The following is a 51,809-nucleotide window of genomic DNA, read 5'->3' on the forward strand; positions in this document are numbered from 1 at the left end:
ACTTCCCCGAGATCAACACCAGCAGGAGCCTGCACCGTTACTCCCTTGTCGATCTCGGGGATATGGACGCTAAAACCGGCCCGGTAGGGGCGTTTTCCCCGAGATCATCGCTGAGGAGGCGGACAGGGGGTCCGGTTTCGCCGTCGCCGCCGCTCACGCCGACCATCCACACGCCGGACGGCCGACGGCGCTGCCGGATGGGCCGCTGACCTTCGTCGTCGCCGCCATCTCGCTCACACTCAGGTGGCCTGCCGCCCGGCCGGGGCCCGGGAGCGGGGTACCTGCTCAGCCGCCTGCCCACCCAGGCCGTAAGCGACCGGACAGACGGCAAGCAGGGCCGGGGAACCGCCCCGCTCTTGCCGTCGCCGCCATTCACGGCGACCACCCACACGCCCGGTGGCCGACGACGCTGCAGCAAGGGCCACCGACCTCCGTCGTCGCCGCCCCGCCCTACACCCCGACGGCCCGCCGCCCGGCTGAGGGGCGAGTGGGCACCTGTGCTGTGCTGTCGCCGCAGGCCGCGGACGCTCGACGCTTCCCTCAGTGGTCGTCGGGGTGGCCCAGGCGGTGCAGCCAGCTCGTGCCGCGGGCCGGCGGGGTCACGCGGCGCCTGATCTGGTCCACGATCCTGCTCGCGGCCAGGTCCGCCGCCAGCATGCACGCCCGCTCGATGCCGCGGGCGCGGCTCGCCCCGTGGGCGATCACCACCGTCCCGTTCAACCCGAGCAGCACCGCCCCGCCGGTGCTCTCGCTGTCCAGGCTCTCCCGCAGCCCCCGGAGGGCCTTGCGCTGCAGCAGCGCCCCCGCGCGGGCGCGGCGGGTGGAGGTCAGCGCGTCGTGCACGGCGTCGAAGGCGAAGCGCACCGTCCCCTCCACGGTCTTCAGCGCCACGTTCCCGGTGAAGCCGTCGGTGACCACCACGTCCACCTCGCCGGCGAGCAGGTCGTGCCCCTCGATGTGCCCCCGGTAGTCCAGCCGCGGCGGCTCGGACGCCGTCGCCGCCAGCAGTTCGGAGCTCTTGCGCGCCAACCGGTTGCCCTTGCCCGGCTCGGCGCCGATGGTCAGCATGCCCACCCGCGGCTCGGCCACCCCGTGCGCCGTGTGCGCGTAGGCGGCGCCCAGGTGCGCGAACTGCACCAGCATCTCCGGCTTGGCGTCGGCGTTGGCCCCCGCGTCCAGCAGCACCGTGGGGCGCGGCCGCGTCGGCAGCACCACCGCCAGGGCCGCCCGCAGCACCCCCGGCTGGGTCCGCAGCCGCACCGTCGACGTGGCCACCACGCCCCCGGTCGACCCGGCCGACACCAGCGCCGACGCGTCCCCCTGCCGGATCAGCTTGCACGCCACCGCGACGCTGGAGCGCGGGCGCCGCCAGCTCGCCAGCGCGCCCTCGTTCATCGCCAGGGTGTCCTCCGCGTGCACCACCGGCACCTCCCCGGCCGCGCCGTGCTCGGCCAGCAGGCCGGTGAGCTCGGCGAGCCTGCCCACCAGCACCACCCGCAGCCCGTGCTCGCGCACCGCGGCCACCGCCCCGGCCACCGTCTCGGCGGGGCCGTGGTCGCCGCCCATGGCGTCCAGGGCGATGACCGGGCCGCCGCGCGGCGGCCCTGCGGTGCCCGCGGGTCCGGCTTGGTTCACGTGTGGATCCTCACTGCTCCACCGGGGTGCCGCGGTCGCCCGCCGTGCCCCGGTCCGACGTCTTCTCGCACGTGGCGGGGGGTGTGCCCGCCCCCGGGGCAAGCGTATGCCCGAACAGCGGGAGGCGCGCGGGGCGCCCCCTGTCGTTCGAGGTCAGGAGGGTATTTAGGGAAAGTGGGTAAGAATCAGCGAAGATCGGGTATGTCGGACTGCTGGTCAGGAGGGTGACCACTCCGGGCCCGACAACCGACACGAGAGATCTCGCCGGGCGCCCCCGCTCTGCCGGGGGCGCCCGGATCAGGCCTGCCCTGCCGACCGTAGGGCGCCTGCCGCACCCTGAAGGGAGACGCGTGAGCTTGACGCAAGACGCGGCTATGTCCCCGTCCGCGGGACGTCGCTTCCGTGCCTACACCTCGAAGCACTTGGACGAGTTGACGGCGCGGGCCGGCCTCGGCGAGGACGAGCGGCTCGCCGTCCGCGCCGTCGCCACGGTGCTGCCGTTCCGGGTGAACAGCTACGTCATCGACGAGCTGATCGACTGGGACGCCGCCCCCGACGACCCGATCTACCGGCTCGTCTTCCCGCAGGCGGACATGCTGCCCGCCGAGGACGTGGCCCGGATGGCCGATCTTCTGCGCCAGGACGCGCCGAGGAAGGAGATCAACGCGGCCGCCAACGAGGTGCGGGCCAGGCTCAACCCGCACCCCGCCGGCCAGATGGATCTCAACGTGCCCAAGGTCGACGGGCAGGACCCGCTGGAGGGCATGCAGCACAAGTACCGCGAGACGGTGCTGTTCTTCCCCAAGCAGGGGCAGACCTGCCACGCCTACTGCACCTACTGCTTCCGCTGGGCGCAGTTCGTGGGCGAGCCCGACCTGAAGTTCGCCTCCGGGGAGGTGGACCACCTGGTCCGCTACCTCAAGGAGAACCCGCAGGTCACCAGTGTGCTGTTCACCGGCGGCGACCCGATGATCATGGGCGAGGGGGTGATCTCCAAGTACATCGAGCCGCTGCTGGAGGTCGACACCCTGGAGTCCATCCGCATCGGGACCAAGGCGCTGGCCTACTGGCCGCAGCGGTTCGTGACCGACCCGGACGCCGACGACACCCTGCGGCTGTTCGAGAAGGTCGAGGCCTCCGGCAAGAACCTGGCCTTCATGGCCCACTTCAGCCACCCCAACGAGCTGGAGCCCGAGCTGGTCCAGGAGGCCGTCAAGCGGATCCGGTCGACCGGCGCGGTCATCCGCACCCAGGCGCCGCTGATCCGCACGATCAACGACGACCCGAAGGTCTGGGAGCGCATGTGGCGCACCCAGCTCCGGATGGGCATGGTGCCCTACTACATGTTCGTCGAGCGCGACACCGGCCCGCAGGACTACTTCGCGGTGCCGCTGGCCCGTGCCTACGAGATCTTCCGGGACGCCTACAAGAACGTCTCGGGGCTGGCCCGCACCGTGCGCGGCCCGTCGATGTCGGCCACACCGGGCAAGGTGTGCGTGGACGGCGTCACCGAGATCGCCGGCGAGAAGGTGTTCATGCTCCACTTCATCCAGGCGCGCGACCCGGAGCTGGTGGGCAAGCCGTTCTTCGCCAAGTACGACGAGAAGGCGGCCTGGCTCTTCGACCTGGAGCCCGCCCTCGGCGCGACCCACTTCCCCTACGAGGAGGCCCCGCCCGCGGACGTCTCCGCGCTCGTGGACCCCGCCCGCGCCTGACGGCCCGGCCCGCGGGCCCGGCGGCGGCACCGTCGGACCTTCCCCACCCGGGGCGCCCCGCCCGTTCCGTGCGGACGGGGCGCCCTCCCGGGGCCGCCCGACCCAGGCCCCCGGCCCCGGCCGCCGACCGGACCTCACTCCTGCGACGGCCGCCGTGCCCGGTCCGGGGACGGGCGCCTCTGCGGCCCGCGCATGTTGCGGGAGAAGGCGGTGGCCGCCAGTCCGGCCGCCATCGCCCCCACCGCCACCCAGCCGACCTCGCGGAAGGTGTCGGTGAAGGCGTGCGAGAAGACCTGCCCGGCCAGTTCGGCCAGGCGTTCGGCCGCCGCCCCGGACATGCCCTCGGGCGGTGTCGGCGGGGCCGGCCCGCCCAGCTCCACCCCGGCGCCGTGCTCGGGCCGGACCGCCGTGATGAACGCTTCGCGGTCCTGAGGCGGCAGCGCGTCGGCGGCCGTGCGCGCCTCGCGCACCGTGTTCGCCGCCAGCGACGCCTGCATCAGCGCCCCCACCACGGCACCGCCCAGCACCGACCCGAGCTGCCGCAGGGTGTTGAGCACCCCCGAGGCGGCGCCCGCCATGCGCGGGTCGACCCGGTACATGGCCAGCGAGTTCATCGGCCCGAACACCGAGGCCACCGCCAGCCCCATCAGCGCCAGCGGCAGGGCGAACTCCCACCAGCGCGAGTCCGGCCGGGCGGCCAGGAGCAGCCACCCCAGGCCGAGGCAGAACAGCGCGAACCCGCCCATCAGCAGGTACTTGCCGCCCAGGCGGTCGACCCAGCGGCCCACCACCGGCGCGGCCACCATGGACAGCACCGACATGGGCGCCATCGTCAGCCCCGCCGCCAGCGCGGTCATGCCCAGGGCCGACTGCAGGTAGATGGTGAACAGCAGGGAGTGCCCGATCATCGCCACCGACACCAGGGCGGCGTTGAGGCTCATCAGGCTGAAGTTGCGGTCGCCGAACAGCCCGAACGGCACCAGCGGGTCGCGGCCCTGCCGCGCGCGCTGCTGCACGATCAGCGCGGCGAACAGCACGGCGCTCAGGGCGAACAGCAGCGGGATGCTGATCGGCCCGTAGACCGTTCCCCAGCCGAAGCGCTCCCCCTCGACCAGGGCGAAGGCGAGCAGCCCCAGGGAGCCGGTGGCCAGCGCGACCCCGGCGGGGTCGAAGCGGGGGCGGTGCTCGGGCTTCGGGTCGGGCGGGATGAGGACCACCCCCAGCACCAGGGCGATGGCGCCGAAGGGGATGTTGACGAAGAAGATGAACCGCCAGTCGAAGGCGGTCACCAGCAGCCCGCCCAGCGTCGGCCCGGCGACCGTGGCCAGGCCCGCCACCGCGCCCCACACGCCCATGGCGGTGCCGCGCCGCTCCGGCGGGAAGACGCGCACCAGCAGCGCCATGGTCTGCGGCATCATCACCGCGGCGCCGACCCCCTGCACCGCGCGGGCGGCGATCAGCCACCCGGCGCCCGGGGCCAGCCCGCACAGCACCGAGGCGGCGGTGAACGAGGCGACCCCGACGATGAAGAGGCGGCGCTGGCCGTAGAGGTCGCCCAGCCGCCCGGAGGTGATGATCAGGACCGCCAGGGCGAGGGTGTAGACGTTGACCACCCACAGCACCTCGTCGGCGGCCGCGCCCAGGCGCCGGATCATGTCCGGGATCGCGATGTTGACGATCGTCAGGTCCAGCAGGGTCATGAAGAACCCCAGGCACAGGGCCGCGAGCACGGCCCACGGATTGCCCCGGATCGAACGCATTCGGCCCCCTCCCGCGCGGACCCGGTCATCCTATGTGCGCAGGCAGGGGCAGCTGGGGCGAATTCGGCGGAATCCGGCGCGCCGTCCGCGTCAGTCCGCGCGTGCGGACGGCTCCTCGCGCTCCGGGGCGCCGCCGGCGCGACCGGCACCGCCCGCGGCGCGCAGGTCGTCCTCGATCCCCTCCAGGGTGCGGCCCTTGGTCTCGGGGACGCCGAACCGCGCGAAGGCGATGGCCCCCAGCCCCGCCGCCGCGAACAGGAAGAACGTGGTGGTGATGCCGACCCCCGCCACCAGCGACGGGAAGGTCAGCCCCACCGCGAAGTTGGCCGTCCACAGCACCGCCCCGGCCAGCCCGAAGGCGAAGCCGCGGATGCGCATCGGGAAGATCTCCGCCAGCAGCACCCAGGTGACCGGGGAGACGAACCCCTGCTGGAAGACCAGGAACAGCCCCATGCAGGCGAGGATCGCCTCCGCCCGGCCGGTCCCGGCCGGGAGCAGCGAGGAGAACGCGCCCACCAGCAGCAGCGCGCTGGTGGTGCCGCACAGCCCGGCGACGAGCATCGGCCGCCGCCCGATACGCCCCAGCAGCCAGATGCCCAGGAACGTCGCCAGCACCGAGATGACGCCGTTGGAGATGTTGGCGACCAGCGCCGTCTCCCGGGCGAACCCGGACTCGGTGAGGATCTGGGTGCCGTAGTACATGATCGAGTTCACGCCGGTGATCTGCTGCACGACGGCGATGCCGACGCCGGTCAGGACCACGCGGCGGATCCACGGCTCGGACAGGTCGCGCCAGCCGCCCCGGGCGCTGCGGGCGTCCTCCTCGGCCGCGCGCCGGACCTCGTCGAGCTCCTGCTCGGCGGCCCGCTCCTCGCGCACCCGCCGCAGCACCGCGAGGGCGTCGCCGAACCGGCCCTGGGCGGCCAGCCAGCGCGGGCTCTCCGGCATGGCCTGCATGCCCAGCCACAGCACGACGGCGGGCACGGTCGCCAGCACGAGCATCCAGCGCCACACGCCGTCGGCCTCGCCCCACACGTTGCCGATCACGGCGTTGTTGACGTAGGCGAGGAGCTGGCCGGTGACGATCATCAGCTCGTTCTGGGTGACCAGGCGTCCGCGCCTGGAGGCGGGCGACATCTCCGCCAGGTAGCTGGGCACGGTCACCGAGGCGCCGCCGACCGCCAGCCCGAGGGCGAAGCGGGCCAGGACCATCACCCCGGTGCTCGGGGCGAACGAGGCGGCGAGGGTGCCGACGAGGAACAGCACCGCCAGGCCGATGATCGCGGTGCGCCGGCCGCGCCGGTCGGCCAGCCGCCCGGACAGCACCGACCCGAAGGCCGCGCCGAGCAGCAGTGAGCTGGTGACCAGCCCCTCGGTGAAGGGGGTCAGGCCCAGGTCCTCCTGCATGTACGGCAGGGCGCCGTTGATGACGGCGGTGTCGTAGCCGAAGAGCAGGCCGCCGAAGGTGGACAGCACCATCACCAGGCGCAGGTACCTGCGGGGGCGGCGGCTGCCGGGAGAGGTGCCCGCGCCCTCGGGCGCGGACACCGCCCCCGACAGTCGTCCGTCCGCGGTGCCGCGCGGCGCGCCGTCGGGTCCTTCGATGCCGTCGGTGGAGGGGTTCATGGGGACAGGGCTCCGGTCGGGTCGGATTCAGGGTAGGCGGCGGGGCGGTGTCGGGCGCCCCACAGGGGGGTGTGACGAGCGCCCCACCGCCAACGGAAGGTAAACAGCGCACCGGACTTTGTCAAGACAAACGAACATCAGGACCAATGACCGGAGCAGGGGTGCGGCGGCGGTAAAGTGGGCAGGCCATGGCACTGAGAAGCAGGGGGCGTCGGCGCGGGCTCGTCATCGGCGTCGACATCGGGGGCACCAAGGTCGCCGCGGGGGTGGTCAACCCGGCGGGCCGGGTGCTGGCCCGCGGACGCGCGCAGACCCCCAACCGCAGCAAGAGCCCCAAGGTCGTCGAGGACACCATCGCCGACGTGGTCGAAGGGCTGCGCCGGGAGTACCCGGTGACCGCGGTCGGCGTGGGCGCGGCCGGGTTCGTCGACCGGGGCCGCTCCTCGGTGCTGTTCGCCCCGCACCTGTCGTGGCGCGGTGAGCCGCTGCGCACCGCGCTGAGCGCCCGCCTGGGGCTGCCCGTGGCGGTGGAGAACGACGCCAACGCCTCGGCATGGGCGGAGATGCGGCTGGGTGCCGGGCGCGGGTCCTCCGACGCGGTGGTGGTGAACCTGGGCACCGGCATCGGCGGCGCCGTCGTGCTGGACGGGGCGCTGTACCGGGGACGGCACGGCATCGCCGGGGAGTTCGGGCACATGGTGGTCGTTCCGGACGGCCACCGCTGCGAGTGCGGCAACCGGGGGTGCTGGGAGCAGTACGCCAGCGGCAACGCGGTCACCCGCGAGGCGCGCGAGCTGGCGGCGGCCGACTCGCCGGTGGCCCGCGGGCTGCTGCAGGCGGTCGGCGGCGACCCGTCGCGCATCACCGGCCCACTGGTCGCCGAGCTGGCGGCGGAGGGCGACCGCGCGTGCGTGGAGGTGCTGGAGGACGTCGGCCGGTGGCTGGGCAAGGGCCTGGCGGACCTGGCGGCGGCCTTCGACCCGGAGGTGTTCGTGATCGGCGGCGGGGTGTCGGAGTGCGGCGACCTGCTGCTGGGGCCGGCGCGCGCGGCCTACCGCAGGAACCTGACGGGGCGGGGGTACCGCCCGGAGGCGAGGATCGTCCGGGCCGAGCTGGGCAACGAGGCGGGCCTGGTGGGCGCCGCCCTGCTGGCGCGGGAGGAGCCGCCCCAGAGGTTCCGGAGCGTGGGACGCGGATCCCGCCGCATCACCCGCCGGAGGGTCCACTAGACGCCGGCCCTTGCCGGGCGTCTCCACGGACACGGGCGATCGGCAGGAGCCCGGCCCTGCCGACTCCGTTGCCGAACTCCGCCCTGCGCCGTTGATCTCGGGAAATGCGCCCCAAAAAGCGGCCCGGAAGCGTCGTTTCTCCCGAGATCAACGCTGGGCACACCCGCCTACGGTCAGGGGGCGGTGTCGGTGGGAGCGGTCCTCAGGGCAACGGGACCGTCATCGTCTCGCCGCCGTAGCCGTTGGTGCTGTCCCTGGCCTCGACGGTCACCTCTTCGGTCTCGTCCGGGATGTCGACGCCGCGCTGGGTCCGGGTGAATGGCTGTTCGTCCGCGTGGTCATGGGCCAGCACGTGCTCGCCGAAGACGGTGCCGTCCGGCCCCACCACCCGCCAGCCGTCGGCGTACCGCTCGGGCGTGTCGTACGGGGAGCTGATGGTGACGGCGAAGTCGTAGCCCGCGTCCCCCTGGGTGACGACCACGTCGACGACGTCGGGGAACTCCTGGTCCTGTGCCGCGCCCTCCTCCGTGTCCGCCGTGCCCGCGGTGTCGGACGCCTCGGCCGAAGGCGCCGCGCCGTCCTCGTCGTCCGTGGGCGGCGAGGGCTCCGCTCCCGTGCACGCGGCGGCCGTGAGGAGGGCTCCGGCGAGGAGGGCGGTCGTCGGAAAGCGTCCCATGCGGCCGTCCCTACCCCCGGCGCCCCTGCCGCACACCGGGCGGGGTGCGGGTCGTCCCCACGGCGTCCGTTGTGCACCACGGACATACGTTCGTGCGGATTGCGCCGTTTCGGGACCTTGATCATCGCCCGGCGGCGGTGGTTTAAAGGTCCCCTGATCAGCGTCCCTACTCCCGAGACGGAGGGGATCCCCCATGCCGGACGCCCCTGACTCCCCCCAATCCTCCGCCGCCCCCGGCCCCTCCGACGCGCCCGCCGCACCGGGGCAGGACGGCTTCCTCAAGGTCCTCGGCCGCGGCGACGTGCTCGCGCTCGCCTTCGGGGCCATGATCGGCTTCGGCTGGATCGTGCTGACCGGCGACTTCATCGACGCGGCGGGCAGCGCCGGCGCCGCGGTCGCCTTCGTCATCGGCGGCGTGGTCATCGCCCTGGTCGGGCTCACCTACGCCGAGCTGGTCGCGGCCATGCCCCGGGCCGGGGGCGAACACCACTACGCACTTCGCGCGCTCGGCGCCCGGGGCGCCTTCACCGCCTCCTGGGCGATGGTGCTCGGCTACGTCTCGGTGGTCGCCTTCGAGGCCGTCGCCGTCCCGCAGACCCTCGGCTACCTGCTGCCCGGGGCGATGGAGGCCGGGCACCTGTGGACCGTCGCCGACTACGACGTGTCCGCCGCCCAGGTCGCGGTCGGCGTCCTGGCCGCGGTGGTGATGACCGGCGTGAACTACATCGGCATCCGCCCCGCCGGCGTCTTCCAGACCATCGCCGTGCTGTTCCTGCTGGCGGCGGGTGCGGCCATGGTCGCCGGGGCCGCCGTGGGCGGGTCCGCGGCCACCATGGAGCCGCTGTTCACCGGCGGTGTCTCGGGCATGTTCGTCGTGCTGGTGGCGGTGCCGTTCCTGTTCGTCGGGTTCGACGTGATCCCCCAGTCGGCCAGCGAGATCCGGCTGCCGTTCCGGCAGGTCGGGCGGCTGCTCGTGGTCTCGGTGGCCTGCGCGGCCGCCTGGTACGTGATGATCATGCTCACCGCCGGTGCCGCGCTCGGCCCCGAGGAGCTGACCGCCGCCGATCTGGCCTCGGCCGACGCCATGGCCGCGCTGTGGAACAGCCCCGCCATGGGCAACCTGCTCGTCGTCGGCGGCCTGGCCGGGCTGCTCACCAGCTGGAACGCGTTCCTGATCGGGGGCAGCCGCCTGCTGTACGCGATGGCGGAGTCCCGCATGGTCCCCGCCTGGTTCGGCCGCCTGCACCCGCGCTTCCGCACGCCCGGCAACGCGCTGCTTTTCATCGGCGCGCTGTCGGTGCTGGCCCCGCTCTTCGGCCGGCCGATGCTGGTGTGGCTGGTGGACGCGGGCGGCGTGAACATCGTCATCGCCTACATCGTGGTCGCGGTCTCCTTCCTGGTGCTGCGGCGGCGCGAACCGGGCATGGAGCGCCCGTTCCGCACCGCGGCGGGCCCGGCGGTCGGCGTCGCGGCGCTGCTGCTGAGCTTCGGGCTGCTGGTGCTCTACCTGCCGGGGATGCCCGCCGCGCTGGTGTGGCCCTCGGAATGGGTGATCGTCGGGGCGTGGTGGATCGCCGGGCTGGCGATGATGGCCCGCCTGCCGAAGGTCGCCCCGGGCGCGGACGCCGAGGAGCGCCTGATCGCCGAGATCGAGCGCCGTACCGGAAGGAAGTGACCGGAGCCGGGGCGCCCCCCCCGCGGCGGCGCCCCCCCCGGCCGGTGGGCCGTCAGAGACCGGCGCGGGAGCCCACCGGTCCGGCGCCCCGTTCGGCGGAGCGCCGGGCCGCCGCCTCGGCGAAGGTGCGAACGACCGGGTGCGGGCGCGGGCCTTCGGCCAGTTCCGGCTGGAACAGGGTGGCCAGGAAGAACGGGTGCCCGTCCAGCTCGGCGACGCGGGCCGACCCCTCCTCGTCGTGCCCCGTGAACCGCAGGCCGCGCCCGGTCAGCAGCCCCTCGGCCGCCGGTGCGGGCCCGTATGAGCAGTGGTAGCGCTCGACCCTGCGCTCGGTTCCGAGGACGCGTGCGGCCAGTGACCCGGGCGTGCACCGCACCTCGCCCTGTCGGCCCACCAGCGAGCAGGCCAGCGGCGCGATCAGGGGGTCGTCGGCGCCGGGGTCGGATTCGGCGTGCTGGGCCCCGGCCAGCCCGCACACGTTCCGGGCGAACTCCAGCAGCGCGTGCTGGAAGCCGCCGCAGGTGCCGAGGAAGGGCAGTCCCGCGGTGCGGGCGGTGCGCACGGCGGCGAGCGCGCCCTCCTCGCTCCGGTACGGGCTGCCGGGCAGGAGCCAGACCCCGTCGAACCCGTCCAGCCGACCGGGTTCGGCGGCCTCCTCGGTCGGGATCCAGTAGGCGTCGGCGAGCAGGCCCTCGTGCCGCCGCAGCCCTTCCAGCAGTTCGGGGACACGGGCGTGGGCCCGCACGTGCGGGGAGCGGTCGGCGACGAGGGCGAGGCGGGCGGCGGTCGGGGCCGCCTCCGGTCCGGTGGTGTTCGGCATGGCTCCAGCATCACCCGCCAGGGATGAGAAGATCCAACGATGGTTTCGGATCACTCGATCAGTGATGCTGATAGCGGCCGGTCGGAGGCGCGCGACCCGCTGAACGCCCAATGGCTGCGGACGTTCGCCGCGGTGGCGCGCCTGGGCTCCTTCTCGGCGGCGGCCGAGGAGCTGCGCTACACCCAGTCGGCGGTCTCCCAACAGGTGGCGGCGCTGGAGAAGGACCTCGGCACGGCCGTGCTGCGGCGACGCCCCGTGGAGCCGACCGAGGCGGGGGCGAGGCTGCTGGAGCACGCCGGACCGGTCCTGCTGCGCCTGGCCGCCGCCCGGACCGATGCGGAGCGGGCGCGGGAGCCGGTGGCGCGCCGCCTGGCGGTGGCGGCCTGCCCCGGCGCCTTCGGGGCGGCCGCGGCTTGGGCCCTGGCACGGGTGCGGGCGGCCGAGCCCCGGCTGGAGGCGTCCGTGCGGACGGCGCCGCTGCCGGCGGTGGTCGGCGGCGTCGCCTCCGGGGAGTTCGACGCGGGGCTGGTCGACGGGGTGGCCGCGCCGAGCGACCCGCTGCGCCTGGGAGCGGCCGAAGGAGGCGCGGAGGCGCTGCGGACGGAGCTCGTGGCCGAGTCGCCGCTGGTGGTCGCGCTGCCCGCGGCCCACCCGCTGGCGGGGCGGAGCGGGGTGCGCCTGGCCGACCTCGTGGACGCCCTGTGGATCGACGCGCCGGGGGCGTCGGTGCCGCTGGAGGTGCTGCGGGACACGGACCCGAACGCCTCCCCGCGGGCGGCCCTGCGCCTGGACGGCGGAGACGCCGGAGCTCTGGAGGCCCTGGTCGCCGCGGGGCACGGGGCGGCGCTGGTGCCCCGGGGGCGCCTGCGCGGCGTCGCGGAGGCCCCGGTCGTCGCGCCGAGGCTGGTCCACCGGACGGAGCTCGTCCACCTCGACCCGCGGGGCCCGGCCCAGGATTTCGCCGAGGCACTGGTGAGGCGGGGGACGAGTGCCGCGTCCGCGGCCCGCTGACCCGCCGTCGCCCTGTCACCCCGTCCGGAACGGCCCCTCGACGGTGCGTCCGCGCCGCGCCGCTTCGGCAGCACGGCCGACACGGTCACCACCACCGGAGCCGGTCGCCCATGACGTCGATGTTCCACGTCGGCGGCGGGGCGGCGAAGTACCCCTCATCAGGGCGTTCGGGATCCTTCCCGGAAACGTCCGGGAGCGGGCCGCCCGTGTCCGGTGGCAGAGGGGTGCCTGGCAGGTCCGCCGCGTCGGTCCACCGCCTCCCCGGTGCCGCGCCCGGCGCGGAGAGTGGGCCGTCGAGAGACAGGATCGGCGGGAATCCGCCGTCGCGGTGCCGCGTCCGATTCCCGCCGGAGTGCGGGGGTGCGCCTCGACAGGATCGTGGGCATGGACAACGCATCGAACACCGGAACGAACCACCTGCCCCTCCTCGGTGCCGCCGCGCTCGTCACCGGGGGCAGCCGCGGGATCGGGGGCGCCACGGCCGTCCGCCTCGCCGAGCTCGGGGCCGACGTCGCCATCACCTACCGGGAGAAGGAGGAGCGCGCCGCCCAGGTCGTCGACCGGGTCAAGGCCGTCGGCCGACGGGCGCCGGCGATCCGCGCCGACGCCGCCGACGTCGGCTCCGTCACCGGGGCGGTGCGCCGGACCGCGGACACCTTCGGCCGCCTGGACATCCTGGTCAACAATGCCGCCGCCTTCATGATGGGGGCGACGGAGGACGTCTCCGACGACGACCTGGGCCGTGCGGTGGCCGCCAACGTCGAGGCGCCGTTCGCGGCGGCCCGGGAGGCGTTCCGCCTCATGGGCGAGGGCGGCAGGATCATCAACCTGGGGAGCAACGTCTCGGAGAGGCTGCCGTTCCCCGGCCTGACCCTGTACTCGATGACGAAGTCCGCCATGGTCGGCCTGACCAAGGGCCTGGCCCGGGAGGGCGGTCCGCGCGGGATCACCGCGGTGATGGTGGCGCCCGGTCCGACGGACACCGACACGAGCCCGGCCGACGGGCCGATGGCCGAGACCATCAGCGGGATCACCGCGCTGGGCCGCTATGTCCGCCCGGAGGAGGTGGCCGAGACCATCGCGTTCCTCGCCGGCCCCGGCGGGAGCGCCACGACCGGGACGGCGGTGTACGTGGACGCCGGGTTCACCGCCTGACGGCCGCCCCGGCCCGACGGCCCTTTGCCCAGGCGAAAGGTTCCCGTGGGGTGATGGTCCGCCGATCGCGGGCAGGACCGCGGGGGACGGCGGCGGCCCGGTCGGCGGCCGGGCCGCCGACCGGGCACGGCCCAGGGCACCCGTTCACCGGCTGGGGGACGCATGACCACGGCAGACGTCGACATTGCGGGCGCGATCGACCACGCCGCCGACAGGATCGCCGACAAGGTGGTCGCCTGGCGGCACGACATCCACCGCCATCCCGAGCTCTCCAACCGCGAGGAGCGCACCGCCGCCCTCGTCGCCGACCACCTGCGGTCGGTCGGCCTGGACGAGGTCCGTACCGGCGTGGCCGGGCACGGGGTGGTCGGGGTGCTGCGCGGCGGGCGCCCCGGCGGCCGGGCGGCCGGCCTGCGCGCCGACATCGACGCCCTCCCCGTGAAGGAGGCCTCCGGGGTGGACTTCGCCTCCACCGTCGTGGACGCCGACTACCCGGGCGGCCCCTTCCCCGTCGCCCACGCCTGCGGGCACGACTGCCACACCGCCATGCTCATGGGCGCCGCCGAGGTGCTGTCCGGGCTGCGCGAGCACCTGCCCGGCGCGGTGGTGTTCATCTTCCAGCCCGCCGAGGAGGGGCCGCCGGTCGACGAGAGCGGGGGCGCCCGGGCGATGGCCGGCGACCCGGCCCTGGCGGACCCGGTGCCGACGATGGCCTTCGGCATGCACGTCGCGCCGCTCCCGGCGAACACCGTCGGCTACCGGAGCGGCAACACCTATGCCGCGTCCTGCGTGATCAAGATCAGGATCGACGGCAAACAGGTGCACGGGTCCACGCCCTGGGAGGGCACCGACCCGATGCCCGCCGCCGCCGACACGATCTCGGGGCTCGGCCAGGTCTACCGGCAGGTCCCGGCGACCTCGCCGGTGACCGTGTCCATCGGGCACGTGGAGGACGTGGGCCGGTTCAACATCATCGGCGGCAGGGTCACCCTGTGGGGCACCATCCGGTGCCTGGTCCAGTCGGACATGGACACCGTCCAGGACCACGTCCGCCGCACGGCCGACCACATGGCGCGGGCGTACGGGTGCACGGCGACCACGGAGTTCCTGCAGAGGGTGCCGCCGGTGTACAACGCGCCGGAGTGGGTGGACGCGGCCCTGCCCACGCTGCGGCGGGTCATGGGCGAGGACGGCGTGCACGAGACGCCCCCGGGGCTGCCCTATGACGACGTCTCGGAGTTCATCGACCGCTACGGCGGCCTGTACGTGAACCTGGGCTGCCAGGACCTCCGGTACCGCGAGGACGGGACGATGGAGGCGGTCCCCGGCGGGCGGGGGATGGTGTTCAACCACCACCCCGGCTTCTACGCCGACGACTCGGTGCTGAAGACGGGCGTCCGCCTGCACGCCAACGCGGCCGTCGACCACCTGGAGGGCCGTCTCACCGCCTGATGGCGCCACGCGCCGTGCAGGGCCGGTCCTCCGCGCGCTCGGGCCGGAGCGGTGCCGGTCCAGGACCGGGCGGCGGAGTCCACTTCGTGGCCGGGGCCGTCACCTCGCCGCCGGGTTGCCGCAGCACTTCTTGTACTTGCGGCCGGATCCGCACCAGCAGGGGTTGTTGCGCCCCGGCGGCCAGGCGGTGTTCTCGCCGGTCCGCTGCAGTTCGGCTCCATAGTCGGCGATGACGTTCTCATCGGCCTGGGAGATGCCCCGCTCCTCCAGGAAGCGGACGAACTCCGCCACGTCCCCACGGCCCACGGAGAGCCGCTGCACGCCCTGGGCCGACAGGAGGCTCAGCATCTTCTCGAAGTTCGCGGTGTACTCGGCGTGGTCGGTGCCGATCTGCTCGGCCAGCTCGGGCCGGGCCTTGAGGAGAGGTCCGAACTGCTCCTTCGGCCAGTAGAGGGTGCCGACCTCTTGGGGAACGCGGTGTCCTTCACCGTCGGCGTCGTATTCGTCCGCGAAGCCGAACGCGTCGTATGCGTCGAGGGTGCCGCCGTCCTCCGCCGCCTCCTCGTCCAGGGCGGCGTCGTTCAGGGCGCCGAGGACCTCGGCGAGCGCGTCGAGTTCGTCCTTCGGCTCGTCGGCCTCCCGGCGCACCCGCGCCCGGCCGAAGATCAGGTGCTCCACCTCGGCCGGATCGTCGCACTCGTCGATGGCCTCCACGGTGAGGGGCGCCGCCGGTCCGAGGGTGCGGGTGATGCCCGCCGTGAACCACTCCTGGGCGGTGCGCAGGTCCCCACGGTTCTCGTAGGTCTCGCCCATGATGGCCCAGACCTCCGCGTCGTCGGGGTTGCGCCTGCGCAGCCGTGCGGCCTCTTCGTCGGCCTCGTCGCTGCGTCCCGCGTCGTAGAGTGCGCCGATTCGGAACGCCTCGGCGGGCCCGGCGAAGTCCGAACCGATCTCGGGGTCGGAGAGGAGACGGAAGATCTCGGCGGCCCGATCGTGGTCGCCGGAGAGCGACCACATACCGGCCGCCTCGAAGAGGAGGTCCGCCCGCTCTTCGGGACGTTCCTCGGCGAAGATCTCCAGCTGCCGCGCATCTTCGGCGCTGGTGGTGTGGGGGCGCTGGTTGCGAGCCATGGACGCAGGCTATCGCCGCACGCCCCGCCGTCGGGACCCGTCCACAGACCTGACGGGACCGGTGGGTCCGGCCCGGACAGGCTGGCGACTTCGGGGCGCTGTGCGATGAGGGCGCGGATGAGCGAGGCGAGTTCGGCGTCCTGCGCGGCATCCGAGGCGTGCCGCGCGTTGGGCGCGGGGGTGCAGGTGAGGACGGTCATCGGAGATCTCCCAAGAGGTGCGTCGTGTGGGCGTCCGCCCCGCCCCCTCCTCGGTCCGGGGCGGACGCCGGGGATGCGCCGAAGGCCCGTTCAGGCCGGGCGCATGGACGGGCGGTCGAGCATGAACCAGACCGTTCGTGAAGCGGCGTCGCCGTAGGTGCCCCACCGCTGGGCCATCGCGTCGACCCAGGTCAGTCCGCGACCGGTCTCGGCGAGCGGGTCGGGGGAGGGCGCGGGGGCGATCGTGCAGTGGCCCGAGCCCGCACCGCATTCGAGGACGTGCAGGTAGCCGTCGAGGAGCCCGATCGTGACGTGGAAGGGGCGGGGACGGGCGAGGAGACCGGTCGCCGGGCAGGCGGTGTTCGGGGCGTCGCCGTGCACGAGTGCGTTGGTGGCCAGCTCGCTGGTGAGCAGGATCTCTACGGCCTGGCGTCGGGTGACCGCGACAAGCTCGTCGCCTTGGCCAAGAGGCGCGAGCCCGGCTGGTGGCAGACGGGGGCGGTCCCGGAGTGGTTCACGCCCTACCTGGGCGTCGAAACCGAGGCGTCAGAGCTGCGCAACTACGACGATGCGCTGATACCCGGGCTGGTGCAGACAGCTGACTATGCCCGTGGGTTCATCGAAGTGAGGCTCGGGGAGAGGGCTGACGAGTCAGAGGTCGAAGGGCGTGTGTCAGCCCGGATGCGGCGCCAGGAGCGTCTCTCCGGAAGTGATCCGCTCATGTTCTCGGCCGTCTTCAACGAGAGTGCGATCCACCGGGTCGTCGGAGGCTCTGCAGTCATGCGGGATCAGCTGCGCCGCTTGGTGGAAGTGTCTGACCTCCCGAACGTGGACCTGCGCATGCTTCCATTCGAGCGGGGCGCGCATATCGCGAGCGAAGGCAGCTTCGTGGTCTTGGGGTTCCCTGACGTCATCGAGGGCGTCAGCTCGGGGGAGGCCGTGTACATCGAGTACGCGACCGGGGCGCTCTTTCTGGAGCGCGAGGAGGAGACAGCGCAGTACAGAGCGATGTTCGCCCAGGTCCAGGAGGCGGCTCTGTCTCCGCGGGACACCGCTGCCACCATTAAACGTGTTCTGAAGGATCGCTATGAGGGGTAGAGGAGCAAGCCTCATGTTCGATGAATCGATCTGGCGTACGTCAAGCTACAGCGGAGGACAGGGCCAGTGCGTGGAGGTCGCCGACCTCCCCTTCGGGGCCGCTGTTCGTGACTCGAAGCGGCCGGACCTCGGCCACCTCATTTTTCCCGCTTCGGAGTGGGCGGCTCTCCTCAAGGGCGTCGATCGGCTTTGAGCGGGCAAGGTTGAGGGCGGGCACAGCTCTCCCCGGGAGGAGAACATGGGCGTCGGTCCGACCGTCGAGTGGCGTACGTCCACCTACAGCGGCAGCTCCGGTGGCGAGTGCGTGTAGGTCGCCGATCTTCCCTCCGGGGTCGCTGTCCGGGACTCTAAGCGGCCGGACCTCGGTCATCTCGTCTTTCCCGCCTCTGAGTGGGCGGCGTTGCTCACCAGTGTCGACCGGCTCTGAGGCCCCGCCCCTTGTGGTTCAGCTCGTCAATGTGAGCTCGAAGGAGTACCTCGACGCCCGGTACACGTGGGAGCCGACCTCCACCACGCGGCCGATGTCGTCGTAGGCCGTGCGGTCCATGGTCAGCAGCGGGGTCCCCTTGGTCTCGCCCAGGGCCTTGGCCTCGGCGGCCGTCGCCCCCCGGGCGCCGATGCTCTGGGACGCGATCTTCAAGGTCACGCCCGCCGACCGCAGCAGCCGGTACAGCCCCGTCTCCGCGAGGCGCTCGCGCGTCAGGTCCACCAGCCCCAGCGGCAGGTAGTTGTGCATCAGCGCCAGCGGCTCGTCGCCCACGTGGCGCAGGCGCTCCAGGACGTACACGTCCGCCCCCGGGTCCACCTCCAGCGCCCGCGCGACCGACTCCGGGGCCGGGCGCACGCTCAGCTCGCGCACCTCCGTCCGCGGGGCCTGGCCGGCCTGCACCAGGTCGTCGTAGAGGCTGGACAGCTCCACCGGCCGCCGCACGCGCGGGGTGACCACCTGGGTGCCGACCCCGCGCTTGCGCACCAGCAGCCCCTGGTCGACCAGGTACTCGATGGCGCGGCGCAGCGTCGGGCGGGACAGGCCGAGCCGGTCGGCGAGCACGATCTCGTTCTCCAGGCGGGTCCCCGGCGGCATCTCGCCCTCGCGGATGCGCCGCTCCAGCTCCTGGGCCAGTTGGAAGTACAGCGGCACCGGGCTGGTGCGGTCGAGCGCCACCTGTAGCTGCGATTCGGCCACGCGGCTCCGATCGGTCGGGGGACGGGTGCGGGTCGGCGCGGGGCGCGCGTCCCGTGATGGGACGCCCTCACGCGCCCCTCCAGTCTACGTCGCCGTCCTGTTGATGGCAGATGATCAAGTCCATATGTCTAGACATACTATTGACAGGCAGGTCAGCGAGGCGTAGAAATCTTCTCGGACGTGACCCAGGGGACGGACCCCTGTGGCCCGGGCCACACGGCCCGGAACCGGGAGGAGGCGGCACATGCGCATCGGACTCGTCGGCGCCGGCCGGATCGGTGCCTCGCACGCCGCGGCGGTCGCCGCGCGCCCCGAGGTGGACGAACTGCTGGTGGCCGACGTCGCCCCCGGGCGCGCCGGCGCGGTCGCCGCGGCCGTGCCCGGGGCCCGCCCCGTCGCCTCCCCCGGCGACCTGCTCGCCCCCGGCGCCGTCGACGCCCTGGTCATCACCTCCGCCACCGCCTCCCACCCGGAGTTCATCCTGGGCGGCGTGCGCGCCGGCATCCCCGTGTTCTGCGAGAAGCCGGTCGCCCCCGACGTCGCCGGGACCGTGCGGGTCCTGCACGAGGTCGAACGGACCGGCGCCGCCGTGCACATCGGGTTCATGCGCCGCTTCGACGCCGGATACGCCCGCGCCCGGCAGGCGCTGCGGGCCGGGGAACTCGGCGACGTGCACCGCGTGCACGCCGTGACCTGCGACGCCGCACCGCCGCCCGCCGGGTACGTGCCCACCTCCGGCGGCATCTTCCGCGACTGCCACGTGCACGACTTCGACATCCTGCGCTGGGTCACCGGCCGCGAGGTCGAGGAGGTGCACGCCTACGGCGCCAACCGCGGCGCCGCCTACTTCGCCGAGGCCGGGGACGTCGACACCAGCGCCGCCGTGATGCGCCTGGACGACGGCACCCTGGCCACCCTCCAGGGCTCGCGCTACAACGGCGCCGGATACGACGTGCGCATGGAGGTGGCGGGGACGCTCGGCACCATCGCCGTCGGGCTGGACGACCGGACCGCGCTCGCCTCGGCCGAGCCCGGCGCCGCCTTCCCGGGCGGCGAGCCGTGGCAGGAGTTCTGGTCCCGTTTCACCCCGGCGTACGAGGCCGAGATCGCGGCCTTCCTGCACATGGCCGCCGAGGGCGGACCGAGCCCGTGCACGGTGGCCGACGCCCTGGAGGCCGTGCTCATCGCCGACGCCGCCGACCGCTCAATGCGCCTGGGGCGCCCGGTCCGCCTGGACGAGGTGCGCCAAGAGGCGGTCGCCGTATGACCCCCGGTCCGGAACGTCGGGAGGGCGGGCGCGGGCCGGGCGATGCGGCCGGCCCTGATGCGCGACCGGCGTCATCCGCCCCGCGGCGCAGCGGTGGTGCCGCGCACCATCAGCTCGGGTTCGAGGAGCTCGTCCCGGGGCTCCATGTCCGGGTCCTCGGCGCGGGCGGCGGCCGTGCGGACGGCCGCACGGGCCAGCCCTCCGGCGTCCTGGTGCACCGTGGTCAGGGCGACGTGCGCCATCGCGACCGCCGGGATGTCGTCGAAGCCGACCAGCGAGACGTCCCCGGGCACGTCCAGCCCTCCCCGGGTGGCCGCGTCCAGGAACCCGATCGCGCACCGGTCGTTGCCCGCGATCACCGCGGTGGGCCGGTCGCGCTCGGGCCCGTCGAGAAGCGTGCGCGCCGCCGCCGCGCCGGAGGCCTCGGTCTGGTCGCCGGACAGCACCCGCACCCGCCCGGCCAGGCCGTGCCGCCGCATCGCCTCCCGGTAGCCGCGCCGCCGCTCGGCCGACCCCGCGGCGTTGCCGCCGTCGATGTGCGCGATCGCCCGGTGCCCGAGTCCGACCAGGTGGTCGACGGCCAGCCGGATGCCGCGCGCCTCGCGCGTGTGCACCGCGTCCGCCCCGCTGCCCGGGTAGCGGCGGCCGACCGTGACCACCGGCAGCTCCCGGGCGAGCCCGGCCACCTCGGCCGGGGCCGCCACCGGGCCCAGCAGGATCAGCGCCTCGCACCGGTTGCGCAGCAGCGCCTCGGTGGCCTCGGCCGGGCTGCGCGTCCGGGTGAGGGCGGACAGCAGCACCGCGTACCCGGCCTCCTCGGCCTGCGGGTACAGCGCCTCGACGAGCTCGGCGTGGAACGGGTTGGCCGGGGTCATCACCACCCCGAGGACGCGGGTCCGGCTGCGCGCCAGCATCCGCGCCGCGTTGTGCGGCCGGTAGCCCAGCTCCTCCGCGGCGTCGAGCACGCGCCGGCGCGTCTCCGGTCCCGCACCGGGTGCGTCGCGGAAGACCAGCGAGACCAGCGCCCGGGACACGCCCACGTGCCGGGCGACGTCCTCCATGGTCGGGCGGCGTCCCCGTCTCGGCTGCGGAGTGGTGGTCACGACAGGTCCTTCTCGTTCGTGGTGCGGCGGTGCGGGCACCCGATGCGCGCCGCGCACGTGTCGGCGTCGAGGGCTGCGTACGTAGTCTCCCGCTTCGCCGGTCCGCGGTGTGCCCTGGCCTTGTCGGGCCGGGCGCGTGGTGGCCGAACGCGGGTGAGGCCCGACGGGCCGCCCGTCGGCGCGCCGCACCCCGCCCCGACGGGGTGCCCCGGCCGCCCGGCCCGGGTGGACCGGTGGGCGCCCTCCCGCACCCCGGCTTCGGATCGGCGCAGGTCATGCGCCATCCGCCCGGGCCGCACGGCCGTCCCGCCGGGTGGACCGGCCGGAACGGTAAAGCCTGACCGAATGTATTGACATCCCTCTGTGACGCGGCTCACCATAGGGGAAATACTAGAGCGCTCTAGTAGAGCGCGCTAGTCCCATCGGGGAGATCCGCCGTCCGCAGACCGCCACGACCAGGGCGGACGCACCGGCGTCCGCCGCGACCGACGGAGGTCCGAGTTGAGTGCCACTGACCGCCGACCCGGCGGCGACCCGTTCGAGGTCGTCACCATGGGCCGCGTGGGCGTCGACATCTACCCCGAGCAGGTCGGCGCCGGCCTGGAGCGGGTGCGCTCCTTCGCCAAGTTCCTCGGCGGCAGCCCGACGAACGTGGCCGTGGCCGCCGCCCGCCACGGGCGCCGCGCCGCGGTGGTCACCCGCACCGGGGACGACCCCTTCGGCCGCTTCGTCCGCGAGGCGCTCGCCTCCTACGGCGTCGACGCCCGCTACGCCACCCCGGTCCCCGGCGCCGCCACCCCGGTGACCTTCTGCGAGATCTTCCCGCCCGACGACTTCCCGCTGTACTTCTACGGCCGCACCCCCAAGGCGCCCGACCTTCAGATCCGGCCCGAGGAGCTGGACCTGGACGCGATCGCCGCGGCCGAGGTCCTGTGGGTCACCGTCACCGGCCTGTGCGCCGAGCCCAGCCGCACCGCGACCCTGGAGGCGCTGCGCGCCCGCGGCCGCCGCGGCACCACCGTCATCGACCTCGACTACCGCCCCATGTTCTGGGACTCCCGCGAGGACGCCCGCCGCTGGGTGGCCGAGGCGCTCCCCTACGCCACCGTCGCCGCGGGCAACCTCGACGAGTGGGAGACCGCCGTGGGCACCCGCGACCCCGGGGCCGCCGCCGACACCGCCCACGACCGCTTCGGCGTCTCCCTGGCCGTGGTCAAGCAGGGCCCCGCCGGGGTCATGGCCTCCGACGCCTCCGGCCGCACCACCGTGCCGCCGGTGCCGGTGGAGGTGGTCAACGGCCTGGGCGCGGGCGACGCCTTCGGCGGTGCCCTGTGCCACGGCCTGCTGTCCGGCTGGGACACCGAGCGCACCATGCGCTTCGCCAACGCGGCCGGGGCGATCGTCGCCTCCCGCCTGTCCTGCTCCGACGCCATGCCCACGCCCGACGAGGTCGAGGCCCGGATGAAGGAGGCGGCCGATGCGCGCTGACACCCTGCGCGAGCTGACCGCGACGCGCATCGAGCGCCCCGAGGCCATCGCCGAGGCGGCCGCCGCCCGCACCCGCCCCGCCTCCCCGCTGGGCGAGCACGGCAAGGCGATGATCATCGCCGCCGACCACCCCGCCCGCGGCGCCCTGCGCTCGGGGGACCGCCCCATGGCCATGGCCGACCGCGCCGACCTGCTCGACCGGCTGTGCGCGGCACTGGCCCGGCCCGGCGTCACCGGGGTGCTCGGCACCGCCGACATCCTTGAGGACCTGCTGCTGCTGGGCGCCCTGGAGGGCAAGACCGCCATCGGCTCCATGAACCGCGGCGGCCTGACCGGCGCCGCCTGGGAGATCGACGACCGGTTCACCGGCTACGACGCCGCCGGCCTGCGGGCCATGCGGTTCGAGGGCGGCAAGATGCTGCTCCGCCTGCACTACGGCGACCCGCGCACCGCCGACACCATGGAGGCCTGCGCGCGCGCCGTGGACGAGCTCAACACCGCCGGGCTGACGGCCATGGTCGAGCCGTTCATCTCGCACACCGTCGACGGGGCGGTCAAGAACGACCTTTCGCCCGACGCCGTCGCCCGGTCGGTGGCCATCGGCTCCGGCCTGGGCCGCACCACCGCGCACACCTGGCTCAAGCTGCCCGTCGTCGACGAGATGGAGCGCGTGGTGGCCGGGTCGACCCTGCCGGTCGTGCTCCTGGGCGGCGAGCTGTCCGCCGACCCCGACGCCGCCTACGCCCGCTGGGCCGAGGCCCTGAAACTGCCCACGGTCAAGGGCCTGACCGTCGGGCGCTCCCTGCTCTACCCCGCCGACGACGACGTCGTCGGTGCCGTCGACACCGCCGTGGGGCTGCTGTGAGACGCCCCGGACCGAGGAGGCAGACCGTGCCCGGAGGCCGCCGATGACCGCGAACCACCATGTCCCCGCGGGCTCGACCGCGCAGGGCCCCTACGCCACCGTCGTGACCCCCTCCTCAGCGGGGTGGGGCTACTCCGGCCTGAAGGTGCTGGAGCTGGCCCCCGGCCAGAGCGCGGAGGTCTCCACCGGGGACGCCGAGACCCTGGTCCTGCCGCTGAACGGCTCCTGCACGGTGGAGTGCGGCGGCGAGCGCTTCGACCTGGCCGGCCGCCCCGACGTGTTCTCCCGCGTCACCGACTTCGCCTACGTGCCCCGCGACGCCGCCGCCACGGTCACCAGCGCCGACGGCGGCCGGTTCGCGCTGCCGTCCGCGCGCTGCGACAGGCGCCTGCCGTTCCGCTACGGCAAGGCCGAGGACGTGCCGGTCGAGCTGCGCGGCGCGGGCCAGTCCAGCCGCCAGGTGAACAACTTCTGCACCCCGCAGGCCTTCGAGGCCGACAAGCTCATCGCCTGCGAGGTGCTCACCCCCGAGTCGAACTGGTCCTCCTACCCGCCGCACAAGCACGACGAGGCCACCGAGGGCGAGTGCGAGCTGGAGGAGATCTACTACTTCGAGGTCGGCTCCGGCCCCGCCGGGCCGGGCGTGGCCTACCAGCGGGTCTACGGCACCGAGGACCGCCCCATCGACGTCCTGGCCGAGGTCCGCAGCGGGGACGTGGTCACCATCCCGCACGGGTGGCACGGCCCGTCGATGGCCGTCCCGGGCTACGACCTCTACTACCTGAACGTCATGGCCGGACCCGGCGAGGAGCGCGCCTGGCGCATCTGCGACGACCCCGCCCACGGGTGGGTCCGCCGCACCTGGGAGCACCAGGGGATGGACCCGCGCCTGCCGCTGTACACCGCCGACGGCCCGAACCCCGGCCGCACCACCGGTGCCGACAGCGCCGACCGCGCAGGGAAGGGGGAGTGATGACCACCGACAGCACCGGAACCGTCCGCCTGACCACCGCGCAGGCGCTCGTGCGCTTCCTCGCCGCCCAGTACAGCGAGCGCGACGGCGAACGCCGGCGCCTCATCCCCGGCGTGTGGGGCATCTTCGGCCACGGCAACGTCGCCGGGCTGGGCCAGGCCCTCCTCCAGGCCGCCACCACCGGCGAGGCCGACCTCCCCTACTACCCGGCGCGCAACGAGCAGGCCATGGTGCACGCCTCGGCCGCCTACGCCAAGATGCGCGACCGGCTGCAGGCCTTCGCCTGCACCGCCTCCACCGGCCCCGGCTCCACCAACATGGTCACCGGAGCCGCGCTGGCCACCACCAACCGGCTGCCGGTCCTGCTGCTGCCCAGCGACATGTTCGCCACCCGCGGGCCCGACCCCGCATTGCAGCAGCTGGAGGACACCCGCGGCGGCGACGTCACCGTCAACGACGCCCTGCGCCCGGTCTCCAAGTACTGGGACCGGGTGACCCGGCCCGAGCAGCTCGTCCCGGCCGCCCTGGCCGCGATGCGGGTGCTCACCGACCCGGCCGAGACCGGCGCGGTCACCCTGTGCCTGCCGCAGGACGTCCAGGCCGAGGCCTACGACTGGCCGGTCGGATTCTTCCGCGAGCGCACCTGGCACATCGACCGCCCGCAGCCCGACCCGGCGGCCGTGGGCCGCGCGGCCCAGGCGATCCGCGGCGCCCGGCGCCCGCTCATCATCGCCGGGGGCGGCACGGTCTACTCCCGCGCCACCGGGGAGCTGCGCGCCTTCGCCGAGGAGACCGGCATCCCCGTCGCCGACACCCACGCCGGGAAGGGCGCGGTGCCGTGGGACCACCCGTGCGCGGTCGGCGGCATCGGCTCCACCGGGACCTCGGCCGCCAACGCCCTGGCCCGCGAGGCCGACCTGGTCATCGGCATCGGCACCCGCTACAGCGACTTCACCACGGCGAGCCACACCGTGTTCGCCGGCCCGGACGTGGAGTTCGTCAACCTGAACGTGGCGCGCCTGGACGCCGCCAAGCACTCGGCCCACCAGCTCGTCGCCGACGCGCGCTCCGGCCTGGAGACGCTGCGCCGCGAGCTCTCCGGGTGGCGGGTCGAGGACGCCTACCGGGAGCGCGCCCGCGCGCTGGCCGAGGAGTGGGCCCGCACCACCGACGCCTGCTACGCGGTCGACAACGGGCCGCTCCCCGCGCAGACCGCCGTCCTGGGCGTGCTCAACGACGCCCTCGACGACACCGACGTCATCATCAACGCCGCCGGGAGCCTGCCCGGCGACATGCAGATGCTCTGGCGCGCCCGCGACCCCAAGGCCTACAACGTCGAGTACGCCTACTCCTGCATGGGCTACGAGGTCGCGGCGGGGCTGGGCACCAAGATGGCCGCCCCCGAGCGCGAGGTCGTGGTCCTGGTCGGCGACGGCTCCTACCTGATGCTCTCCCAGGAGATCACCACCATGGTGGCCGAGGGCGTCAAGGTCGTCATCGTCGTCCTGCAGAACCACGGGTTCGCCTCCATCGGGTCGCTCTCGGAGGACCTGGGCTCACAGAGGTTCGGCACCCGCTACCGCTACCGCGACCCCGGGACCGGGCTGCTCGACGGGTCCACGCTCCCCGTCGACCTGGCCGCCAACGCCGCCAGCCTGGGCGCGCACACCATCCGCGCCGACGGCCTCAAGGAGCTGCGCGCGGCGGTCGAGGCCGCCAAGGCCGCCGACACCGTGACGGTCGTGCACATCGAGACCGACCTGACCGGTCCCAACCCGCCCTCGAACGGCTGGTGGGACGTGCCCGTGAGCGAGGTGTCCGAGCTGGACAGCACCCGACGGGCCCACCGCACCTACGCCGAACACAAGCGCGAGCAGCGCCATTACCTGTGACGCGCGCAGAGCCGCGCCTCTGAAAGGCAAGACCATGGAATTCATCCAGCACTGGATCGACGGGGCCGCCACGACCGGTGTCTCCACCCGCACGCAGCCCGTGTGGGACCCGGCCACCGGCGCCGAGCAGGCGAAGGTGCTCATGGCCGAGACCGCCGACGTCGACGCCGCCGTGGCCGCCGCCGCCAAGGCGTTCGAGACCTGGGGCGAGTCCTCCCTCACCAAGCGCGCCCGCGTCATGTTCCGCCTGCGCGAGCTGCTGGTCGAGCACGAGGACGAGCTGGCGCGCGTCATCTCCTCCGAGCACGGAAAGGTCGTCGACGACGCGCGCGGGGAGATCGTCCGCGGCCGCGAGGTCGTCGAGTACGCCTGCGGCATCGTCTCCGCGCTCAAGGGCGGCTACTCCGACCAGATCTCCACCGGGGTCGACGCCTTCGATTTCCGCCAGCCCCTCGGCGTCGTCGCCGGCATCACCCCGTTCAACTTCCCGATCATGGTGCCGCTGTGGATGCACCCGGTCGCCATCGCCTGCGGCAACACCTTCGTTCTCAAGCCCAGCGAGCGCGACCCCTCGGCCTCCAACCTGGTCGCCGAGCTGTACAAGGAGGCCGGGCTGCCCGACGGCGTGTTCAACGTCGTGCACGGCGACAAGACCGCCGTCGACGCGGTGCTCGACCACCCCGGCGTCTCCGCGGTCTCCTTCGTCGGCTCCACCCCGATCGCCAAGTACGTGCACGAGCGCGCCACCGCCTCCGGCAAGCGCGTGCAGGCCCTCGGCGGCGCCAAGAACCATGCGGTCGTGCTGCCCGACGCCGACCTGGACGACGCCGCATCCCACCTGACCGCCGCCGCCTTCGGCTCGGCCGGGCAGCGGTGCATGGCGATCTCGGTCGCCGTGGCCGTCGGCGAGGCCGCCGACGCGCTCGTCCCGGCCCTGGCCGACAAGGCCCGCGCCGTCAAGGTCGGCCCCGGCCACGACGCGGGCAACGACATGGGCCCGGTCATCACCGCCGAGGCGCGCGACCGCGTCGCCTCCTACGTGGCCTCCGGCACCGAGCAGGGCGCGGTCGCCGTCGTCGACGGGCGCGGCCTCAAGGTGGAGGGCCACGAGGACGGGTTCTTCATCGGCCCGTCGGTCCTGGACAAGGTCACCGCCGACATGGACGTCTACACCACCGAGGTGTTCGGCCCGCTGCTGGTGGTGGTCCGCGCGGCCGACCTGGACGAGGCCATCACCATCGTCAACGCCAACCCGTACGGCAACGGCACCGCGATCTTCACCGGCGACGGCGAGGCGGCCCGCCGCTTCCAGCGCCGGGTGAGTGTGGGGATGATCGGCGTCAACGTGCCGATCCCGGTGCCCATGGCGCACTACTCCTTCGGCGGCTGGAAGGACTCCCTCTTCGGCGACACCCACATCCACGGCCCCGAGGGCGTGCGGTTCTACACCCGCGCCAAGGCCGTCACCAGCCGGTGGCCGCGCGTCGACCGCTCGGTCCAGGCCGCGTTCAACTTCCCGACCCACGGCTGAGCCCGGCCCGCCCGCACCCCTTCAGCTTCAGCAAAGGACGGCACCAATGAGCACCGTGAAGGACAAGCTCGTCCTCGGATCCGCCCCCGATTCCTGGGGCGTGTGGTTCCCCGAGGACGAGTACCAGACCCCCTGGTACCGCTTCCTCGACGAACTCGCCGAGGCCGGCTACGAGTGGGTGGAGCTTGGCCCCTACGGCTACCTGCCCACCGACCCCGACCGGCTCGCCGACGAGGTCGGCAGGCGCGGCCTCAAGGTCTCCGGCGGGACCGTCTTCGGCGCCCTCCACGACGACGCCCAGTGGGACGGCATGGTCTCCACCGTGCGCAAGGTCGCCGGGCTGACCCAGGCCATGGGCGCGCACCACCTGGTGTTCATCCCGCCCATGTTCCGCGACGAGAAGACCGGCGGCTTCACCGAGTCGCCCACCCTCGACGACGGGCAGTGGAGGACCCTGTACCGCAACGCCGACCGGCTCGGACGGCTGCTGATGGAGGAGTACGGGGTGCGGCTGTGCCTGCACTCCCACGCCGACTCCCACATCCAGACCCAGCCCGAGATCGAGCGGTTCCTGGACGGCACCGACTCCGATTACGTCTCGCTGTGCCTGGACACCGGCCACGTCGCCTACGGCGGCGGCGACGCGGTGGACCTCATCCGCCGCTACTCCGAGCGCATCGGATACGTGCACATCAAGCAGATGGACCCGGAGGTGCTGCGGCAGAAGGACGCCGAGGAGCTGTCCTTCGGCGAGGCCGTCAAGCGCGGGGTGTGCGTCGAGCCGCCCGCGGGCGAGCCGGTGCCCTCCAAGGTCCTCGACGCCCTGGACGACGTGGACGCGCGCGTGTTCGTCATCGTCGAGCAGGACCTCTACCCGTGCGAGCCCGACGTGCCGCTGCCCATCGCGGTGCGCACGCGCAAGTACCTGAACAGCTGCGGCCTCGGCGCCCGCTACCAGCAGGCCTGAGGAACGCGGACACCCAACGGCTCCCGGGCCCGCGACGGCGGGCCCGGACATCCCCCGATTGGAACGACCGGGACGACCGGACAGCGCCGGCGACCGAGAGAGGACCCACCCCAGCAGTTCCCGGAATTCAGACAGAGGTACCACCCATGAACCGCACCCCCAAGCTCTCCGCCTACCTGGCAGCGGCGTCCGTCCTGGCCCTGGCCGCGGCCGCGTGCAGCTCCGGAGGCGGTGCACAGCAGGAAGACGCGGGCGGCAACGCCGAGGCCGGCGACCTGACGATCGCGATGATCACGCACGAGGTGCCCGGCGACACCTTCTGGGACCGGATCCGCGCCGGTGCCGAGGACTCGGCCGCCAACCACGGCATCACCCTGGACTACAACTCCGACCCCAGCGCCTCCGAGCAGGCGACCCTGGTGCGGACCGCGATCGACAAGGGCGTCGACGGCATCGCCGTCACCCTCGCCAAGCCCGACGAACTCAAGGGGGCGGTGCAGGAGGCCGAGGACGCCGGTATCCCGGTGGTCGCCTTCAACTCCGGCATCGAGGAGTGGCAGGACATGGGCGTCACCGAGTACTTCGGCACCGACGAGGCCCTGGCCGGGGAGGCCTTCGGCGAGCGGCTGAACGAGGCCGGGGCGGAGAAGGCGCTCTGCGTCATCCAGGAGCAGGGCCACGTCGCCCTGGAGACGCGCTGCTCCTCGCTGGACGAGGCCTTCGACGGCGACTCCGAGACCCTGTACGTCGACGGGTCGAGCATGCCCGACGTGAAGTCCTCCATCACCTCCAAGCTGCAGTCCGACAAGGACATCGACCACGTCGTCACCCTGGGCGGCCCGTTCGCCATGGCGGCGCTGGACGCGGTGTCCGACGCCGGGAGCGACGCGAAGGTGGCCACCTTCGACCTGAACAAGGAGGTCGTGGCCTCCATCGAGGACGGCACCATCGAGTGGGCCGTCGACCAGCAGCCCTACCTGCAGGGGTACATGTCCGTTGAGGGACTGTGGCTGCTCAACGCCAACGGCAACGACATCGGCGGCGGCACCGAGCCGGTGCTGACCGGACCCAGCTTCGTGGACTCCGACAACGTCGGCCAGGTCGCCGAGTTCGCCGAGAAGGGAACCCGGTGACGCGCAATGGCGAGCACCCTCGCACCGCGGCCGGCGCCCGCGGCCACCACTGAGAAGGAGCTGCGGGCCGGGCGCCGCCCGCTGCTCAACCGCCTGCTGAGCCGCCCCGAGCTGGGCTCGCTCATCGGCGCGGTGGCGGTCTTCGCCGTCTTCTTCGCGCTGGCCCCCACCTTCCGCCAGGGGGACTCCTTCGCGACCGTGCTGTACGCCGCCTCCGTGGTCGGCATCATGGCGGTCGGCGTCGCGCTGCTGATGATCGGCGGCGAGTTCGACCTGTCCGCCGGGGTGGCGGTGGTGACCGCGGCGCTGACCGCGGGCATGGCCGGCTACTACCTGAACCTGAACGTGTGGGCGGCGGCCGGGATCTCCCTGCTGGTCGCCCTGGCGATCGGGTTCGCCAACGGCGCCATCCTGGTGCGCACCAAGCTGCCGAGCTTCCTGGTGACCCTGTCGATGTTCCTGATGCTCCAGGGCCTGAACATCGCCGTGACCAAGCTCGTCACCGGCAGCGTGTCCGGGCCCAACATCTCCGACATGGACGGCTACGAATCGGCGCGGGCGGTGTTCGCCTCCTCCGTGCCGGTCCCGGTCCTGGGCGGTGTGCGCATCACCGTCATCTGGTGGCTGGTGTTCGTCGCCGCGGCCACCTGGGTGCTGATGCGCACCCGCGTGGGCAACTGGATCTTCGCGGTGGGCGGCAACGCCGAGAGCGCGCGTGCCGTCGGCGTTCCGGTGACCCGGGTGAAGATCGGCCTGTTCATGACCGTCGGCTTCTTCGCCTGGTTCAGCGGCATGCACCTGCTGACGGCCTCCGGGCGCCAGCAGTCCGGCGAGGGCGTGGGCATGGAGCTGCTGTACATCATGGCCGCCGTCGTCGGCGGGTGCCTGCTGACCGGCGGCTTCGGATCCGTCATCGGCGCCGCGATCGGCGCGTTCATCTACGGCATGACCACGATGGGCATCGTCTACGCCGGCTGGGACAACAACTGGGTGATGTTCTTCGTCGGCGCGATGCTGCTGCTGGCCGTGGTCGTCAACGCCTGGGTCCGCCGCCAGGCGAGCAAGAGGTGAGGACCATGACCGACACGACACCGCGGAGCACCGCGGACACCGAGGGCGCCGCCGGCACCGCCGGGGCGGCCGGGGGCGGGGCCGACGCGCCGCTGCTGGAGCTGCGCGGCGTGGGCAAGTCCTTCGGCAACATCAGGGCCCTGTCCGGGGTCGACCTCAGGGTCGGCGCGGGAGAGGTCACCTGCATCCTCGGCGACAACGGGGCGGGCAAGTCCACCCTGATCAAGATCCTGGCCGGGCTGCACGCCCCCACCGCCGGGTCCTACCGGGTGGACGGGGAGGAGGTCGCCTTCGCCTCGCCCCGCGACGCCCTGGACCGCGGCATCGCCACCGTCTACCAGGACCTGGCGATGGTCCCGCTGATGCCGGTGTGGCGGAACTTCTTCCTCGGCTCGGAGATCCTCAGGAAGGTGGGCCCCTTCTCCCGGCTCGACGTGGCGGCGATGCGGCGCATCACCGACGAGGAGCTGAAGAAGATGGGCATCGACCTGCCCGACATCGACGCGCCGGTGGCCAACCTGTCCGGCGGCCAGAAGCAGGTCGTGGCCATCGCCCGCGCCGTGTACTTCGGCGCCCGCGTGCTGATCCTGGACGAGCCCACCGCCGCGCTCGGCGTCAAGCAGTCCGGGGTGGTGCTCAAGTACGTCAGCGCCGCCCGGGAGGCGGGGCTGGGGGTCGTGTTCATCACGCACAACCCGCACCACGCCTACATGGTCGGCGACCACTTCGTCATCCTCCGGCTCGGTGAGACGGAGCTGGACGCCCCGCGTGCGGAGCTGACCCTGGGGGACCTGACCCACCACATGGCCGGGGGAGCCGAGCTCGACGCCCTGGAGCACGAGCTCGCCCGGAGCGAGGGCCCCGACGGCGGACCCGCGGTGCCGCACCCGACCGCACCGGCCGACGGCCCCGCGTGAAGAAAGCCCCCGGCCGGTGCCGCGGCCCCCTCGCGCGGCACCGGCCGGGCCCGCATACGCACCCCTGTGAGAGGAACGAGAAGATGACCGTGAACGTCGGCGTCATCGGCGCCGGGATGATCGGCACCGACCACATGCGCAGGCTGGACCGGGTGGTCAGCGGCGCCCGCGTCGCAGCGGTGACCGACATCGACCCCGCGCGCGCCGCCGAGGCGGCCGCCGGCGTCGGTGCCCGCGCCCTGGCCTCCGACGCCGAGGTGGTCGCGGACCCGGAGGTGGACGCGGTCCTCGTCGCCTCCTGGGGGCCCGCGCACGCCGCCTCCGTGCTGGCCGCCATCGGGGCGGGCAAGCCCGTGCTGTGCGAGAAGCCGCTGGCCACCACCGCCGAGGACTGCCGCCGCATCATGGAGGCCGAGCGGGCGCACGGCTCCCGGCTGGTGCAGGTGGGCTTCATGCGCCGCTACGACACCGGGTACCGGGCGATGAAGGAGCTCATCGACGAGGGGGCGATCGGCGTCCCGCTGATGGCGCACTGCGCGCACCGCAACCCGACCGTGCCCGAGGCCTACCACTCGGAGATGGCGACCAAGGACACCGCCATCCACGAGATCGACACGCTGCGCTGGCTGCTCGGCGAGGAGCTGGCCACGGCGCAGATCATCCGGCCGCGCCGCACCTCCAAGCGGTTCGCGCACCTGGTGGACCCGCAGCTGCTGCTCTTCGAGACCGAGTCGGGCGCGCGCATCGACCTGGAGGTCTTCGTGAACTGCCAGTACGGCTACGACATCCGCTGCGAGGTGGTCGGCGAGGACGGCGCGGTGCGCCTGCCCGAGCCGCAGGAGGCCGTCCTGCACGCGGCCGGGCGCAGCGGGTCGTCCGTGCACCAGGACTGGAAGCGGCGCTTCGGCGCGGCCTTCGACGCCGAGGTGCAGGCCTGGGCGGACGCGGTCGCGGCGGGGCGGATCGAGGGGCCGAGCGCCTGGGACGGCTACGCCGCCGCGATGGTCGGCGACGCCGCCGTCCACTCGCTGGAGACCGGCGAGGTCGTCCCGACGAAGGTGGAGGAGCGACCGGACTTCTACGCCTGACGCCGAACGCCTCCCTGCCTGAAAGGAGCCCACCGTGAAGATCGCGCTCGACCCGTACATGTTCCGCAAGCTGCCCATGGCGGAGATGGTCCGCACGGTCGCCGACATCGGGTACTCCCACATCGAGCTCTCCCCGCGCGAGGAGTTCATGCCCTTCTTCCTGCACCCCCGCGCCGACGACGACCGGGTCGCCGAGCTCAAGGGGGTCCTGCGGGAGACGGGGGTGGAGCTGTCCAGCGTGCTCCCGCTGTACAAGTGGTCCAGCCCCGACGAGGAGGAGCGGCGGGCCGCCGTGCGCTACTGGAGGCGCATGATCGAGGTGACCGTCGAGCTGGGCTGCACCCTGATGAACTCCGAGTTCAACGGGCGCCCGGAGCGGGCCGCCGAGAGCGAGGCCGCCTTCTGGAGGTCGATGGAGGAGCTGCTGCCGGTGTTCGAGCGCGAGGGGATCGCGCTGAACCTGGAGGCCCACCCCGACGACTTCTGCGAGGTCAACGAGCCCGCCGTGGACCTGGTGCGGGCCATCAACAAGCCGTGGGTGAACTACCTGTACTGCGCCCCGCACACCTTCCACCTGTCCGGCGAGGACCCGGGGGCGGACGTGCGGCGGATGATGGCCTACGCGGGGGACAGGCTGAAGCACGTGCACATCGCCGACTCCTTCAACCACAAGGGGTCGGGCGGGCTGCGCTACATCCTCAACCCGCCCGGCACCCCCGCCCGGATCCACCAGCACCTGGACATCGGCCAGGGCGAGGTGGACTGGGAGGCGTTCTTCGGCACGCTGCGGGACATCGAGTTCGACGGCGTTGCCACCGTGTGCGTCTTCGCCTGGGAGGAACGCGCCCGCGAGTCGAGCGTGTTCATGCTGGAGCGCGTCACCAAGGAACTGGGGTCCCTGGTGGCGTAGGGGCAGGGGCGGGGGACGGGCTCCCGTGGTCCCCCGCCCCTGCCTCGCCCCGTTCCCAAGGAGGTCACCGCACGGGCGCCCCGTTCTCCAGGTACAGGTGGTCGCCCTCCCACGTCCGGCGCAGCCACCGGTCGTGGCTGGCGACCGCCACCGCCCCCGGCGCCGTCTTCAGCGCCTCCTCCAACTCCTCGCTCAGCGCCAGGGAGATGTGGTTGGTCGGCTCGTCCAGCAGCAGCACGTGCGGGGCGGAGGCCACCATCAGGGCCAGTGCCAGCCTGCGGCGCTGGCCCACGCTCAGCTCGCCGACGGGGCGCCGCACGTCGCGGCGGGCCATCAGCCCCAGCTCGTCCAGCGACGGCGCGTCCGCGACCCTCAGGACCCCCTCCTCGTTCAGCCGGGCCAGCTCCGCGGTGTAGATCTCCCGCGGGGTGCGCTCCGGGTCGGGGAACTCCACATCCTGCTCCAGCAGCGCCACCCGGGTACCGCCGCGCACCTCGACGCTGCCCGACACGGGGGCGATGCGCCCCGCCAGGACGTGCAGCAGCGTCGACTTCCCGGCGCCGTTCGGCCCGGTCACCAGCAGCCGCCCGTCGGGGAGCAGGTCGAGCCGGTCCAGGCGGAGCCGCCCCGGCACCTCCAGGCCGCGTGCGCTCAGCGCCGCGCCCCCGCCCGCGGCCGCGCCGCCGGTGAGCGTCCCGGAGAACGACAGGGGCTTGGGCGGCCTGCGCACCTGCGTGCTCTCCAGCTCATCGAGGCGGCGCTGGGCGTTGCGCACCCTGCGGGACAGCTGCTTCTGGACACGCGCCCCCTTGAAGTCGTAGAGCATCTTGCTGTTGTTGCCCAGCGGCCGCCCCGGGGCGACCTGGCGCGCTGTCACGTCCACCGACGTGCGCAGGGCGCGCAGCTCCTCCTGCTCATCCCGGAACCGCTGCTCCCAGCGCTGGTAGGCCTTGCGCTTCTCCTCCAGGTAGAAGGTGTAGGCGCCGCCGTAATAGGTGGGCCCCTGCTCGGAGGACGGGTCCAGGTCGAGCAGGCCGGTGCACACCGCGTCCAGGAAGGCGCGGTCGTGGCTGGCCAGGACCACGGCGCCGGGCAGGTCGGACAGGAACCCCTCCAGGAACGCGACCGCCTCGTCGTCGAGGTGGTTGGTCGGCTCGTCCAGGATCAGCGCGCGCGGGCGCCGGATGAGCAGCGCGGCCAGGGCCAGCCTGCTGCGCTGCCCACCGGACATGGCGGACACCGGCCGGTCGGACTCCACATCGTCCAGGCCGAGCCCGGCGAGCACGAGTTCGGCGCGTCGGTCGGCGTCCCAGGCGTCCAGGGCCTCCGCGCGCTCCAGCGCCGCCGCGTAGGCACGCTGGGCCGCCTCGCCCCCGTCCTCCAGCGCCCGGGCGCACGCGGTGAGCTCCCGCTCGGCCGCGCGCGGCTCGGACAGCGCCTCGGCGACCGCGTCCCCGAGCGTGGTGGTCTCGGTGAACGGCGGCTCCTGGGCGAGGTAACCGGTGTCGCGGGGCCGGGTGACGCTGCCGGCGTCGGGGTCGGCGGTCCCGGCCAGCAGCGACAGCAGGGTCGACTTGCCCGCACCGTTCTCGCCGACCAGCCCGAGGCGCTGCCCCGGGGCGACGTCGAGCCGCAGGCCGTCCAGGACGGGCCGGGCGCCGTAGGCCTTGGCCAGGTCGCGGGCGCTCAGCAGCGGGGTCGGGCCCTCGGCCGCGCCCCCTTCGGCGGGGGAGCGGTGGGTGCGGCGGAACCGCGGTTCGGTCGTACGAGAGGTCAAGGCCACCTCCGAGGAAGGTCGGGGCGGGCCGCGGCGCCGGCGTCCATGGGGTGCCCGAGGGCGGGCCCAGACGCGCGGAGCGCGCCGGACGCCGTCGTCGAGACCACGCCGGTTCAGCGAAGAGCACGTCCCTTACCGGGGACGGGCCGAAACGGACGGAAGGCGCCGGGAGGGGTCTGCTCCAGCCTCGGTGGGCGAGCTCCCGCTACTCCCGGCGCGTGGTCTCGACGGTCAGTTACGCATCGGATGAGACGTTACTCCGGGCCCGGGAGGGGGGCAACAGGTTTTTCCGGCGGGGCGTCCCGCCGGAATCCCGGCACTTTCACCGGGATCATCGCGGCCGCGCCGTGCGGGATGGCAGGCTGCAGGCAGCGGCGGCCCCGAGGGCGCGGCCGCGCACGGACCCCCTCCGACAGGAGAAGAGAGCATGGCCTGGCCCCCCACGGACCCGCTCGGCAGGATCCTCATGGACCTGGCCGGAGCCAAGGTCGTCGAGTACCACGGCACCGAGCGCACCGACCGCGGCCGGGTGCACCGGATCACCACCGCGCACGGATACGAGATCGCGCTCGCCGACGACGAGGTGCTGCCCTTCGCGGTCGGCGCGGGCGCCGCCGACTTCAACCGCACGCACGCCTACACGCTGGCCGCCGAGCTGGTCGACGAGGCCGTCTACGAGCGCTGGCAGAGCGGCCCCGACCAGGCCTGACGGCGCCGGGGCGGGGGAGGGGAGGACGAGAACCGAACCCGGTTCTAGTCGTCGGCGGGGCGGGTCTGTAGTGTTCCGCACATGGATCTCAACGGAATTTCCGCCGTCGTCTCCGGCGGCGCGAGCGGGCTCGGGGAAGCGACCGTCCGGCAGCTCGCCGACGCCGGGGCCACCGTCGTGGTGGCCGACCTCAACGCCGAGCGCGGCGAGGCCGTCGCCAAGGAGGTCGGCGGCGTCTTCGTCGCCACGGACGTCTCCGACGAGGAGCAGGTGCAGGCCGCGGTGCAGGCGGCCGTCGACACCGGCCGCCCGCTGCGCGCCGCGGTGGCCTGCGCCGGGATCGGCTGGGCGACCCGCACCGTCAACCGCGACGGGCAGCCGCACGACCTGGCCAGCTACAAGAAGGTCATCGACGTCAACCTGATCGGCACCTTCAACCTGCTGCGCCTGTCGGCGGCGGCGATGGGCAGGACCGAGCCGGTCAACGAGGACGGGGAGCGCGGCGCCATCGTCAACACCGCCTCCCTGGCCGGGATCGAGGGCCAGATCGGGCAGATCGCCTACTCCTCCTCCAAGGGCGGCGTCATCGGCATGACCCTCCCGGCCGCGCGCGACCTGGCGGCGATCGGCGTCACCGTGAACACCGTGGCCCCGGGCATCCTCGACACCCCCATCTACGGGCAGGGCCCCGAGTCCGAGCAGTTCAAGGAGCGCCTGGCCGCGCCGGTGCCCTTCCCCAAGCGCCTGGGCACCGCCGATGAGTTCGGCCGTCTGGTGCGCTCGCTGCTGGAGATCAGCTACATCAACGGCGAGGTCGTGCGCATCGACGGCGGCCTGCGCATGCCGCCGAAGTAGGAGGGCGCATGGCAGCGGAAGAGGGACGGGGCCCCGAGGTCCGGTTCGAGGCCGCCGACGGCGTCGCCGTGGTCACCATCGACCGGCCCGAGGCTAAGAACGCGGTGAACGCCGCGGTGGCCCGCGGTATCGCCGAGGCCCTGGACGAGCTGGACTCCCGCTCGGACCTGACGGTCGGCATCCTCGCCGGAGCGGGCGGCACGTTCTGCTCGGGCATGGACCTCAAGGCCTTCATGAAGGGCGAGGTGCCCGTGGTGGAGGGCCGCGGCTTCGCGGGCTTCGCCCAGCGCCCGCCGCGCAAGCCGCTCATCGCCGCGGTGGAGGGCTACGCCCTGGCCGGGGGGTTCGAGGCCGTGCTCGCCTGCGACCTGGTGGTCGCGGCCGAGGACGCGAAGTTCGGCATCCCCGAGGCCAAGCGGGGACTGGTGGCGGCGGGCGGCGGCCTGCTGCGGCTGCACCGGCGCATCCCCCGCAACATCGCCATGGAGTTCGCGCTGACCGGCGACTTCGTCGGTGCGCAGCGTATGGCCGAGCTCGGCCTGGTGAACGCGGTCACGCCCGGCGGCGGCGCGCTGGAGGGCGCCCGCGCGCTGGCGGCGCGCATCGCCGAGAACGCCCCGATGGCGGTGCGGGTGTCCAAGGAGGTCATGACGGCCTCCGACGACTGGTCCACCGAGGAGATGTGGACCCGCCAGGACGCGATCACCGGCCCGGTGTTCGTGAGCCACGACGCCATGGAGGGCGCGGCGGCCTTCGCCGAGAAGCGCAAGCCGGACTGGAAGGGCGAGTAGCCCCGCAGGCCTCCAGGCCGCAGAGACGACGGGCCGCCCCGGGACCCCCGGGGCGGCCCGTCGGCGTTCGCGGGGCGCCGGCGGCAGCCCGGGAAACGGGCCGACGGGCGGGGATGTAAGGAATCTTCATCCTTTAGTAAACCCATCTCAGACAAAGGGCGTCCTACGGGTGAAATCTGGGGGACGAGAGGTCCGTGTTCGCCGAGTCCCGGGGACGGCGGGCGGACCCCCGATCTCCCGGCAGTGCCGAGTGCTCTGGGATGCGCAGGTCAGAGGTCCGCGGAGCGAAGAGAAAGGGAGAAGCGCATCCCTCGACGGCGCGCGCTCAAATGAGCGGTCCGCCGTTTCATCCCCCGTTTCCAGGGTGCCCGACGCTGTCTTTTCCGTGCCCGCCTGCAATCACACGGAGTAGTCATCCATGCCCTTTGACGGGTTCACTCTCGCCGATGTGCGCGAGAGGACGTATAAGAAGCGCGATTCCTGGTGGACGGTCTACCTCGTGGACCCCGTCGCCTCGCGCCTGGTCCTGTTCACCGCGAACCGGACCTCCGTGACGCCCGACCACCTGACCATCGCCGCGCTGCTCCTGGGCTGCGCCGCGGCGTTCTCCTTCGGCCGGGCCGACGTGCTCGGGCTGGTCCTGGGTGCGGTCGTCTTCCACATCAGCTTCCTGCTGGACTGCATGGACGGCAAGATCGCCCGCCTGAAGGGCAACGGCACCGTCTTCGGGTCCTGGCTGGACTACGTGTTCGACCGGGTGCGCGTCCTCATCTGCACGATCGGCCTGCTGGGCGGGCAGTTCGCCGCCACCGGGGACACGGTCTACATCTGGTTCGCGCTGGCCGTCGTCTTCACGGACATGTTCCGCTACCTCAACTCGCCGCAGATGGCCAAGGTCCGCAAGAAGATGCGGCGTGCGCAGAAGGCGCGGGTGCGCCGCGGGCTGACGGAGGCGGAGATCGAGGAGGAGGCCTTCATCCGGGTGCTCGGGGAGAAGCGGTTCGGCGAGCTGCGGCCCCGCTTCCTCGACGAGGCGGCCGACGACGCCGCCGACGACGCGGCCGACGCGGCCGACGAGGGGGCGGGCGGCGCGGCGCACGGGGACGGCGCCTCCCGGCTCGCGTACGTACCCGAGGAGCCCCCGTCGGGCAGCCTCGCCGAGCGCTTCCCCGCCTACGCCCGCTTCCGGGACGCGCTGCTGCGCCACCGCGTCCGCCCCCACCTGTTCAGCGGCATCGAGTTCCAGATGGGCGTGTTCATCGTCGCCCCGCTGGTGGGCGCCTTCTTCCCGGGCGCCATGCTGTGGGTCGTGGGCGCCTCCTGCGCGGGCCTGATGTTCTTCGAGCTCTTCATCGTGGGGCGGCTCTGGCAGGCCTCGCGGCGCTACGAGCGCGAGGCGGTCGTCCTGGACGAACTCGTGCTGAGCGCGGCCCCCGAAGGCGCCGGGCCGCCGGAGGCGGGCCGGGCCGGAGAGAAGGCCGCCGCGTAGGAGCGGACCGGGCCGGGGCGGTGGTCGGGCCCCGGCGGAGCCGTCGTGGGGCGGGCACCGGCATCATGTCGGTGCCCGCCCCACGTGCTCTGCGCGGCCTGAGCGGCGCGAAGCGTGACGGTGCGCCCGTTCTCTAAAGGAAACAGTGGTTGGCGTCGCCATCGCGTGAGGGATCGATGGCAAAACTCGATTTTTACAACGGAATCCCTTGTCTCAAGCCTGTGTGCTCTGTCAAGGTACCGGGGACAGCAAATGTGCCTTGCATCACCTTCGTCAGGAGTGCCACGCATGACCGAGCAGGCCAGGCCGCGTCAGCTGCGGAACTTCGTCAACGGCGCCCATGCCGACGCCGCCGACGGGCGCACGAGCGACATCGTCGACCCGGCGACCGGACGGGTCATCGCGCAGGCGCCGGTCTCCTCGGCGGCCGACGTGGACGCGGCCTTCCGGGCCGCCCTCGCCGCCTTCGAGGGCTCCTGGCGCGACAGCACCCCCGCCGACCGCCAGCTCGCCCTCAACCGGTTCGCCGACGCCGTGGAGGAGCGCGCCGACGACCTGGTCGCCGCCGAGGTCGCCAACTGCGGCAAGCCGGTGCAGGCCACCCGCGACGAGGAGCTGTGGCAGGTCACCGACGCGCTGCGGTTCTTCGCCGGGGCCGCCCGCACCCTGGAGGGCAGGGCCGCCGCCGAGTACCTGGCCGACCACACCTCCTGGGTGCGCCGCGAGCCCATCGGCCCGGTCGGGCAGATCACCCCCTGGAACTACCCGATGGCGATGGCCGCCTGGAAGATCGGCCCGGCCCTCGCGGCGGGGAACACGGTCGTGCTCAAGCCCTCCGACACCACGCCGATGACGACCCTGCTGCTCGCCGAGATCGCCGCGGAGTTCCTGCCCGCCGGGGTGTTCAACGTCGTCTGCGGCGACCGCGGCACCGGCCGCGCCCTGGTCGAGCACCCGGTCCCCCGGCTCGTCTCGCTCACCGGGTCCACCCGGGCCGGGTTCGAGGTCGCCCAGAGCGCCTCCGCCGACCTCAAGCGGCTCCACCTGGAGCTGGGCGGCAAGGCCCCGGTCGTCGTGTTCGACGACGCCGACGTGGCCAAGGCCGCCCAGGGCATCGCCGAGGCCGGGTTCTTCAACGCCGGACAGGACTGCACCGCCGCCACCCGCGTCCTGGCCACCCCCGGCGTCCACGACGACCTCGCCGCCGCCCTCGCCGAGCAGGCGCGCAAGACCCGCACCGGCGGCCCGGACGACACCGGCGCCGACTTCGGCCCGCTCAACAACCCCGACCAGCTCGCCCGCGTCTCCGGCTTCCTCGACCGGGTGCCCGCGCACGCCGAGGTGCTCGCGGGCGGGAGGCCCACGGGCGGGGACGGGTACTTCTTCGAGCCCACCGTGGTCGCCGGGCTCCGCCAGGGCGACGAGATGGTCACCGACGAGGTGTTCGGCCCGGTCATCACCGTGCAGCAGGTGCCCGACGAGGACACCGCCGTCGAATGGGCCAACTCGGTCCGCTACGGCCTGGCCTCCAGCGTGTGGACCCGCGACCACGCCCGCGCGCTGCGCGTCTCCCGGCGCCTGGACTTCGGGTGCGTGTGGATCAACACCCACATCCCCCTCATCGCCGAGATGCCGCACGGCGGGTTCAAGCACTCCGGCTACGGCAAGGACCTCTCCCTCTACAGCCTGGAGGAGTACACCCGCGTCAAGCACGTCATGAGCCACATCGGCCGGGACTAGGGGAGGGCACGATGGAGAGCATGACCGAGCCCACCACCGCCGCCGGCGCCGCCGAGGCGCCGTCGCCTCCCCCCGACGTGCCCGCCATCGCGCTGGAGGGCGTCGCCAAGACCTACCGCTCCGGCCGCGAGGAGGTGCACGCCGTCTCCCGGATCGACCTGGAGATCGCCCAGGGCGAGTTCTTCTCCCTGCTCGGCCCCTCCGGGTGCGGCAAGACCACCACCATGCGGATGATCGCAGGGTTCGAGGACCCCACCGAGGGGACCGTCCGGCTCAAGGGCGCCGACGTCACCCGGACGGCGCCGGACCGCCGCGACGTCAACATGGTGTTCCAGAGCTACGCGCTCTTCCCGCACATGACCGTCTTCGACAACATCGCCTTCGGCCTGAGGCGCAAGGGCACGCCCTCCGACGAGATCCGCCGCCGGGTCGGCGAGATGCTGGAGCTGGTGGAGCTGTCCGGGCGGGAGAGGACCAAGCCCGGCCGCATGTCCGGGGGGCAGCAGCAGCGGGTCGCCCTGGCGCGGGCACTGGTCAACCGCCCCAGCGCGCTGCTGCTGGACGAGCCGCTGGGGGCCCTGGACCTCAAGCTCCGCCAGGCCATGCAGATGGAGCTCAAGCGCATCCAGCGGGACGTGGGCATCACCTTCGTCTACGTCACCCACGACCAGGGCGAGGCGCTGACCATGTCGGACCGCATCGCCGTGATGAACAAGGGGTCCGTCGAACAGCTCGGCGACCCCCGGCAGATCTACGAGCGGCCCGCCTCGCGGTTCGTGGCCGGGTTCATCGGCACCTCCAACCTGCTGTCGGGGGGCGTCACCGACGCCTCGGGCGGCCTGGTCACCTTCCCGGTCGGCGAGAGCGGTGCGGTCTGCGCCACCGCCGCGGCCGCGGTCGGCGACACGGTGGAGGTCACCGTCCGCCCGGAGAAGATCGCGCTGCACACCGCGCGCCCGGACGGCGCGGGCGCGCGCTCCCGGGTGCCGGGCACGGTCCGGGAGGTGGTGTACCTGGGGGCGTCCACGCACTACACCGTCGCCCTGGAGGGCGGCGGGGCCGACGGTGCGGGCGCGGGGCCCGAGCTCACCGTCTTCACCCAGAACGCCGCCGGGACCGGCGACGGTCCGGGCCGCGGCGACCGGGTCTGGCTGGAATGGAGCCCCGAGCACTCCTACGTGCTGCCCGCCTGAGGCCCCTGGGCCTCCGAGGCCCCGCGCACCACCGGGATCCACCATCCCCCGACACGGAAGAGAGTCCTCCCGTGAGCAGAATCGACCGCGCCCTCCTGCGAGGGATGACCCGTGCCCGCATGAGCCGCCGCGGCCTGCTGGGGGCGGCCGGGCTGGCCGCCGCCGGCGCGGCGCTGACCGGCTGCGGCGTCAGCGGGCAGGGGGCGGGCAAGGCCCCCGAGTCCGAGGACTTCTGGGCGGGCAAGGAGAGCAACGGCGAGCTGGACTTCGCCAACTGGCCGCTGTACATGGACGCCGACCGCACCCAGCTCAAGGAGTTCACCGAGGCCACCGGCATCAAGGTGAACTACGACGAGGCGGTGCAGGAGAACCACTCGTTCTTCGGCAAGATCCAGCCCAAGCTCGCCGACGGCGAGTCCATCGGCTACGACCTCATCGTGCTGTCCACCGGCATCGAGCTGGTCAAGCTGGTCGAGCTGGGCTACCTGGCGCCGCTGGACCACACGAAGATGCCCAACTTCGCCGACTACGCCGGGCAGAAGTACAAGGACCCCAGCTACGACCCGGGCAACCGGTTCACCGTGCCCTACACCTCCGGCATCACCGGCATCGCCTACAACCCCGAGTACGTGGACCGGGAGATCACCAGCATCGCCGACCTGTGGCGGCCCGAGTTCGAGGGCAAGGTCGGCATGATGGCCGACCCGCAGGAGATCGCCAACTTCGGCCTGCTGCTCAACGGGGTGGCCCCGGCCGACTCCACCGTGGACGACTGGGAGAAGGCCGCCGACAAGCTCAAGGAGCAGCGCGACAAGGGCATCGTGCGCCGCTACTACGAGCAGGACTACATCCAGCCGCTGACCAACGGCGACGTGTGGCTGTCCATGGCCTGGTCGGGCGACGTGTTCCAGCAGAACGCCGAGGAGGGCGCCGGGCTGGAGTTCGTCGTCCCCGAGGAGGGCGCCACGCTCTGGAGCGACCTGATGATGATCCCGAACACGGCCGCCAACCCGGTCGACGCCCTGATGCTGATGGACTTCCTCTACGAGCCGGACGTGGCCGCGGGGCTGGCCGAGTACATCAACTACATCCCGCCGGTGCCCGAGGTGCAGACCATCCTGGAGGAGAAGGCCGCGGAGGCCTCCGGCGAGGACAAGGAGTTCCTGGAGGACCTGGTGGGCAGCCCGCTGGTGTTCCCCACCGAGGAGGACTACGCCAAGCTGCACAACTACGTCCCGCTGTCGGTGGACCAGGAGGAGTCGTTCTCCCCCCTGTTCCTGTCGGTGACCCAGTCCTAGGGCGGCGCGCATGACCGACGAACGCAGACCGCGGCTCGCCGCGCGGGCCGCCCCCTACCTCCTGGTCGCCCCGGCCTGGCTGTGGCTGGCGCTGTTCTTCGTGGTGCCGATCGCCACGATCCTGTCGATGTCCCTGATGAGCGGGAACCTCTACGAGGGCTACTCGCTCACCTGGGAGTTCGGCAACTACGCCGCGGCGGTCGGCACCTACTGGGAGCAGATCGGCCGCTCGCTGGTGTACGGCGCCTGCGCGACCGTGCTGTGCATCCTCATCGGCTACCCGTGCGCCTACTGGATCGCCTTCCGGGGCGGGGCGTACAAGAACGCCTACCTGCTGCTGCTCCTGCTGCCCATGTTCGTGTCGTTCGTGCTGCGGACGATCTCCTGGAAGGCGTTCCTCGCCGACGAGGGCGTCATCCTGGGCACGCTCAAGGGCATCGGGCTGCTGCCGGAGGACGCCTACGTCCTCAACAGCGCACCGGCGGTCGTGTTCGGGCTGGCCTACAACTTCCTGCCGTTCATGGTGCTGCCCGTCTACGCGGTGCTGGAGCGGATGGACCACCGCGTGGTCGAGGCCGCCCGCGACCTGTACGCCGGGCCGGTGCGCGCGTTCACCCGGGTGGTGCTGCCGATGTCGCTGCCGGGCGTGTTCGCCGGGGTGATCATGACCTTCATCCCGACCTCGGCCGACTACGTCAACGCCACCGTGCTCGGCGGCGCGGACAACACCATGGTCGGCAAGGTCATCGAGAGCCAGTACCTGGTGAACAACGCCTACCCGATGGCCGCCTCCATCACCTTCGTGCTGATGGCGGTCCTGCTGGTGGGCATCTTCAGCTACGCCCGGGCACTGGGGACCGAGCGAGTGATGGAGGCGAGCACCCGATGACCGCGACGAGCGCGCCCGCGCCGGCCGCGGCGCCCGCACCGGCCCCGGCCCGCCGCCCGCGGCGGCGCGTCGACTGGGGCAAGTACTTCACCTGGGCGGTCATCGTCTGGCTGCTGTCCCCGATCGCGTTCATGATCGTGTTCAGCTTCAACGACATCAAGGGCCGCCACAACGTGACCTGGCAGGGGTTCACCCTGCACTGGTACGCCGACGCCCTGGCCTACCCGGACCTGACGCGGGCGCTGGTGAACTCGCTGCTGATCGCCCTGCTGACGATGGTGTTCGCCGGGCTGCTGGGCGGGCTGCTGGGCCTGGCCCTGGGGCGGTACACCTTCCGCGGGCAGGGCGCCACCAACCTGGTGATGTTCTCCGCCATCTCGGCGCCCGAGGTGGTGATGGGCGCCGGGCTGCTGTCGATGTTCCTGACCATGAACATCGCCACCGGGTTCTGGACGATCGTGGTCAGCCACGTGATGTTCTCGGTGTCGTTCGTGGCGATCACCGTGCGGGCCCGGGTGCTGGCGCTGGACCCGTCCCTGGAGGAGGCCGCCCGCGACCTGGGCGCCTCGGCGTGGACCACGTTCCGGCTGGTGACCCTGCCGATGCTGACCCCCGCGCTGATGGCCGGCGGGCTGATCGCCTTCGTGCTGTCCATCGACGACTACATCATCACCACCTTCGTCAGCGGCAACACCAGCACGTTCCCGCTGTGGATCTGGGGCACCACCCGGGTGGGCACCCCGCCGCAGGTGAACGTGATGGGGACGCTGATCTTCGCGGTCGGCGTGCTGCTCGCGGTGGTGAACGCGGTGATGGCCCGGCGCCGGGCCTGACCCCGGCCCCTCCGCCGATGATCTCGGGGAAGTCGGGCTTAAGAGGCCTGTTTTAAGCCCGACTTCCCCGAGATCAACAAGGGGCGGCACCCCTTCCCCGGGGCGGGAGGGGCACGGGGGTGCCCACCTGTCCGTTTAATCGATGAACCACCCGCAGAAGACGGTTCGGCCGAATCCCCGGCCGACCCGACCGGCCCTGGTCCGCCCGGGGCCGCCGCCGAGGAGTTGAGAATGTGACCGCGAGCGTGCCGCGACCGTTGGCCTCCCTTGTGGAGGAGTCCCTGGCGGAGGCCCACCCCCGCACCTTCTGGCTCGACACGTCCGTGCCCGGCCACGACGCGCCCGAGGCCGCCCCGCCGCTGGGCGGGGAGTCCGCCGCCGACCTGGCCGTCGTCGGAGGCGGCTACGCCGGGCTGTGGACAGCCCTGCTGGCCAAGGAGCGCGACCCGGGCCGGGACGTGGTGCTCATCGAGGCGCGGACCTGCGGGTGGGCGGCCTCCGGGCGCAACGGCGGGTTCTGCTCCTCCAGCATCACCCACGGCTTCGGCAACGGCGCCGAGCGCTGGCCCGAGGAGATCGCCGACCTGGAGCGGATGGGCCGGGAGAACCTGGACGGCATCGAGGAGGCCGTGCGCCGGTACGGCATCGACTGCGAGTTCGAGCGGACCGGCGAGATGGCGGTGGCCACCGAGTACTGGCAGCTGGAGGAGCTGGAGCGGGAGGCCGCCGAGCTGGAGGAGCTGGGGTACGCCCCCGAGGTGCTCACCGCGAGCCAGGTGCGCGCCGAGGTGGACTCGCCCACCTACGTCGGCGGCATGATCGACCGCTCCGCCTGCGCCATGGTGCACCCGGCCAAGCTGGCGTGGGGGCTGCGCGAGGCCTGCCTGCGGCTGGGGGTGCGCATCCACGAGCACTCGCCGGTCCGCACGATCGAGCCGGTGCGCGGCGGGCTGCGCCTGGCCTCCGACGGCGGCGCCGTCACCGCCCGCCGCACCGCCTGGGCCGCCGGGGCCTTCCCCGGGCCGCTGCGGCGCCTGAAGCACTTCGTGGCGCCGGTGTACGACTACGCGCTGATGACCGAGCCGCTCACCGCCGAGCAGAAGGCCGCCATCGGGTGGAAGGGCCGCCACGGGATCGGCGACTCGGCCAACCTGTTCCACTACTACCGGCTCACCGCCGACGACCGCATCCTGTGGGGCGGCTACGACGTGGTGTACCACTACGGCGGCCGCATCCGCCCCGAGCACGACCAGCGGCCGGAGACCTTCCGCCGCCTGGCCGAGCACTTCTTCACCACCTTCCCGCAGCTGGAGGGGGTGCGGTTCGGGCACTCCTGGGGCGGGGTGATCGACACGTGCAGCCGGTTCTGCGCCTTCTTCGGCAGCGCCTACCAGGGGCGGCTGGCCTACACCGCGGGCTACACCGGGCTGGGGGTGGGGGCCACCCGCTTCGGCGCCCAGGTGATGCTGGACCGGCTGGAGGGCGCCGACACCGAGCGCACCCGGTCGGCGATGGTGCGGGAGCGGCCGATCCCCTTCCCACCCGAACCCGCCCGATATGCGGGGATCGCGCTGACATTGCGTGCGACCGCGGCGGCCGACCGGGACCGCGGCCGACGGAACCTGTGGCTGCGCACCCTCGACCGCCTGGGAATGGGATTCAACAGCTGATCGGAGCCCAGGGGCGCGCTCTTGGCAGGTCGCGGGAGGGTGTGCTTCGATTCACACCGGTACTTGCTCGGGGGAGGGGCGAGGACGGTGATGGCTTCGGAGTATCGGGCCGTGCCCGCGCAGGGGCGGACAGGGGAGGCCGACGGCGTCGCGGGCGCCGCGGACGGGGGAGCGGTGACGCTGACGCTGCCCCGGGGGTTCGCGTCCTGGCTGACCGGGGCCGACGCGATCCGCATGCCGGGCGGGGACCCGTTCCACGCCTCGGCCCGCCGCGCGGTCGCCGGAGCGCGCGCCCGGCCCACCGGCGACGTGGACGTCACCTGCGACATCGGCGGGATCTGCGTGATCGGCGAGCAGGCCTACAAGCTGGCGCACACTCCGGGCATCCCGGAGGCGCTGCTGGACGAGGCCCTGGTGACCCTGGAGCGGTTCCACACGGCGATGGACGCCTGGACCGCCAAGGAGGGCATGTGCGTGGACTGCGGCGGCAGCGGCCGCGGCCCGGACGGGGCCCCGTGCCCGCAGTGCAAGGGCACGGGGCGGATCCCCACGGGCTGGTGAGGGCCGCGCGGTGCCCTCCCGGCCCTCCCGGGCCCTCCCGTCAGGCCTTCTTGTCCATCAGGGTGATGAGACGGGCGAAGGTGCTCTCGCCGAAGCCCGCGTCCATGCCCCGCCGGAACAGCGCCAGGACGGCCTCGGGGAGCGCGGTGTCCACGCCCGCGTCGCGGGTGGCCTGCAGGACGTGCTCCATGCTGGCGGTGTCCATGGCCAAGCGGTCCTCGTCGCCGGGGAAGCGGCCCTCGGCGACGACCTTGGAGGTCATCTCGAAGAACATCGGCATGTCGTTGCCCTCGATGATGTAGGGCGTGATGGTCTCCACCGGGACGCCCTCGGCGCGGGCGAGGGCCAGGGCGTGCAGGAACCCGGTCATGGTGGTCCAGAACAGGTCGAGCTGGATCTGGTAGTAGACCTGGGCCAGGCCGGGGTCCTCGCCGCGGAAGTCGGTGGCGGTCAGGACCTCCAGGAGCGCCTTGTTCTCTTCGAAGGCGGCGCGGTCGCCGCTGTAGTAGGTCGACATCGACGGGTCGCCGATGCCCGGGGCGGGCGACATGACGCCGCCGGTCAGGTAGCGCGCGCCGTGCCGCTCGGCCCACGCGGCGGCCTCGCGGGACGCGGCGGGGGTGTCCGAGCCGAGGTTGATGACGGTGCGGCCGTCGAGTGCGGCCTCGGCGCCCTCCAGCACGCTGTACATGACCGCGTGCTCGGTGAGGCTGAGGAGGACGGGGCCTCCGGCGCGCAGGGCCTCGGCGGGGGAGCCGGCGACGTGGGCCCCGCGCGCGGCGAGGGCGTCGGCCTTGGAGCGGGTGCGGTTCCAGACGGTCAGGTCGTACCCGGCCTTGAGGAAGGCGTCGGCCATCGCCCGCCCCATGGGGCCCAGGCCGATCAGGGTGACGGGGGCGGTGCTCGCCTGCGTGCTCGCCTGCGTGTTCGCCATGGTGGTCCTCCTCGGTCCCTCCGGCCGCTCGTTCGGCCGGTCGCGATGGGTCCACAGTGGCGGCGGGCGCTACGGATCCGCCGTCAGAGCGCTACGGGGGCGCTACCGGTACCTTTGGCGCCATGCGCTTGGGGGTGCTCGGTCCGCTCGTACTGTGGGACGACGAAGGCGGCGAGGTGCCGCTTCCGGGTCCCAAGGTGCGCGCGCTGCTGGCGTCCCTGGCGGTGCGGCGCGGGGCGCCGGTGCCGGTGGACACGCTCGTCGACGACGTGTGGGGCGACGCCCCGCCGTCCGACCCGGCGGGGGTGCTGCAGGCGCGGGTGTCCCAGTTGCGCAAGGCCCTGAGGGATGCGCACACCGGCTCGGGCGAGGCCCCGGGCGTGGTGTTCCGGGCCCCGGGGTACCGGCTGCACGGGGACCTGAGCGTCGACGCCGACGAGTTCGAGGAGAAGGCCGACCGGGCGGCGCGTCTGCTGAGAGGGGCCGACGCCGTCGCGGCGGCGGCGCTCTTCGCGGAGGCCCTGGCGCTGTGGCGGGGCCGTGCCCTGGTGGAGTTCGCCGACGAGCCCTTCGCGCGCGCCACCGCCGCCCGTCTGGAGGAGCGCAGGCTGACCGCGGTGGAGGACAGGGCCGAGGCGCGGTCGGCGCTGGGCGAGGACGCGGCGGTCGCGGGGGAACTGCGGGCGCTGGTGGACGCCCACCCGTTCCGCGAGCGCCTGAGGGCGGCCCACATGCGGGCGCTGTACCGCGCGGGGCGCCAGGGGGAGGCCCTGGACGCGTACGAGGAGCTGCGGGCCAGGCTGGCCGACGAGCTGGGCACGGATCCGGGGCCGGAGATCGCGGCACTGCACACGGCCGTGCTGAGGCACGACCCGGAGCTGGGCCCACCTGCCGGGGCCGCGGTGTCCGCCGCGTCCGCCGTCTCCGCCGGGGCGTCGGCCGCGCGCGGGCGGCGGGGACGCCTGCCCGTCCCCGTCGGGCCGCTGATCGGCCGGGAGGGGGAGGCGGCGCGCGTCGGTGCCATGGTCGAGAACGGGCGCCTGGTCACGCTGACCGGGCCGGGCGGCGTCGGCAAGACGCGGCTCGCGGTCGAGGCGGCCTCCAGGCTCGGGGAGCGGTTCCCCGGCGGGGTCGTCCTCGTCGACCTGGCGCAGGTGGAGCGCGGGGGCGACCCGGCGCCCTCGGTGACGGCGGCGCTCGGCCTGCGCGACGACGCGCACGCGGCCGACGGCGACCCCGCCGCCCGCGTCGCCGCCGCGCTCGCCGGAGAGCGCGTCCTGGTCGTCCTGGACAACTGCGAGCACGTGATCACCGGGGCGGCCGAGCTGGCGGCGCGCCTGACGGCCGAGGCCCCGGAGGCGCGCCTGCTGGCGACGAGCAGGGAGCCCCTGGGCGTGCCCGGCGAGCGGGTGCGCCCGGTCGCACCCCTGGGGCTCCTCGCGTCCGGCGCCCCGCCCGACGCGGGAGCGCTCCGCCGCACCGGCGCCGGGCGCCTCTTCGCCGAGCGCGCGGCGGCGGCGCGGCCCGGGTGGGAGCTGACGGACGAGAACGCGGCGGCGGTGGCGGCCGTCTGCCGCCGCCTGGACGGGATCCCGCTGGCGCTGGAGCTGGCCGCCACACGGATCAGGGCGATGAGCGCCGCCGAGCTGGAGGAGCGGCTGGACGACCGGTTCCGGGTGCTGTCGGGCGGGCGCCGGGGGGTACCGGAGCGGCAGCGGACCCTCCGCGCGGTCATCGACTGGAGCTGGGAGACGCTGGAGGCCGACGAGCGCGCCCTGCTGCGCCGCCTGTCGGTGTTCAGGGGCGGCTGGACCCTGGAGGCCGCCGAGGCGGTGTGCGGGGACGCGGCGGCGCTCCTCCCGGCGCTCGTCGACCGGTCGCTGGTGGTGGCCGTGGACGAGGGCGACGGGACGCGGTACCGGCTGCTGGAGACGGTGGCGGCCTACGCCGCCGAGCGGCTTGCGGAGGCGGGCGAGGAGAAGGGGACCGGTGTCCGGCACGCCGCCTACTACGCGGAGTTCGCGGAGCGCGCGGACGTGGGGATTCGCGGACCTGAGCAGGGGGTGTGGCTGGAGCGGCTGGACGTGGAGTGCGCGAACATCAAGGCCGCGGTGGGGGAGGCCGGGCGGTCGGGGGACGCGGCGACGGCGCTGCGCACGGCCGTGGCGTGCGCCTGGTTCGGCGCGGTCCGCGGACGGGTGGGGGAGGTACGCGCCCTGCTGGAGGAGGCGCTCGCCCTGCACCCCGGTGACCGTCCCGACCGGCCCGACCGTTCCGACCGGCCTGACCGTCCCGACCCTTCCGACCGGCCCGACCGGCCCGACCGGCCTGACCCTTCCGACCGGCTCGCCGTGCTCTCGCTTGAGGCCGAGGCCGTCCATGCCGCCGTCACGGCCCTGAGCGTGGCGTTCGACGGGGACGAGGGGCCCATCGGCACCGCCCTTCGGGAGCGTCTTGCGCGGGGCAGGGCCGACGCGCGCCTTCGGCGGGCCGAACTGTTCCTGACCTACGCCGAGTGGGGGATGGGCGACCTGGAGGAGGGCGGCAGGCGCGCGTCGCAGGTCCTGGAGGCGGCCCGGGCGGCCGGGGACCGGTGGGGGACGGCGGCGGCCCTGGTCGTGGAGGCGTGGTGCGCGCAGATCCGGGGCGACCTCGACCGCCACCGCGGTGCCGCTCAGGAGAGCGAGCGGCTCTTCCGGGCGGAAGGGGACGCGTGGGGTGTGCTCCAGGCATCGGACCTGCTGGCGCAGGCCGCGGAGATGCGGGGCGAGTACGGGGAGGCCGAGCGTCGGCTCCGGGAGGGGCTGGAGGACGCCGAGCGCCTGGGGCTGTGGGGCGTGGTCGCCGCCCGGCTGTCGGGGCTCGGGAGGATCGCGATGCTGCGCGGGGACCTGGCCCAGGCGCGGCGGTCGCTGGAGCGGGCGCGCGCGATCGCGGTGGAGCGGGGCGACGAGGGCGGGCGGGAGTTCGCCGACGCGGGGCTGGCGCTGGTGGCCCGGAGGGAGGGGCGCCTGGAGGAGGCCGAGGAGCGGACCCGGGCGTCCATCGCCCGCAACGACCAGGGGCAGGGGGACATCGGGCTGGCGTTCATCGAGGCGCAGCTCGGGTACGTGGCCGAGCAGCGCGGGGACGCGGAGGCGGCGCTGGCCCACCAGAGGCGGGGGTTGGAGCGGGCGAGGGTGTCCGGCGACCCGCGGGCGGTGGCACTGGCGCTGGAGGGGATGGCGGGGGCGCTGTCCCTGGGAGGCGCCCCCGGCGACGCGGCCAGGGCGGCGGAGCTGCTGGGCGAGGCCGATGCCCACAGGCTGTGGACAGGGGTCCCACTGCCGGAGGCGGAGCGCTTCGACATCCGGAGGGCGGAAGAACGCATCCGGGAGGTTTTGGGCGAAGAGGCCTTCGAGGAATCCCGAATCCGGGGAAGGACGAGACGGGCGGCGACGGCTTAGAGCCGGCGCGGATAGGCGGGCGGACCGCAGGATGCCCAGCCTCGACGACT

Annotated in this window: 43 protein-coding genes and 1 pseudogene; 33 read left to right on the forward strand and 11 right to left on the reverse strand. The window is 73.4% G+C overall.

What is annotated here, in order from left to right; genetic code table 11:
• Positions 1-540: 540 nt before the first annotated feature.
• Entirely contained in the window at positions 541-1,566 is a 1,026-nt protein-coding gene (plsX, locus tag O4J56_RS16385) for a phosphate acyltransferase PlsX (RefSeq protein ID WP_408639130.1), read from the reverse strand.
• A gap of 443 nt (positions 1,567-2,009) precedes the next feature.
• Here plsX and O4J56_RS16390 point away from each other — a divergent pair, with 443 nt between their 5' ends.
• Positions 2,010-3,350 (forward strand): KamA family radical SAM protein, encoded by a 1,341-nt coding sequence (locus O4J56_RS16390; RefSeq protein WP_270686774.1) that lies wholly within the window; start codon positions 2,010-2,012, stop codon positions 3,348-3,350.
• Between the two features lie 134 nt (positions 3,351-3,484).
• Here O4J56_RS16390 and O4J56_RS16395 read toward each other — a convergent pair whose 3' ends face one another.
• A complete protein-coding gene (locus tag O4J56_RS16395) occupies positions 3,485-5,110 on the reverse strand; it encodes a DHA2 family efflux MFS transporter permease subunit (RefSeq protein ID WP_270686717.1) in 1,626 nt (541 codons plus the stop codon).
• A 90-nt stretch (positions 5,111-5,200) separates the two neighbouring features.
• On the reverse strand, positions 5,201-6,736 hold the full coding sequence (locus O4J56_RS16400; protein WP_270686718.1) for a sugar porter family MFS transporter: 1,536 nt from the start codon (positions 6,734-6,736) through the stop codon (positions 5,201-5,203).
• 188 nt (positions 6,737-6,924) lie between these two features.
• Between O4J56_RS16400 and O4J56_RS16405 the strand changes: the two genes are divergently transcribed.
• Positions 6,925-7,965 carry an ROK family glucokinase gene (locus O4J56_RS16405; RefSeq protein ID WP_270686719.1) on the forward strand — a complete coding sequence of 347 codons (1,041 nt, stop codon included), beginning with the start codon at positions 6,925-6,927 and terminating at the stop codon, positions 7,963-7,965.
• Between the two features lie 202 nt (positions 7,966-8,167).
• Here the strand turns inward: O4J56_RS16405 and O4J56_RS16410 are convergent, their stop codons facing one another.
• Positions 8,168-8,641, reverse strand: coding sequence for a hypothetical protein (locus O4J56_RS16410; RefSeq protein WP_270686721.1), 474 nt, complete (start codon positions 8,639-8,641; stop codon positions 8,168-8,170).
• Positions 8,642-8,834: 193 nt separating this feature from the next.
• On the opposite strand from O4J56_RS16410, the gene O4J56_RS16415 reads away from it, so the two are divergent.
• Positions 8,835-10,316 (forward strand): APC family permease, encoded by a 1,482-nt coding sequence (locus O4J56_RS16415; RefSeq protein WP_270686723.1) that lies wholly within the window; start codon positions 8,835-8,837, stop codon positions 10,314-10,316.
• Positions 10,317-10,368: 52 nt separating this feature from the next.
• Here O4J56_RS16415 and O4J56_RS16420 read toward each other — a convergent pair whose 3' ends face one another.
• Entirely contained in the window at positions 10,369-11,136 is a 768-nt protein-coding gene (locus tag O4J56_RS16420; protein ID WP_270686724.1) for a CTP synthase C-terminal region-related (seleno)protein, read from the reverse strand.
• Between the two features lie 39 nt (positions 11,137-11,175).
• On the opposite strand from O4J56_RS16420, the gene O4J56_RS16425 reads away from it, so the two are divergent.
• From O4J56_RS16425 to O4J56_RS16435, 3 genes are all read left to right on the forward strand, one after another.
• Entirely contained in the window at positions 11,176-12,147 is a 972-nt protein-coding gene (locus O4J56_RS16425; protein ID WP_270686727.1) for a LysR family transcriptional regulator, read from the forward strand.
• A 384-nt stretch (positions 12,148-12,531) separates the two neighbouring features.
• Complete coding sequence (locus O4J56_RS16430) at positions 12,532-13,302, forward strand: SDR family NAD(P)-dependent oxidoreductase (protein ID WP_270686729.1); 771 nt, start codon at positions 12,532-12,534, stop codon at positions 13,300-13,302.
• A gap of 162 nt (positions 13,303-13,464) precedes the next feature.
• The gene (locus tag O4J56_RS16435) at positions 13,465-14,754 is read left to right on the forward strand and encodes a M20 metallopeptidase family protein (protein ID WP_270686731.1); all 1,290 of its coding nucleotides are present in this window, start codon (positions 13,465-13,467) and stop codon (positions 14,752-14,754) included.
• 99 nt (positions 14,755-14,853) lie between these two features.
• Here O4J56_RS16435 and O4J56_RS16440 read toward each other — a convergent pair whose 3' ends face one another.
• Both O4J56_RS16440 and O4J56_RS16445 read right to left on the reverse strand, forming a co-directional pair.
• Positions 14,854-15,885, reverse strand: coding sequence for an SEC-C domain-containing protein (locus tag O4J56_RS16440; protein WP_270686732.1), 1,032 nt, complete (start codon positions 15,883-15,885; stop codon positions 14,854-14,856).
• 290 nt (positions 15,886-16,175) lie between these two features.
• Entirely contained in the window at positions 16,176-16,466 is a 291-nt protein-coding gene (locus O4J56_RS16445) for an ATP-binding protein (protein WP_270686734.1), read from the reverse strand.
• On the opposite strand from O4J56_RS16445, the gene O4J56_RS16450 reads away from it, so the two are divergent.
• From O4J56_RS16450 to O4J56_RS32050, 3 genes and pseudogenes are all read left to right on the forward strand, one after another.
• Positions 16,461-17,183 (forward strand): DUF5753 domain-containing protein, encoded by a 723-nt coding sequence (locus tag O4J56_RS16450; RefSeq protein WP_270686736.1) that lies wholly within the window; start codon positions 16,461-16,463, stop codon positions 17,181-17,183. The two genes, O4J56_RS16445 and O4J56_RS16450, sit on opposite strands and share 6 nt — an antisense overlap.
• Positions 17,184-17,196: 13 nt before the next feature.
• Positions 17,197-17,376, forward strand: coding sequence for a DUF397 domain-containing protein (locus O4J56_RS16455; RefSeq protein ID WP_270686738.1), 180 nt, complete (start codon positions 17,197-17,199; stop codon positions 17,374-17,376).
• Positions 17,377-17,505: 129 nt separating this feature from the next.
• Positions 17,506-17,610: pseudogene (locus tag O4J56_RS32050) on the forward strand (DUF397 domain-containing protein); the annotation flags it as partial.
• A gap of 18 nt (positions 17,611-17,628) precedes the next feature.
• On the opposite strand, the gene O4J56_RS16465 reads toward O4J56_RS32050, so the two are convergent.
• Positions 17,629-18,369 (reverse strand): GntR family transcriptional regulator, encoded by a 741-nt coding sequence (locus O4J56_RS16465; RefSeq protein WP_270686739.1) that lies wholly within the window; start codon positions 18,367-18,369, stop codon positions 17,629-17,631.
• 244 nt (positions 18,370-18,613) lie between these two features.
• Here O4J56_RS16465 and O4J56_RS16470 point away from each other — a divergent pair, with 244 nt between their 5' ends.
• Positions 18,614-19,636 carry a Gfo/Idh/MocA family protein gene (locus O4J56_RS16470; RefSeq protein ID WP_270686741.1) on the forward strand — a complete coding sequence of 341 codons (1,023 nt, stop codon included), beginning with the start codon at positions 18,614-18,616 and terminating at the stop codon, positions 19,634-19,636.
• Positions 19,637-19,707: 71 nt separating this feature from the next.
• Here O4J56_RS16470 and O4J56_RS16475 read toward each other — a convergent pair whose 3' ends face one another.
• A complete protein-coding gene (locus tag O4J56_RS16475; protein WP_270686743.1) occupies positions 19,708-20,739 on the reverse strand; it encodes a LacI family DNA-binding transcriptional regulator in 1,032 nt (343 codons plus the stop codon).
• A 501-nt stretch (positions 20,740-21,240) separates the two neighbouring features.
• Here O4J56_RS16475 and iolC point away from each other — a divergent pair.
• From iolC to O4J56_RS16530, 11 genes are all read left to right on the forward strand, one after another.
• A complete protein-coding gene (gene iolC, locus O4J56_RS16480; RefSeq protein ID WP_270686745.1) occupies positions 21,241-22,227 on the forward strand; it encodes a 5-dehydro-2-deoxygluconokinase in 987 nt (328 codons plus the stop codon).
• On the forward strand, positions 22,217-23,092 hold the full coding sequence (locus O4J56_RS16485) for a Cgl0159 family (beta/alpha)8-fold protein (RefSeq protein WP_270686746.1): 876 nt from the start codon (positions 22,217-22,219) through the stop codon (positions 23,090-23,092). Before iolC ends, O4J56_RS16485 begins: the two co-directional genes overlap by 11 nt.
• A gap of 43 nt (positions 23,093-23,135) precedes the next feature.
• Positions 23,136-24,065, forward strand: coding sequence for a 5-deoxy-glucuronate isomerase (iolB, locus tag O4J56_RS16490; RefSeq protein ID WP_270686748.1), 930 nt, complete (start codon positions 23,136-23,138; stop codon positions 24,063-24,065).
• Positions 24,065-25,957 carry a 3D-(3,5/4)-trihydroxycyclohexane-1,2-dione acylhydrolase (decyclizing) gene (gene iolD, locus O4J56_RS16495; protein ID WP_270686750.1) on the forward strand — a complete coding sequence of 631 codons (1,893 nt, stop codon included), beginning with the start codon at positions 24,065-24,067 and terminating at the stop codon, positions 25,955-25,957. The genes iolB and iolD overlap by 1 nt, the downstream gene beginning before the upstream one ends.
• 34 nt (positions 25,958-25,991) lie before the next feature.
• Positions 25,992-27,488, forward strand: coding sequence for a CoA-acylating methylmalonate-semialdehyde dehydrogenase (locus tag O4J56_RS16500; protein WP_270686752.1), 1,497 nt, complete (start codon positions 25,992-25,994; stop codon positions 27,486-27,488).
• Between the two features lie 46 nt (positions 27,489-27,534).
• Positions 27,535-28,455 carry a TIM barrel protein gene (locus O4J56_RS16505; protein WP_270686754.1) on the forward strand — a complete coding sequence of 307 codons (921 nt, stop codon included), beginning with the start codon at positions 27,535-27,537 and terminating at the stop codon, positions 28,453-28,455.
• 146 nt (positions 28,456-28,601) lie between these two features.
• Positions 28,602-29,588: a substrate-binding domain-containing protein gene (locus tag O4J56_RS16510; protein ID WP_270686755.1), complete on the forward strand. Its 987-nt coding sequence runs from the start codon at positions 28,602-28,604 to the stop codon at positions 29,586-29,588.
• A gap of 6 nt (positions 29,589-29,594) precedes the next feature.
• Positions 29,595-30,659, forward strand: a complete 1,065-nt coding sequence (locus O4J56_RS16515) for an ABC transporter permease (protein ID WP_270686756.1) — start codon at positions 29,595-29,597, stop codon at positions 30,657-30,659.
• Between the two features lie 5 nt (positions 30,660-30,664).
• The gene (locus tag O4J56_RS16520; protein ID WP_270686757.1) at positions 30,665-31,576 is read left to right on the forward strand and encodes an ATP-binding cassette domain-containing protein; all 912 of its coding nucleotides are present in this window, start codon (positions 30,665-30,667) and stop codon (positions 31,574-31,576) included.
• Between the two features lie 83 nt (positions 31,577-31,659).
• Positions 31,660-32,664 (forward strand): Gfo/Idh/MocA family protein, encoded by a 1,005-nt coding sequence (locus O4J56_RS16525; protein ID WP_270686758.1) that lies wholly within the window; start codon positions 31,660-31,662, stop codon positions 32,662-32,664.
• A gap of 34 nt (positions 32,665-32,698) precedes the next feature.
• Positions 32,699-33,574 (forward strand): sugar phosphate isomerase/epimerase family protein, encoded by an 876-nt coding sequence (locus O4J56_RS16530; protein ID WP_270686759.1) that lies wholly within the window; start codon positions 32,699-32,701, stop codon positions 33,572-33,574.
• 64 nt (positions 33,575-33,638) lie between these two features.
• Here O4J56_RS16530 and O4J56_RS16535 read toward each other — a convergent pair whose 3' ends face one another.
• Complete coding sequence (locus O4J56_RS16535) at positions 33,639-35,351, reverse strand: ABC-F family ATP-binding cassette domain-containing protein (RefSeq protein WP_408639129.1); 1,713 nt, start codon at positions 35,349-35,351, stop codon at positions 33,639-33,641.
• Positions 35,352-35,778: 427 nt separating this feature from the next.
• On the opposite strand from O4J56_RS16535, the gene O4J56_RS16540 reads away from it, so the two are divergent.
• From O4J56_RS16540 to O4J56_RS16590, 11 genes are all read left to right on the forward strand, one after another.
• A complete protein-coding gene (locus O4J56_RS16540; RefSeq protein WP_270686760.1) occupies positions 35,779-36,060 on the forward strand; it encodes a hypothetical protein in 282 nt (93 codons plus the stop codon).
• Positions 36,061-36,141: 81 nt separating this feature from the next.
• Complete coding sequence (locus tag O4J56_RS16545; RefSeq protein ID WP_270686762.1) at positions 36,142-36,915, forward strand: SDR family NAD(P)-dependent oxidoreductase; 774 nt, start codon at positions 36,142-36,144, stop codon at positions 36,913-36,915.
• Between the two features lie 8 nt (positions 36,916-36,923).
• Positions 36,924-37,706, forward strand: a complete 783-nt coding sequence (locus O4J56_RS16550; RefSeq protein WP_270686763.1) for a crotonase/enoyl-CoA hydratase family protein — start codon at positions 36,924-36,926, stop codon at positions 37,704-37,706.
• A gap of 418 nt (positions 37,707-38,124) precedes the next feature.
• Positions 38,125-39,195 carry a CDP-alcohol phosphatidyltransferase family protein gene (locus tag O4J56_RS16555; protein ID WP_270686764.1) on the forward strand — a complete coding sequence of 357 codons (1,071 nt, stop codon included), beginning with the start codon at positions 38,125-38,127 and terminating at the stop codon, positions 39,193-39,195.
• Positions 39,196-39,483: 288 nt separating this feature from the next.
• Positions 39,484-40,935: a gamma-aminobutyraldehyde dehydrogenase gene (locus O4J56_RS16560; protein ID WP_270686765.1), complete on the forward strand. Its 1,452-nt coding sequence runs from the start codon at positions 39,484-39,486 to the stop codon at positions 40,933-40,935.
• 11 nt (positions 40,936-40,946) lie between these two features.
• Positions 40,947-42,128 carry an ABC transporter ATP-binding protein gene (locus O4J56_RS16565; RefSeq protein WP_270686767.1) on the forward strand — a complete coding sequence of 394 codons (1,182 nt, stop codon included), beginning with the start codon at positions 40,947-40,949 and terminating at the stop codon, positions 42,126-42,128.
• 119 nt (positions 42,129-42,247) lie between these two features.
• Positions 42,248-43,426 (forward strand): ABC transporter substrate-binding protein, encoded by a 1,179-nt coding sequence (locus O4J56_RS16570; protein ID WP_270686776.1) that lies wholly within the window; start codon positions 42,248-42,250, stop codon positions 43,424-43,426.
• A gap of 10 nt (positions 43,427-43,436) precedes the next feature.
• A complete protein-coding gene (locus O4J56_RS16575) occupies positions 43,437-44,315 on the forward strand; it encodes an ABC transporter permease (protein ID WP_270686769.1) in 879 nt (292 codons plus the stop codon).
• Positions 44,312-45,148 carry an ABC transporter permease gene (locus tag O4J56_RS16580; RefSeq protein WP_270686770.1) on the forward strand — a complete coding sequence of 279 codons (837 nt, stop codon included), beginning with the start codon at positions 44,312-44,314 and terminating at the stop codon, positions 45,146-45,148. The genes O4J56_RS16575 and O4J56_RS16580 overlap by 4 nt, the downstream gene beginning before the upstream one ends.
• A gap of 269 nt (positions 45,149-45,417) precedes the next feature.
• Positions 45,418-46,818 (forward strand): NAD(P)/FAD-dependent oxidoreductase, encoded by a 1,401-nt coding sequence (locus tag O4J56_RS16585; protein ID WP_270686777.1) that lies wholly within the window; start codon positions 45,418-45,420, stop codon positions 46,816-46,818.
• Positions 46,819-46,908: 90 nt separating this feature from the next.
• Positions 46,909-47,379 (forward strand): hypothetical protein, encoded by a 471-nt coding sequence (locus tag O4J56_RS16590; RefSeq protein WP_270686771.1) that lies wholly within the window; start codon positions 46,909-46,911, stop codon positions 47,377-47,379.
• Between the two features lie 40 nt (positions 47,380-47,419).
• Here O4J56_RS16590 and O4J56_RS16595 read toward each other — a convergent pair whose 3' ends face one another.
• A complete protein-coding gene (locus tag O4J56_RS16595) occupies positions 47,420-48,313 on the reverse strand; it encodes an NAD(P)-dependent oxidoreductase (RefSeq protein ID WP_270686772.1) in 894 nt (297 codons plus the stop codon).
• A 122-nt stretch (positions 48,314-48,435) separates the two neighbouring features.
• Between O4J56_RS16595 and O4J56_RS16600 the strand changes: the two genes are divergently transcribed.
• A complete protein-coding gene (locus O4J56_RS16600; protein ID WP_270686773.1) occupies positions 48,436-51,759 on the forward strand; it encodes a BTAD domain-containing putative transcriptional regulator in 3,324 nt (1,107 codons plus the stop codon).
• Positions 51,760-51,809 lie beyond the last annotated feature (50 nt).

The organism is Nocardiopsis endophytica, assembly GCF_027706725.1.
Taxonomy (GTDB): domain Bacteria; phylum Actinomycetota; class Actinomycetes; order Streptosporangiales; family Streptosporangiaceae; genus Nocardiopsis_A; species Nocardiopsis_A endophytica.

Coding starts and splice junctions, on each gene's coding strand:
- O4J56_RS16550 (WP_270686763.1), top strand. CDS start 36,924: ATGGCAGCGGAAGAGGGACGGGGCCCCGAGGTCCGGTTCGAGGCCGCC.
- O4J56_RS16560 (WP_270686765.1), top strand. CDS start 39,484: ATGACCGAGCAGGCCAGGCCGCGTCAGCTGCGGAACTTCGTCAACGGC.
- O4J56_RS16485 (WP_270686746.1), top strand. CDS start 22,217: ATGCGCGCTGACACCCTGCGCGAGCTGACCGCGACGCGCATCGAGCGC.
- O4J56_RS16505 (WP_270686754.1), top strand. CDS start 27,535: ATGAGCACCGTGAAGGACAAGCTCGTCCTCGGATCCGCCCCCGATTCC.
- O4J56_RS16510 (WP_270686755.1), top strand. CDS start 28,602: ATGAACCGCACCCCCAAGCTCTCCGCCTACCTGGCAGCGGCGTCCGTC.
- O4J56_RS16390 (WP_270686774.1), top strand. CDS start 2,010: ATGTCCCCGTCCGCGGGACGTCGCTTCCGTGCCTACACCTCGAAGCAC.
- O4J56_RS16395 (WP_270686717.1), bottom strand. CDS start 5,110: ATGCGTTCGATCCGGGGCAATCCGTGGGCCGTGCTCGCGGCCCTGTGC.
- O4J56_RS16425 (WP_270686727.1), top strand. CDS start 11,176: ATGGTTTCGGATCACTCGATCAGTGATGCTGATAGCGGCCGGTCGGAG.
- O4J56_RS16540 (WP_270686760.1), top strand. CDS start 35,779: ATGGCCTGGCCCCCCACGGACCCGCTCGGCAGGATCCTCATGGACCTG.
- O4J56_RS16435 (WP_270686731.1), top strand. CDS start 13,465: ATGACCACGGCAGACGTCGACATTGCGGGCGCGATCGACCACGCCGCC.
- O4J56_RS16430 (WP_270686729.1), top strand. CDS start 12,532: ATGGACAACGCATCGAACACCGGAACGAACCACCTGCCCCTCCTCGGT.
- iolD (WP_270686750.1), top strand. CDS start 24,065: ATGACCACCGACAGCACCGGAACCGTCCGCCTGACCACCGCGCAGGCG.
- O4J56_RS16400 (WP_270686718.1), bottom strand. CDS start 6,736: ATGAACCCCTCCACCGACGGCATCGAAGGACCCGACGGCGCGCCGCGC.
- O4J56_RS16405 (WP_270686719.1), top strand. CDS start 6,925: ATGGCACTGAGAAGCAGGGGGCGTCGGCGCGGGCTCGTCATCGGCGTC.
- plsX (WP_408639130.1), bottom strand. CDS start 1,566: ATGGGCGGCGACCACGGCCCCGCCGAGACGGTGGCCGGGGCGGTGGCC.
- O4J56_RS16555 (WP_270686764.1), top strand. CDS start 38,125: ATGCCCTTTGACGGGTTCACTCTCGCCGATGTGCGCGAGAGGACGTAT.
- O4J56_RS16440 (WP_270686732.1), bottom strand. CDS start 15,885: ATGGCTCGCAACCAGCGCCCCCACACCACCAGCGCCGAAGATGCGCGG.
- O4J56_RS16455 (WP_270686738.1), top strand. CDS start 17,197: ATGTTCGATGAATCGATCTGGCGTACGTCAAGCTACAGCGGAGGACAG.
- O4J56_RS16590 (WP_270686771.1), top strand. CDS start 46,909: ATGGCTTCGGAGTATCGGGCCGTGCCCGCGCAGGGGCGGACAGGGGAG.
- O4J56_RS16600 (WP_270686773.1), top strand. CDS start 48,436: ATGCGCTTGGGGGTGCTCGGTCCGCTCGTACTGTGGGACGACGAAGGC.
- O4J56_RS16570 (WP_270686776.1), top strand. CDS start 42,248: ATGAGCCGCCGCGGCCTGCTGGGGGCGGCCGGGCTGGCCGCCGCCGGC.
- O4J56_RS16575 (WP_270686769.1), top strand. CDS start 43,437: ATGACCGACGAACGCAGACCGCGGCTCGCCGCGCGGGCCGCCCCCTAC.
- O4J56_RS16595 (WP_270686772.1), bottom strand. CDS start 48,313: ATGGCGAACACGCAGGCGAGCACGCAGGCGAGCACCGCCCCCGTCACC.
- O4J56_RS16515 (WP_270686756.1), top strand. CDS start 29,595: ATGGCGAGCACCCTCGCACCGCGGCCGGCGCCCGCGGCCACCACTGAG.
- O4J56_RS16420 (WP_270686724.1), bottom strand. CDS start 11,136: ATGCCGAACACCACCGGACCGGAGGCGGCCCCGACCGCCGCCCGCCTC.
- iolB (WP_270686748.1), top strand. CDS start 23,136: ATGACCGCGAACCACCATGTCCCCGCGGGCTCGACCGCGCAGGGCCCC.
- O4J56_RS16545 (WP_270686762.1), top strand. CDS start 36,142: ATGGATCTCAACGGAATTTCCGCCGTCGTCTCCGGCGGCGCGAGCGGG.
- O4J56_RS16580 (WP_270686770.1), top strand. CDS start 44,312: ATGACCGCGACGAGCGCGCCCGCGCCGGCCGCGGCGCCCGCACCGGCC.
- O4J56_RS16415 (WP_270686723.1), top strand. CDS start 8,835: ATGCCGGACGCCCCTGACTCCCCCCAATCCTCCGCCGCCCCCGGCCCC.
- O4J56_RS16520 (WP_270686757.1), top strand. CDS start 30,665: ATGACCGACACGACACCGCGGAGCACCGCGGACACCGAGGGCGCCGCC.
- O4J56_RS16470 (WP_270686741.1), top strand. CDS start 18,614: ATGCGCATCGGACTCGTCGGCGCCGGCCGGATCGGTGCCTCGCACGCC.
- O4J56_RS16525 (WP_270686758.1), top strand. CDS start 31,660: ATGACCGTGAACGTCGGCGTCATCGGCGCCGGGATGATCGGCACCGAC.
- O4J56_RS16500 (WP_270686752.1), top strand. CDS start 25,992: ATGGAATTCATCCAGCACTGGATCGACGGGGCCGCCACGACCGGTGTC.
- O4J56_RS16565 (WP_270686767.1), top strand. CDS start 40,947: ATGGAGAGCATGACCGAGCCCACCACCGCCGCCGGCGCCGCCGAGGCG.
- O4J56_RS16410 (WP_270686721.1), bottom strand. CDS start 8,641: ATGGGACGCTTTCCGACGACCGCCCTCCTCGCCGGAGCCCTCCTCACG.